Source organism: Microbacterium shaanxiense (assembly GCF_054779995.1).
Genome location: NZ_BAAGXE010000001.1, coordinates 287,007 through 343,940 on the forward strand (window position 1 = coordinate 287,007; position 56,934 = coordinate 343,940).

48 protein-coding genes and 1 riboswitch (2 of these 49 running past the window's edge) are annotated in these 56,934 nt (G+C 67.6%); of the genes, 24 read left to right on the forward strand and 24 right to left on the reverse strand.

The features are described from left to right. The 4 genes in view from ACYVG2_RS01265 to phnG are tightly spaced (each overlapping or abutting the next) and all read right to left on the reverse strand, a layout consistent with a single transcriptional unit that may run on beyond the window. Positions 1–363 carry the beginning of an alpha-D-ribose 1-methylphosphonate 5-phosphate C-P-lyase PhnJ gene (locus ACYVG2_RS01265; RefSeq protein WP_206476820.1) on the reverse strand. The gene continues 534 nt to the left of window position 1, outside the view, so 363 of the gene's 897 nt are visible here — the first part of the coding sequence; it begins with the start codon at positions 361–363; its stop codon lies beyond the left edge, outside the window. Next, positions 360–1,478, reverse strand: a complete 1,119-nt coding sequence (locus tag ACYVG2_RS01270) for a carbon-phosphorus lyase complex subunit (protein ID WP_460779324.1) — start codon at positions 1,476–1,478, stop codon at positions 360–362. Before ACYVG2_RS01270 ends, ACYVG2_RS01265 begins: the two co-directional genes overlap by 4 nt. Continuing rightward, positions 1,478–2,116 (reverse strand): phosphonate C-P lyase system protein PhnH, encoded by a 639-nt coding sequence (phnH, locus tag ACYVG2_RS01275; protein WP_460779325.1) that lies wholly within the window; start codon positions 2,114–2,116, stop codon positions 1,478–1,480. Before phnH ends, ACYVG2_RS01270 begins: the two co-directional genes overlap by 1 nt. Continuing rightward, complete coding sequence (gene phnG, locus ACYVG2_RS01280) at positions 2,113–2,598, reverse strand: phosphonate C-P lyase system protein PhnG (RefSeq protein WP_460779326.1); 486 nt, start codon at positions 2,596–2,598, stop codon at positions 2,113–2,115. The genes phnH and phnG overlap by 4 nt, the downstream gene beginning before the upstream one ends. Positions 2,599–2,778: 180 nt before the next feature. Here phnG and phnF point away from each other — a divergent pair, with 180 nt between their 5' ends. After that, positions 2,779–3,531: a phosphonate metabolism transcriptional regulator PhnF gene (gene phnF / locus ACYVG2_RS01285; protein ID WP_460779327.1), complete on the forward strand. Its 753-nt coding sequence runs from the start codon at positions 2,779–2,781 to the stop codon at positions 3,529–3,531. Between the two features lie 112 nt (positions 3,532–3,643). Next, positions 3,644–5,407, forward strand: coding sequence for a Na+/H+ antiporter (locus ACYVG2_RS01290; protein ID WP_460779328.1), 1,764 nt, complete (start codon positions 3,644–3,646; stop codon positions 5,405–5,407). Between the two features lie 18 nt (positions 5,408–5,425). Here ACYVG2_RS01290 and ACYVG2_RS01295 read toward each other — a convergent pair whose 3' ends face one another. Then, the gene (locus ACYVG2_RS01295; protein ID WP_460779329.1) at positions 5,426–7,162 is read right to left on the reverse strand and encodes a thiamine pyrophosphate-binding protein; all 1,737 of its coding nucleotides are present in this window, start codon (positions 7,160–7,162) and stop codon (positions 5,426–5,428) included. A gap of 148 nt (positions 7,163–7,310) precedes the next feature. Here ACYVG2_RS01295 and ACYVG2_RS01300 point away from each other — a divergent pair, with 148 nt between their 5' ends. Then, positions 7,311–7,820: a phosphoribosyltransferase gene (locus ACYVG2_RS01300; RefSeq protein WP_448965143.1), complete on the forward strand. Its 510-nt coding sequence runs from the start codon at positions 7,311–7,313 to the stop codon at positions 7,818–7,820. 23 nt (positions 7,821–7,843) lie between these two features. Beyond that, positions 7,844–8,932: a DUF998 domain-containing protein gene (locus tag ACYVG2_RS01305; protein ID WP_460779330.1), complete on the forward strand. Its 1,089-nt coding sequence runs from the start codon at positions 7,844–7,846 to the stop codon at positions 8,930–8,932. A gap of 8 nt (positions 8,933–8,940) precedes the next feature. Here ACYVG2_RS01305 and ACYVG2_RS01310 read toward each other — a convergent pair whose 3' ends face one another. After that, complete coding sequence (locus tag ACYVG2_RS01310; protein ID WP_460779331.1) at positions 8,941–9,798, reverse strand: MurR/RpiR family transcriptional regulator; 858 nt, start codon at positions 9,796–9,798, stop codon at positions 8,941–8,943. 95 nt (positions 9,799–9,893) lie between these two features. Between ACYVG2_RS01310 and ACYVG2_RS01315 the strand changes: the two genes are divergently transcribed. Both ACYVG2_RS01315 and murQ read left to right on the forward strand, forming a co-directional pair. Then, entirely contained in the window at positions 9,894–10,808 is a 915-nt protein-coding gene (locus ACYVG2_RS01315; protein ID WP_460779332.1) for an N-acetylglucosamine kinase, read from the forward strand. After that, positions 10,798–11,760, forward strand: a complete 963-nt coding sequence (gene murQ, locus ACYVG2_RS01320) for an N-acetylmuramic acid 6-phosphate etherase (protein WP_460779333.1) — start codon at positions 10,798–10,800, stop codon at positions 11,758–11,760. Before ACYVG2_RS01315 ends, murQ begins: the two co-directional genes overlap by 11 nt. Here the strand turns inward: murQ and ACYVG2_RS01325 are convergent. Then, complete coding sequence (locus ACYVG2_RS01325; protein ID WP_460779334.1) at positions 11,747–12,397, reverse strand: HAD-IA family hydrolase; 651 nt, start codon at positions 12,395–12,397, stop codon at positions 11,747–11,749. The genes murQ and ACYVG2_RS01325 overlap by 14 nt on opposite strands. 50 nt (positions 12,398–12,447) lie before the next feature. On the opposite strand from ACYVG2_RS01325, the gene ACYVG2_RS01330 reads away from it, so the two are divergent. From ACYVG2_RS01330 to ACYVG2_RS01365, 8 genes are all read left to right on the forward strand, one after another. Next, entirely contained in the window at positions 12,448–13,521 is a 1,074-nt protein-coding gene (locus ACYVG2_RS01330; protein WP_460779335.1) for a winged helix DNA-binding domain-containing protein, read from the forward strand. Positions 13,522–13,692: 171 nt separating this feature from the next. Next, a complete protein-coding gene (locus ACYVG2_RS01335) occupies positions 13,693–14,523 on the forward strand; it encodes an IclR family transcriptional regulator (protein ID WP_460779337.1) in 831 nt (276 codons plus the stop codon). After that, on the forward strand, positions 14,516–15,847 hold the full coding sequence (locus tag ACYVG2_RS01340) for an FAD-dependent oxidoreductase (protein WP_460779338.1): 1,332 nt from the start codon (positions 14,516–14,518) through the stop codon (positions 15,845–15,847). Before ACYVG2_RS01335 ends, ACYVG2_RS01340 begins: the two co-directional genes overlap by 8 nt. A gap of 37 nt (positions 15,848–15,884) precedes the next feature. Further along, the gene (locus tag ACYVG2_RS01345; RefSeq protein WP_460779339.1) at positions 15,885–17,192 is read left to right on the forward strand and encodes an ABC transporter substrate-binding protein; all 1,308 of its coding nucleotides are present in this window, start codon (positions 15,885–15,887) and stop codon (positions 17,190–17,192) included. Next, the gene (locus ACYVG2_RS01350) at positions 17,189–18,139 is read left to right on the forward strand and encodes a carbohydrate ABC transporter permease (RefSeq protein WP_460779340.1); all 951 of its coding nucleotides are present in this window, start codon (positions 17,189–17,191) and stop codon (positions 18,137–18,139) included. Before ACYVG2_RS01345 ends, ACYVG2_RS01350 begins: the two co-directional genes overlap by 4 nt. Beyond that, positions 18,136–19,014, forward strand: coding sequence for a carbohydrate ABC transporter permease (locus ACYVG2_RS01355; protein ID WP_460779341.1), 879 nt, complete (start codon positions 18,136–18,138; stop codon positions 19,012–19,014). Before ACYVG2_RS01350 ends, ACYVG2_RS01355 begins: the two co-directional genes overlap by 4 nt. Before the next feature lie 52 nt (positions 19,015–19,066). Further along, positions 19,067–21,043, forward strand: coding sequence for a hypothetical protein (locus tag ACYVG2_RS01360; protein WP_460779342.1), 1,977 nt, complete (start codon positions 19,067–19,069; stop codon positions 21,041–21,043). A gap of 2 nt (positions 21,044–21,045) precedes the next feature. Continuing rightward, complete coding sequence (locus ACYVG2_RS01365) at positions 21,046–23,508, forward strand: family 78 glycoside hydrolase catalytic domain (protein ID WP_460779343.1); 2,463 nt, start codon at positions 21,046–21,048, stop codon at positions 23,506–23,508. 4 nt (positions 23,509–23,512) lie between these two features. Here the strand turns inward: ACYVG2_RS01365 and ACYVG2_RS01370 are convergent, their stop codons facing one another. Further along, complete coding sequence (locus tag ACYVG2_RS01370) at positions 23,513–24,955, reverse strand: helix-turn-helix domain-containing protein (protein WP_206476807.1); 1,443 nt, start codon at positions 24,953–24,955, stop codon at positions 23,513–23,515. Between the two features lie 108 nt (positions 24,956–25,063). On the opposite strand from ACYVG2_RS01370, the gene ACYVG2_RS01375 reads away from it, so the two are divergent. After that, positions 25,064–26,929 carry a phosphoenolpyruvate carboxykinase (GTP) gene (locus ACYVG2_RS01375; protein WP_460779344.1) on the forward strand — a complete coding sequence of 622 codons (1,866 nt, stop codon included), beginning with the start codon at positions 25,064–25,066 and terminating at the stop codon, positions 26,927–26,929. Positions 26,930–27,020: 91 nt separating this feature from the next. On the opposite strand, the gene ACYVG2_RS01380 is transcribed toward ACYVG2_RS01375, so the two are convergent. Together ACYVG2_RS01380 and ACYVG2_RS01385 are read right to left on the reverse strand one after the other, a co-directional pair. Then, a complete protein-coding gene (locus tag ACYVG2_RS01380) occupies positions 27,021–28,913 on the reverse strand; it encodes an ABC transporter ATP-binding protein (RefSeq protein WP_460779345.1) in 1,893 nt (630 codons plus the stop codon). 27 nt (positions 28,914–28,940) lie between these two features. Beyond that, entirely contained in the window at positions 28,941–29,147 is a 207-nt protein-coding gene (locus tag ACYVG2_RS01385; protein ID WP_460779346.1) for an AsnC family protein, read from the reverse strand. Positions 29,148–29,233: 86 nt separating this feature from the next. Here ACYVG2_RS01385 and ACYVG2_RS01390 point away from each other — a divergent pair, with 86 nt between their 5' ends. Beyond that, positions 29,234–30,259 carry a S66 family peptidase gene (locus ACYVG2_RS01390; protein WP_460779347.1) on the forward strand — a complete coding sequence of 342 codons (1,026 nt, stop codon included), beginning with the start codon at positions 29,234–29,236 and terminating at the stop codon, positions 30,257–30,259. Positions 30,260–30,361: 102 nt separating this feature from the next. Here ACYVG2_RS01390 and ACYVG2_RS01395 read toward each other — a convergent pair whose 3' ends face one another. From ACYVG2_RS01395 to ACYVG2_RS01415, 5 genes are all read right to left on the reverse strand, one after another. Beyond that, positions 30,362–31,744, reverse strand: a complete 1,383-nt coding sequence (locus ACYVG2_RS01395) for an MFS transporter (RefSeq protein WP_460779348.1) — start codon at positions 31,742–31,744, stop codon at positions 30,362–30,364. 93 nt (positions 31,745–31,837) lie between these two features. Further along, positions 31,838–33,598 carry a glycoside hydrolase family 35 protein gene (locus ACYVG2_RS01400; RefSeq protein ID WP_460779349.1) on the reverse strand — a complete coding sequence of 587 codons (1,761 nt, stop codon included), beginning with the start codon at positions 33,596–33,598 and terminating at the stop codon, positions 31,838–31,840. Positions 33,599–33,660: 62 nt separating this feature from the next. Beyond that, the gene (locus tag ACYVG2_RS01405; RefSeq protein WP_460779350.1) at positions 33,661–35,019 is read right to left on the reverse strand and encodes an ABC transporter substrate-binding protein; all 1,359 of its coding nucleotides are present in this window, start codon (positions 35,017–35,019) and stop codon (positions 33,661–33,663) included. Between the two features lie 64 nt (positions 35,020–35,083). Continuing rightward, on the reverse strand, positions 35,084–35,929 hold the full coding sequence (locus tag ACYVG2_RS01410) for a carbohydrate ABC transporter permease (protein ID WP_460779916.1): 846 nt from the start codon (positions 35,927–35,929) through the stop codon (positions 35,084–35,086). 46 nt (positions 35,930–35,975) lie between these two features. Continuing rightward, entirely contained in the window at positions 35,976–36,893 is a 918-nt protein-coding gene (locus ACYVG2_RS01415) for a carbohydrate ABC transporter permease (RefSeq protein WP_448965129.1), read from the reverse strand. 155 nt (positions 36,894–37,048) lie between these two features. Between ACYVG2_RS01415 and ACYVG2_RS01420 the strand changes: the two genes are divergently transcribed. Beyond that, a complete protein-coding gene (locus tag ACYVG2_RS01420) occupies positions 37,049–38,038 on the forward strand; it encodes a LacI family DNA-binding transcriptional regulator (protein WP_460779351.1) in 990 nt (329 codons plus the stop codon). A gap of 6 nt (positions 38,039–38,044) precedes the next feature. On the opposite strand, the gene ACYVG2_RS01425 is transcribed toward ACYVG2_RS01420, so the two are convergent. The 7 genes from ACYVG2_RS01425 to ACYVG2_RS01455 all read right to left on the reverse strand — a co-directional run bounded on the left by ACYVG2_RS01425 (position 38,045) and on the right by ACYVG2_RS01455 (position 43,679). Beyond that, entirely contained in the window at positions 38,045–38,404 is a 360-nt protein-coding gene (locus ACYVG2_RS01425; protein ID WP_448965127.1) for a Fe-S protein, read from the reverse strand. 48 nt (positions 38,405–38,452) lie between these two features. Then, entirely contained in the window at positions 38,453–38,929 is a 477-nt protein-coding gene (gene ribH, locus ACYVG2_RS01430) for a 6,7-dimethyl-8-ribityllumazine synthase (protein WP_460779352.1), read from the reverse strand. Continuing rightward, the gene (gene ribA / locus ACYVG2_RS01435; protein ID WP_460779353.1) at positions 38,926–40,200 is read right to left on the reverse strand and encodes a GTP cyclohydrolase II; all 1,275 of its coding nucleotides are present in this window, start codon (positions 40,198–40,200) and stop codon (positions 38,926–38,928) included. Before ribA ends, ribH begins: the two co-directional genes overlap by 4 nt. Next, on the reverse strand, positions 40,197–40,826 hold the full coding sequence (locus ACYVG2_RS01440) for a riboflavin synthase (RefSeq protein ID WP_460779354.1): 630 nt from the start codon (positions 40,824–40,826) through the stop codon (positions 40,197–40,199). The genes ribA and ACYVG2_RS01440 overlap by 4 nt, the downstream gene beginning before the upstream one ends. Further along, a complete protein-coding gene (ribD, locus tag ACYVG2_RS01445; RefSeq protein ID WP_460779355.1) occupies positions 40,826–41,878 on the reverse strand; it encodes a bifunctional diaminohydroxyphosphoribosylaminopyrimidine deaminase/5-amino-6-(5-phosphoribosylamino)uracil reductase RibD in 1,053 nt (350 codons plus the stop codon). The genes ACYVG2_RS01440 and ribD overlap by 1 nt, the downstream gene beginning before the upstream one ends. Positions 41,879–41,930: 52 nt before the next feature. Continuing rightward, positions 41,931–42,077, reverse strand: a riboswitch (FMN riboswitch). 55 nt (positions 42,078–42,132) lie between these two features. Beyond that, positions 42,133–42,996: an Fpg/Nei family DNA glycosylase gene (locus ACYVG2_RS01450; protein WP_460779356.1), complete on the reverse strand. Its 864-nt coding sequence runs from the start codon at positions 42,994–42,996 to the stop codon at positions 42,133–42,135. 116 nt (positions 42,997–43,112) lie between these two features. Beyond that, positions 43,113–43,679 (reverse strand): GNAT family N-acetyltransferase, encoded by a 567-nt coding sequence (locus ACYVG2_RS01455; protein ID WP_460779357.1) that lies wholly within the window; start codon positions 43,677–43,679, stop codon positions 43,113–43,115. Between the two features lie 77 nt (positions 43,680–43,756). On the opposite strand from ACYVG2_RS01455, the gene mfd reads away from it, so the two are divergent. From mfd to ACYVG2_RS01470, 3 genes are read left to right on the forward strand one after another with little or no spacing between them, the layout of a single operon-like run. Continuing rightward, positions 43,757–47,326 (forward strand): transcription-repair coupling factor, encoded by a 3,570-nt coding sequence (mfd, locus tag ACYVG2_RS01460; protein WP_460779359.1) that lies wholly within the window; start codon positions 43,757–43,759, stop codon positions 47,324–47,326. A 39-nt stretch (positions 47,327–47,365) separates the two neighbouring features. Beyond that, positions 47,366–48,121, forward strand: coding sequence for a methyltransferase domain-containing protein (locus ACYVG2_RS01465; protein ID WP_460779360.1), 756 nt, complete (start codon positions 47,366–47,368; stop codon positions 48,119–48,121). Between the two features lie 44 nt (positions 48,122–48,165). Beyond that, entirely contained in the window at positions 48,166–48,762 is a 597-nt protein-coding gene (locus tag ACYVG2_RS01470) for a gamma carbonic anhydrase family protein (RefSeq protein ID WP_460779361.1), read from the forward strand. Between the two features lie 115 nt (positions 48,763–48,877). On the opposite strand, the gene gdhA is transcribed toward ACYVG2_RS01470, so the two are convergent. Then, on the reverse strand, positions 48,878–50,245 hold the full coding sequence (gene gdhA / locus ACYVG2_RS01475) for an NADP-specific glutamate dehydrogenase (protein ID WP_460779362.1): 1,368 nt from the start codon (positions 50,243–50,245) through the stop codon (positions 48,878–48,880). Between the two features lie 122 nt (positions 50,246–50,367). Continuing rightward, entirely contained in the window at positions 50,368–52,956 is a 2,589-nt protein-coding gene (locus tag ACYVG2_RS01480) for a phosphoenolpyruvate carboxylase (protein ID WP_460779917.1), read from the reverse strand. Positions 52,957–53,116: 160 nt separating this feature from the next. On the opposite strand from ACYVG2_RS01480, the gene nhaA reads away from it, so the two are divergent. From nhaA to ACYVG2_RS01500, 4 genes are all read left to right on the forward strand, one after another. Continuing rightward, entirely contained in the window at positions 53,117–54,283 is a 1,167-nt protein-coding gene (nhaA, locus tag ACYVG2_RS01485; protein ID WP_460779363.1) for a Na+/H+ antiporter NhaA, read from the forward strand. Positions 54,284–54,304: 21 nt separating this feature from the next. Next, entirely contained in the window at positions 54,305–54,970 is a 666-nt protein-coding gene (locus ACYVG2_RS01490; protein WP_460779364.1) for a MazG family protein, read from the forward strand. Between the two features lie 200 nt (positions 54,971–55,170). Further along, positions 55,171–56,430: a histidine--tRNA ligase gene (locus tag ACYVG2_RS01495; RefSeq protein WP_460779918.1), complete on the forward strand. Its 1,260-nt coding sequence runs from the start codon at positions 55,171–55,173 to the stop codon at positions 56,428–56,430. 217 nt (positions 56,431–56,647) lie between these two features. Then, a protein-coding gene (locus ACYVG2_RS01500) for an SGNH/GDSL hydrolase family protein (RefSeq protein WP_460779365.1) crosses the window boundary here: on the forward strand, positions 56,648–56,934 show its beginning. 523 nt of this gene lie beyond the right edge of the window; the window shows 287 of its 810 coding nt (coding positions 1–287); it begins with the start codon at positions 56,648–56,650; its stop codon lies beyond the right edge, outside the window.

Consider the following 56,934-nt stretch of genomic DNA (forward strand, 5'->3'; position numbering starts at 1 on the left):
CTCGGCCAGGGGCGTCTCCGGGATCCGGTGCCTGGTCTGGATGATGGTGGCCTCGTCCGTGCGGGTCGTGCTGGCCGTTCCCGCGACGCGTTCGAAGAACTGCCGGATCGACACGGCATTCGTGGTGTCGTCGGCGCCCTGGTCGATCACTTTCAGAGTGTCCTCGTCTCCGATGATCGACGCGGTCACCTGCACGCCGCCGGTGCCCCAGCCTCGGGGCATCGGCACTTCGCGCGATGCGAACGGCACTTGGAAGCCCGGGATCGCGATGCCCTTGAGCAGCGCTCTGCGCACGACGCGTTTGGTCTGCTCATCGAGGTAGCCCTCGTTGTAGACGATGCGCGGTGAGGTGGAGAGGCTCATGATCTGACTCCCTGCTCTGCAGCGTCATCAGGATGCGCGTCCTCAGCGTGGCGTGCGTCGAACTCGGCGCGGAGTCGGCGTATCAGCCCGAGTTCCGCCTGGAAGTCGACGTAGTGCGGCAGTTTGAGATGCTCGACGAACCCGGTGGCCTGCACGTTGTCGGCGTGCGAGATCACGAACTCCTCGTCCTGTGCCGGCGACACGACGCGTTCGTCGAATTCCTCGCGGCGCAATGCACGGTCCACGAGCGACATCGACATGGCCTTGCGCTCGGCGCGACCGAACGTGAGGCCGTACCCGCGGGTGAACTGCGGTGCCTGCTCGGCACTGCCCACGAACTGGTTCACCATCTGGCACTCGGTCACCTCGATCCGTCCGATCGGCACCGCATGACCGAGTTCAGGGATCTCGAGCTCGACCTCGACCTGTCCGACGCGCACCTCTCCGACGAAGGGATGGTTGTTGCCGAACCCGCGCTGCGTCGAGTATCCCAGCGACAGCAGGAACCCCTCGTCGCCACGGCTGAGCGCCTGCAGCCGCGCCGCCCTGGTCATGGGATACACGGTCGGCTGCCTCGTGAGATCCGCGGGGTCCGGGTCCGTCCATCCCTCGGCCGGACGATCCGGTTCGATCAGGGCGTCTATTCCGAGCAGGTCGGTGACTCTCGGCATGGACTGCTCCTCGACGGGATCCGAGGCGGGCAGGTCGGGCGTCTCCAGCTCGTCGACGAGCAGCCGGTGCGTGTAGTCGAACGTCGCGCCGAGCTGTTGACCGCCGGGCAGATCCTTGAAGGTGGCCGACACGCGCCGCTCCGACGGCAATCCGGCGGTGTCGATCGCGACCGTGTGGCCGAACCGGGGCAGTGTGGTGCGGTACGAGCGCAGCAGCGTGACGGCTTCGAGCACGTCGCCCTGGGCCTGCAGCAGTGCCTTCGACGCGAGGTCGGGGTCGTAGAGCGACCCCTCCGTCATCACGCGTGCGACGAGCACGCCCATCTGATCGCGCATCTGCGTGTGATCGATGCGGGCGGCATCCGTCTCGCCACGACCGCGTTTCGCGAGCAGCGCGTGCGCGTTGGCGATCGCCTTCTCGCCTCCCTTGACGGCGACGTACATCAGGCGCTCCTTCTTTCGAGATCGTGCGGCAGGGCGCCCGTGAGCGCCGTCGTTCTGGGCAGCCCGCACACCGTCTGCTCGTGGGCGAGGATGAGGTCGACGCCCCGCGGGTACAGCGCGCGATTCTCCTGCCACTGCGGAAGGAATCCGACGGGGAGTCCGGCGCCGTCCCATGTGCGGGCTTCGCGGATGCCGGGACCGCTGGCGGTAAGGCCGTCGGTGCCCGCGCACGCGCGCGCATCGATCAAGAGCGTCGCCGATTCATGCGGTTCTTCGTCGGTTCCGCGCGACAACGCCGACAGCGCGGGCGCGGTCTCCGGTGAGGAGGCGATCGCGAACGATGCGTCTGCCGGGGCGTCGACGATGCGTGCACCGGTGTGGAACACGATCCAGGCCTCGACCTCGGGTGCGCTGCGCAGTGCGGAGTCGAGCCACACGGGGGTCTGCTCGTCGCACAGAGTCAGGATCACCGCGCCGAGTGCAGCGCCCAGCGGCTCCGGCGGTGCGACCACGGGATCGATGCGCTGGGGCATGGTGGGCCGTGCGAGGGCTTCCATCACCGCACGGAACACGCGCTGCGCGTCTCGCACGGGATGGGCGAACCCGGGAGTGTGGTTCCGGGCGGTCAGCATGCTCATTCGTGCTCCCTTGCGACGGTGAAGAAGTCGACCACGGTGCTCCGCGCGTCCGCTCCGGCTTCGGCATCCCGCGTGCTCTGGGCGCGTTCGAGAGGTTCGATCACCTCGGCCAGGACGCGTTCGCGCTGCGCGGGAGCGCTCAGCAGGGCATCGAACACGGCGGCGAGTCCCGCGTGCTCGGGGTGGCTGCCGAGCACATACGACGTGCCGCTCACGCCGTCGACGCCCGGTCCATGAAGCATCACTGTCGCCCTGGCCACGGTAGCCTCGCCCAGATTGAACCGGTCGCCGGTACCGCCGATGCGCCCCTGCACCATGACGAGCCCGGCTTCCGGTCCTCGCAGGTAGGTGACGTCCGGCCGCTGCGACCACTGAGCCCACAGCGCGCTGAGTTCATCGAGTGACGCCTGTGACAGCGCGCGGGCGGCGCGTCGACGTTCGTCGACCGAGGTCTCGTGCGCCCCGTTCGTGTCCGCTGTCACGATGCGATGTCCTTCACGTCCGACTCCTTCTTGCTGCGTAAAGTTATCTACGTATCTATACAACTCGACAGTAGGCCGGTATGGTCGAGAAGGAAAGCGCACGGGGACAACTTCGGCGCACCAGACGATGAACAACAGGTGAATCGGTCACGGCCGCAGGGTCCGGAGGGCAGGAGTGCGATGACGAACCCCGACGCGGCCCCGCGCTCGAACAGCGGCTATTCCGCGTGGAGGCTCATCACCGAAGAACTGCGCGGCGAGATCTCCGAGCGGCGTCTGCGGCCGGGGGACCGGCTGCCGACCGAGAACGCGATCGCGGAGCGGTACGGCGTGAATCGTCACACGGCACGCCAGGCCATCGCCGCGCTCGCGCACGACGGGCTCATCGAATCGCGACGGGGGAGCGGCACGTTCGTCACGGGTGAGTCGGTGCTCGTGCACCGGATCGGCCTGCGCACCCGGATGATGCGCAGCCTCGGTGAGGAGGAGAGCACTCGGACGAAGAGCCGCGTGCTCGACAGCGCGACTGAACCCGCGCCGGCGGACATCGCGCTCCGGCTGGGCATACCCGGCGGGGAGGCGGTCAGGATCGAGAGCACGCGGTCGGTCGGCGGCCATCCGATCTCCATCGGCACGCACTGGTTCGCCGCCGAACGGTTGCCGGACATCGCAGGAGCATTCCGGCGCACCGGGTCGTTCACAGCGGCCCTCGCCGCGCAGGGCGTCGACGACTACGTACGCGCGTCCACCGTGGTCGGCGCGCGCCACGCGACAGCGCAGGAGACGGAGATGCTCGAGATCCGTCCAGGAGCGATCGTGCTCGTCGCCGAGGCGCTCGACACCCTTCCCGACGGCACCCCCCTGCAGCACCTGGTGACGCGCTTCGCCGCACAGCGCGTGCGCCTGGACATCGAGCCCCCGCATCCGGAGTGAGAGGCTGCACCCGCATCGGCCCGGCCTGTCGCGGAGGGAATAGCGAGAGCACAATGGATGCTGTGTCCTGAGCACGTTCGCGGATCAGCCCGCGATGCAGATGGGTGGTCGCATGGAAGGTCTCGAGATCACGGTCCTGCTCGGGCTCACGATCCTGATCGGGACGATGCTGGCGCCGCGGGTGCGTCTGGCGCTGCCGTTGGTGCTGGTCGTCTTCGGCCTGCTGCTCGGGTTCGTGCCCGCGCTGCGCGAGGTGCAGTTGCCGCCGGAGACGGTGCTGCTGCTCTTCCTGCCGGTGATGCTCTACTGGGAGAGCCTGACGACATCGCTGCGCTCGATCCGCCGTGACTTCCGCTACATCCTCCCGATGAGCACCCTGCTGGTCGTCGCCTCGGCCTTCGCTGTGGCCGGCGTGGCCGTGCTGTTCGGGATGCCGTGGGAGATCGCGCTCATCCTCGGCGCGGCTGTCGCTCCGCCCGATGCCACCGCGGTCGCCGCCCTCGGTCGACTGCTGCCGCAGCGGGCGTTCATGAAGCTGAAGGCCGAGAGCCTCACCAATGACGGCACGGCTCTCGTGCTCTATGCGATCGCCGTCTCACTCGCGGTGGGCGGCGACGTGACGCCCCTCTCCGTCACCTGGACGGTCGTCGTCTCGTATCTCGGAGGCATTGCCGTGGGCGCCCTCGTCGCCGCCGCGGGGTGGTTGGTGCTGCGACGGGTCAGGACGACGATCACGATCAACGTGACGCTGCTGCTCCTGCCCTTCGTCGCCTTCCTGCTCGCCGAGATGATCCACGCGTCCGGCGTGCTGGCAGTGGTCGTCGCAGGTCTCATCGCGGCATACCTCGGACCGCGGATCACGACGGCCGCGTCGCGCCGGCAGTCCGAGGCGGTATGGCCGTTCGGAGTCTTCCTGCTCAACGGCGCCCTCTTCGTGCTGATCGGACTCGAAGTGCAGTGGGTCGTGCATCAGACCTCCCTGCAGATGATCGGGTGGCTCGTGCTGACGACGATCGCCGTCTGGGTGACGCTGCTGCTGGTGCGCTTCGGCTTCCAATTGCTGTCAGTGCCCTTCCAGCGGCTCGGCGGAGCCCGGGTCGCCGTGCATCCGCGGGGATTGAGGACTCGGGCGCAGATCGTCAGCACTGTCGCGGGCATGCGAGGGGCCGTGTCGCTCGCGATCGCGCTGTCGGTGCCTCTGACCGCTCCGGACGGAACGGCGCTCGCCGGTCGGGACGACATCATCTTCGTGACGGCAGGGGTGATCCTGCTCAGCCTGCTCGTGCAGGGTCCGTTGTTGCCCGCTGTCGTGAGGTGGGCGGGGTTCCCTGATGACAACGCGGCCGATGAGGAGTTCGAACTCGCAGAGCGTGCGATCTCCGGGGCGGCGATGGCGGCGCTGGATGCGCTCGCCTCAGAGCACGGCATCAGCGACGAGGTGCGCGATCGGGTGCGCCGCGACGGCTACGAGATGCTCGAGCTCGCCAATGCTCGAGCGATGGCGAGGGAGCGCGCACTGATCGACGCCGAGGTCGGTGCGATGGAGGATCTGCTGGATGAGCCGGATCCGCTGGCGGGCGGCGCGATCGCGGACCTGGATCCCGACCCGGTCGGCGTCAGCGCGTCGGATGAGATCACGGACGGCACGACGCTGCAGATGGTGGCCACGTCGGCCGACGTCGACGTCCTGCAGCGCTCGCCGCTCATCCGGCACGAGGAGTACGCCCGGCTCAAGCTCGCGGTGCTCGAGCACAAGCGCGAGGTGCTGCACGGTCTGCGGCGCGCTGGCACCGTCGATGATCTCGTCGTGCGCAGCATCTCCGCGCGACTCGATCTCGAGCAGGTGCGGATGCAGGGGATCGAGCAGATCGACTGACAGCGCCCGCGCTGCCGATCAGGAGTTCACGCGGATGATCTCCTGCTGATACGGCGCGACCACATCGCCCGAGATGCGCAGATCGAGCAGCAGGAACCGGCGGGTCGACGGGTCTTCCGCGGTCCAGGTGCGGAGCCGATCGAGGTCTTCGAGCGTGCGCACCGCGACGCCTTCGGCGCCGACCGCCCCGGCGAAGGCCGCGAAGTCGACCTCGGGGATGCGCATGGGCTCCTCGGCGAGACCCTTCAGACCGTAGAGGTGGACCTCGGCACCGTAGGCGGCGTCATTCCAGATCACTGCGCAGCCGCGACCGCCGGCAGCGCGGACTGCCGATTCGAGATCGGCGATCGCCATGAGCCCCCCGCCGTCGCCCGAGGTGAGCACGATCGTCGAGTCCGGCCGTGCCCTGGCCGCGCCGACGACGCTCGGCCAGCCCTGGCCGATGGCTTGGAACGCCGTGCCGACCATCATCATCCGATCCGGCGCCGACACCGGCCAGTACATGTTCGCCCAGCCGATGAAGTGCCCGCCGTCGGAGACCACGATCCTGTCCTCCGGCAGGAGCTCTGCGATCCGCCGGGCCGCCGAGCGAGGGTCGAGCCTGCCGTCGGCGGCGAGATCATCACCGCGCTCGTATGCGCGGGCAGCGTCGATGTCGACGGATTCCCGCCACGATCCGGGCACTTCGTTCGGAGAAGTGCTCTTCGCTCGGACGTTTTCGTCGGATTCCTCCGAAGTACGTGCACTTCTCCGAAGAACGCGTGCACCGAGGTGCCCGTCCTGAAGCCGGGCCACGAGCTGCTCGGCGACGATCCGTGCATCGCCGCGCAGGAACCCGCCCACGTGCGGATGCGTCGCTGTCGGGGAGACATCGATCTGGAACACTCGCGTACCCGGCGCGAACAGTTCGCCGAAGCGCATCGTGAACTGATTCAGTGAGGCGCCGAAGACGACGGCGACATCGGCCTGGCGGACGAGCCGCATCGCGCCCTCGGCGCCGAACCCGCCCGTGACGCCGAGGTCGTACTCCGCTGCGGGGAAGACGCCGCGCCCGAGCGCGGTGGATGCCGTGAGCGCCCCGGTCGCATCGGCGAGATCTCCCAGCGCGGCAGAGGCGCCAGCCAGCCAGGCTCCTCGGCCGGCGAGCAGGAACGGCCTCTCGGCATCGCGCAGCGCGGCGGCGATGTCATCCAGCATCCCGTCGGCGAACTCTCCCTTGGGCGAGAGCGGTGTCGGGATGCGCGGCGCCGGTGCAGGAGGTACCGGTCCGGCTTCGAGCGCGGCGACGTCGTAGGGGATCGCGAGCACGACAGGCACGCGATAGGTCAGTGCGTGCTCGATCGCGATGATCGTCGTCGCCGCGGCATCCGCTCGTCCGACCGTGTACGTCCGTGCGCCCACTGCCGAAGCGAGCGCGATCTGGTCGACATCCCAGGGGCGTGGGCCGGAGGTGGGCTCGTCGCCCACCACGAGCACGAGCGGCACGTGCGCCTGCACCGCCTCCGCGAGCGCGGTCAGGGTGTTCGTGAACCCGGCGCCGTAGGTGGTGGTGGCGGCGGCGATCCTCCCGGACGCGCGGTGATGGGCATCGGCGGCGACGACCGCGCCCTGCTCGTGGCGCACGGCGGTGAACTTCACCGGCGTCTGGCGCTCGAGCGCGTCGAGGAAATGGGCGTTGCCGTTGCCCATCACACCGAAGACGGCGTCGATGTGCTGAGCGAGAGTGAGGGCGACGTGAGCGGAGACAGTGGGCATGGGGAATGCCTTTCGAGACGACGGATCGATTCCGTGTGTGTCTCGCTTCGCGCGACATCGCGGCGAATGCTTCGTGCCCCTTTTTCGGGCACCGGCGCCCCTTTCCAGGGAATCCGGACATCGACGATTCTAACGGCAGAATAGACGCATGACGGATGCTGCGATCGAACGCGAGACACTCACCTGGGACGGCTTCGGAGCAGCGACGCGAGACCTCGCGCGCAGCATCGTCGCCAGCGGATTCGAGCCGGAGGTCGTGGTCGCGATCGCCCGCGGTGGGCTACTGCCCGCAGGAGCGATCGCGTACGGGCTGGGCGCGAAGAACTGCGGAGCGATCAACGTGGAGTTCTACACCGGCATCGGCACGGTCCTGGATGCACCGGAGGTGCTGCCGCCCGAACTGGACATGGCGTATCTCGACGGGCGCCGTGTACTGCTGGTCGATGACGTGGCGGACTCAGGGCGCACGCTGGCACTGGCCGTGGAACTGCTGCAGGCGAAGGGCGCAGAGGTGCGATCCGTGACGATCTACACCAAGCCGTCGACGATCATCCAGCCCGACTACGCGTGGAAGGACACCGATCTGTGGATCAACTTCCCGTGGTCGTTCCAGGGCACGGTCCGCGAAGAAGACCTGGGTCTCGCGCCCACGGCGTGACCGATCGAGAGTCCGATCCTGCTGTGAACACGTCCGAACAGTTCTCCTGGCGGACGCTGTTGCGCCCGCCGCAGGGGGCGGTCTCGCTCGAGACGGCCGCTCTGCTCGTGGGAGCGGTGTTCTTCGCCATCGGGTTCGTCGTGTCCGTGTTCGTGTTCTGGGGGCATGAGCTGTCGATCGTCGGTGATCGTTCGATCGGCACGTACGCGTCGATCGGCGGCGCGGTCGTCGCGGTGCTGTCGGCGCTGCTGGGGCGGCTCGGTGTCCGCCCGGGACGCCGTGTCATCCACAGCGACGGGCTCGCGATGCGCGATGACCGACTGCGCTGGTACGACATCGCCGCCATCGCGCTCGCGTATGCCGTCACTGCGCTCCTCGGCTGGGCGGGGATCGCGCTGCTCCTGGCCCGCAGCTTCACCGACGCCCCTGTCTTCGCCTTCCCCGGCGCTGTGCTCGTTGCCGTCGCCTTCGCCCTGACGGCATACGTGTGCTTCCTCAGCGCTGTCTCGCTCACGCCGATGTCGCTGTCCCTCGTCCTCGCGGTCTTCCTCGTGGTCGGTGCATTCGCCAGCATGCTGACCGCGACCGATGCCCACTGGTGGCAGGACAATCTCTCCGCCCTCGGCATGGCGAGCAACGACTCGTCCTGGATCTTCAACGGCACGCTGATCGTCGCCGGCATCATCGTGACCACGATCGCGCGCTACTCGACGGCCGGACTCCCCGTCGACGCGCCGAGGGATGCCAGAGGCCGACGACTCGTGCGCATCGGGATGATCCTGATCGGCGTCTTCCTCACCTGCGTCGGCATCTTCCCCGTCGATGCGTTCTTCGTGGTGCACAACACCGTCGCGACAGGGATGGCCGTGGCCTTCGCCGTCGTCGTGATCGGTCTGCCCTGGATGCTGCCGAGGATCTCCAAGGTCTTCATCGCGCTCGGATACGCCTACGTCGCCGTGATCGTGCTGCTGGCCGTGTTCTTCGCGACGGGTTACTACAACCTGACCGCCGTCGAGCTGATCGCCGCCGTGCTGATCTTCAGCTGGATCATCGTCTTCCTCCGGGCTGCCGAGGAGGTGTCGACGGCGATCGCCGAGCCCGGTGATGCGTGAGCGAGGACTCAGTCCCGCAGGGCGCGGGTGGCGTCGCGGGTGCGCGTGAGAGCGTCCACCGTCTCGGCGAAGCGGCGCTTGGCGACGCCCATGAAGAGGCAGTCGACCAGCGCGAGCTGAGCGATGCGACTGACCATCGCGCCGGCGCGGAATGTCGACTCGCGCACCTCGGTGAAGAGCGCATGATCCGCCGCGTCGGCGAGAGGCGAGCCCTTCACCGAGGTCACCCCGATCGTCGCGGCGCCATTGCTGCCGGCGCTGCGGAGGAAACGCACGGTCTCGGGCGTGACGCCGGAGTGTGAGAACCCGACCGCGACGGTCGGACCCGCGTGCAGCACGGTCGCGGTGATCGCTTCGTGCGGGTCAGTGAGCAGGCGCGCGTTGCGGCCGACGCGCAGCAGTTTGTGCGCGAGGTCTTCGGCGACGATCCTGCTTGCGCCGATGCCGTAGAGAAGGATGCGCTCGGCGCGGTCGATTTCGGTGATCGCCGCTGCCAGCACCTCGAAGTCGAGTCGCGCCACGGTCTCCTCGATGGCGAGCATTTCCAGCGCCGCGAGCTTCGAGACGGCCTCACGGAGGGAGTCGTGGTCGGAGATCTCCGAACCGTAGGCTCCCTTCGCCGAGAACTGCGCCGCTTCCTTGCCGAGTTCGGTGGCGAGCGCCATGCGCAACGGGGCATAACCGCTGAAACCGATCGCGCGGCAGAAGCGCACCACGGAGGCGACGGAGGTGCTGCAGGCGGTCGCGAGCTCGTTGATCGTCATGTCGATCACGATCGACGGATTCTCCCTCACGGCTCCCGCGATGCGGGCCAGAGAGGGCGGAAGGGTCGAGGTGGATGCTTCGATCGTCGATTGGATGCTCATCCGCGCTCCTCGGGAGAGGTAAATAATTTTCAGTCCGTCGCATTCGACTGTAGACTGTTTTCGACAACCGCAGCCGACGACACGAGAGTCCAGAGATGCCGATCGAGCACATCACTGCCGCCGTCGATCTGGGCAAGTCGCGGTGCCGCGTCGCCGTGATCACGCCCGATGGTCGTGACACGCACACGGGCGATGGCACCCCCGGCCTCGCCGCGGTCGACGGCGTCGACCATGCCGCCGCAGCGATCCTGAAGCTGCTCGAGAAGGCCGGATTCGAAAAGGCTGGGCTCATGGACGGCCTCGGCGTGGGCGCGGCAGGAGCGTGGACGGCGCCGGATGCCGCAGCCGCTCTCGCACGTCTGCTCGCCGACGCGCTCGGTGCGCCCGTCGCCGTCGCCTCGGATGTCGTGACGGCGCACGTCGGGGCGCTGGGCGGTGCCCCCGGCACTCTGCTCATCGCCGGCACCGGTGCCGTCGCGCTCGGTGCGGATGCCGAAGGTCTGCGCCTGGTCGACGGCTGGGGCCCCGATCTCGGTGACTTCGGCAGCGGATCGTGGATCGGGCGGGAAGGCGCGCGTGCAGTGCTGCGCGCCAGAGACGGACTCGGCGCCGAGACGATGCTCACCGATGCCGTGCGCGCGCATGTGGCGCCGCATCCGGATCCCGTCACCTGGCTGGCCGCGGGCATCGCGACCGCCAGGCAGCTGGCGACGATCGCTCCGCTCGTGCTCGACGCAGCCGCGGCAGGCGACGTCGTCGCTTCGGGCATCGCCGCCGAAGCCGTGCGCCTGCTCACATCGACCGCGCTCGCCGCATCCGATCGCGCCGATGACGTCGCCATCCATGGCGGACTCACCGATCACTCCTGGTTCCGCGCCGAACTCGAGCGCTCCCTCACCGCAGCCGGCCGCACGATCGTGCACCCCGCCGGCGACGCCTTCGACGGCGCGGCGCACCTCGTGCACCGCACCGACATGCCCCACGAAAGGTTCGTGCATCGTGCCGAATGACACCTCTGCGAATGACTCCGACGCGACCCGACTCGCAGATCTGCTCGAGGAGCTGGCCGCCCTCGGCACCGAGGCGTCGACGACCGAGCGCGGCGACCTCGATCTGCTCGACACGGCAGAGCTCGTGCGTCGGATGAACGCCGAGGATCAGCGTGTGCCGGTTGCGGTGGCAGAGCGTGCGAACGAGATCGCGCGTGCGGTGGACGGCATCACGGAGCGGTTCCGTCGCGGCGGACGTCTCATCTACATCGGCGCAGGAACGGCAGGCCGAGTGGGAGTGCTCGACGCCAGCGAGTGCCCGCCGACATTCGGCACGGCCCCGTCGATGGTCGTCGGCCTCATCGCAGGTGGCGAGACCGCGATCCGCTCCGCGGTCGAGAACGCGGAGGACGATGCGGATGCTGCGGAGGCGTCGCTGCGCGCGCTCGAGCTGAGTGAACGAGACACGGTCGTCGGGATCTCTGCATCCGGTCGCACGCCGTACGTCATCGGTGGCCTCGACTACGCGCGCAGTGTCGGTGCGCTGACAGCGGCGATCGCATCCAACGCCGACTCCGCGATAGGTACCGCCGCTGAGATCGCGATCGAGGTCGTCACCGGTCCTGAATTCATCTCGGGTTCCACGCGGCTCAAGGCCGGAACTGCGCAGAAGCTCGTCGTGAACATGCTCACCACGCTGTCGATGATCAAGCTCGGCAAGACCTATCGTGGCGTCATGGTCGATCTGCTCGCCACCAACGAGAAGCTGCATGCGCGCTCGGTGCGTACCGTGACGCAGCTCGCCGGCGTCGGCGTCGACGAGGCCTCTGCGGCCCTGCGCGCAGCGGAAGGCTCGGTGAAGCTGGCCCTGCTGATCCTCGCGACAGGCGCGGATGCGCCGCGTGCGGCGCTCGCTCTGGCAGAGGCCGACGGCATCCTGCGTGAGGCGATCGCGGCGCTCAGCCGATCCTGATCTCGAATCCGTCCCGCGCGGGGTCGATCGCGACCTGAGTGAGGTCGTCGACGTGATGCGCAGGCGCGAATGATGGCGCATGCGGACCGACGCCGATCACGGTCATGCCGGCGTCGATTCCGGCCTGGATGCCCGCGCCGGAGTCCTCGAAGACCACGCAGTCGACGGGATCGACGCCCAGTGAGGATGCCGCGAGCAGGAACCCCTCCGGATCGGGCTTGCTCTGCGAGACGTGCTCGGCCGTGATCGCGAGTTCGGTGAGCGGAAGCCGAGCGGCGCCCATCCGTGCCGTCATGAGGGCGACGTCGGCCGAGGTGACGATCGCGTGCGGCATGTCCTGCAATGACCGGAGCAGTTCGGCGGCGCCGGGGATCGCGATGACGCCGTCGGTCTCGGCGCTCTCCCGCGCCAGCATCCGCTGGTTCTCCTCGCGGTTGATCGCGTGATCGCGCTCAGGGAGGAGGATCGCCATGCTCTGCCAGCCCTGACGCCCGTGCACCGTTTTCAGCACCGTGTCGCGGTCGAGCCCGTGCGGTTCTGCCCACTCAAGCCACAGGCGCTCGACGACGGCCGTGGAGTCGACGAGTGTGCCGTCCATGTCGAGCAGGACAGCGCGTGCGGTGATGGTCGTCGTCATGCATTCAGGCTATCCCGGCGGACGTCCGAGGCACGCGGCAGTATGGGGTCATGGATCCGCACCTGCTGCGCTCGCTCCGCATGCGCTCGCACCGGCTCACAGCTCCCGCCCGCTCCGTGACCGACGCCGCGCGTCACATGCTCGCGGTGCAGGCGCAGGATTTCTGGGCCGGGCGATGGGCGTTGGCTGCGCGGGCGTCAGGCGCCCCCACGCTGAGCGGTGTCGATCGGCTCTTCAATCGCGGCGCCCTCGTGCGCGCGTGGACGCAGCGCGGCACCCTGCACATCGTCGCGGCTGAGGATCTCGCCTGGATGCTGACGGTGACGGGGGAGCGGCAGTTGCAGAAGGCGGCGCCGCGCTACCGGGAACTCGGCCTGGGTGACGACGAACTCGCGACTGTCGAGCGGATCGTCCGCGGTGCGCTGGGCGGCGGCAACGGTCTCACCCGCGTCGAACTGTTCGAGGTGCTGCAGAAGGCCGGGATCGAGCCGGGCGGGCAGCGTGGTCTGTTCGCGGTGCAGAACCTCGCCCTGCGCGGCATCGTGTGCCAGGGGCCGATCGTCGCACGTGCAGGAGGTGTGTCGCGCGACCAGCAGTTCGTGCTCGCCGAGGAGCACATCCCCGAATCCGCAGTTCCGAGCGATCCCGCTGCGGAGATGTTCGTGCGATACATCCTCGGTCATGGCCCCGCCACCGCCGAGGACTTCGCGTGGTGGGCCGGTATCACGCTCGGCGCCGCACGCTCGGCGGCCGCCGCATCCGCCGATGACGAGCGCATCCGCCAGATCGACGACGGAATGTTCGCCGCGAGTTCGATGCCACGGCGAAACACGGCAGCCCCCACCGTGATCGCGCTCGGATCGTTCGAGGAATACTACATCTCGTACACCGATCGCACGGTCGCGTGCCCACCAGAGCTGCTGACGGCGATCGGACCGGGGAAGAACGGGATGGTGCGCCCGATCCTCGTCGCAGACGGCATCGTCGTCGGCACCTGGCGGCACTCCACCGCTGTCGGACGGCACACCGATGACCCCGTGCCCGAGCTGCTGGCAGTCGGTGCAGCCGGCGATGCCGGCGTCGCCGCTGCGCTCGACCGCTACGCGGCCTTCATCGCGGGCTGACCCCGCGCCCGGCGTCTTTCGCCTCGAGCTCGCCGTTCTGCGTCGTTCCTGCGCGCCGTGACGTCGTGGACATCTCCGCCCCGGGGGTTGCATCGTGCGGCGACTCTTGATAGCTTCGCACTACATTATGCAAGGCAGTTCTATATTCTCGAACAAAGGCGTGAGACACAGATGATGGATGCCATCCGCGACGAGTCCGCAGAAACGAACGTCGCGAAGAGCCCGATCCAGTCGATCGACCGGACCGTGGCGCTTCTCGAGGCGATCGCTGCGGCAGGACCTGCCGGAGCGCCGCTGTCCAGCGTCACCGCGACGGCAGGGGTGCATGCCTCGACCGGGCGCACCCTGCTGACTGCGCTCATGGTGCATGGTCTTGTGGCGCAGATCGACTCCACGAGGCGTTATGTCCTCGGGCCCCGCTTCTTCGAGCTGAACCGTACGTACACGCTGCAGCACGATCTCGGAGCCGTCGCGGCTCCGATTCTTCGAGGCCTTTGGGAGCACAGCAACGAGACGGTGCACCTGGCCACGCTCCAACACGGACGTCGAGTCGACATCGCAGTGCTGGTCAGCCCGCAACTGCTGAACATCAACCCGAGCGCCATGCGTGCATCCGCCTCTCCCATTCACCCGTTGCTGCACACCGCGGCAGGCAAGGTCCTTCTGGCCGGAATGCCGGGGGACGAGCGCGACCGCATCCTCGACAGCGCATCAGCAGAGGCCGACCGTGCGGAGATCGATCAGGAACTCGCGACCGTGCTCGGCGCCGGTTTCGCGACCAACCACGAGGAAGAGGTCGCCGGCGTATGCGGCATCGCGGCGCCTGTGCGCGATCACAACGGCCGGACGGTCGCGGCGATGTGCGTCGGCTATCCGACAGCGCGTCAGAGCGGTGAGTATGAAGCTCGTCTGCGCGAGTCCACCGTCGAAGCCGCAGCGGAGCTGTCGCGCATGCTCGGTGCCCCGCTCGAGGCGGAGACAGGCGAGAGCGCGGATGCGTGACACCCTCGACGTCCTCGTCGTCGGTGGAGGTCCGGCGGGAATCTCGGCGTCGATCCAATCCGCGCGTCTCGGTCTGCGTACTGGCCTCGTGGAGAAGAACGGCGCCCTCGGCGGGACGACGACGGTGGCCGGTGTCTCGCTACCAGGTCTGTTCCACGCATGGGGGCACCAGATCATCAGCGGTTTCGGTTGGGATCTCGTTCGGCAGGCCGTAGAGGTCGGTGGTGGAGAACTGCCCGATTTCACCAGATGGGATCTGCCGCACTTCCGACTCCAGGTTCGCGTGAATGCCGCGATCTACGCCGCACTTGCGGATCAGGCGGTCATCGACGCCGGTGTCGATCTGCTGCTGCACACGATGATCGCGGCCGTCGAGTGGACGGGGTCGGATTGGCGGGTCGTGCTGTGTAGCAAAGAGGGCCTGCATGAGGTGCGCGCGCTGCGTCTAGTGGACAGCACGGGCGATGCCGATGTCGTCGCGCATGCGGGCCTGAAGCGCCTCAGCACGGCGGAGAAACAGCCCGGAACCATCATGGTACGTCTCGGTGGCTACGACGCATCCTCTCTGGAGGGAATCGATCTCGATGCACTCGATGGCGCATACGAGCGCGGGATCGAGGAGGGCGAACTTCATGCGGCTGATTTCCAGTCCGCGGAGCGTCCGCTGCGCAAGTTCCTCGGCCATCGTGGCGAGAACGCGATCCATGTCACGGGAATCCACGGCGGAACGAGCGTCGACCGGACGGAGGCGGAGTTGGCGGGCCGCAAGGCGCTGCTGCGGATCTACCGCTTCCTGAAGCGTCAGCCGGGCCTCGAAGATCTCTTCGTGGAGTCCTGGGCGATAGAGACGGGCGTGCGGGAAACCTTCACGATCGAAGGCATCCAGACCATCACGGTGGACGACTACAGATCGGGCCGTGTATGGGCGGACGCGGTGTCCTACAGCTTCTACCCGATCGACGTCCATCGCTCCGACGGCGACGGGATCGACATCCGTCGGCTCGACTACGGCGTCATCCCGTCCATTCCGCGATCCGCGATGCTTCCCCAAGGCGCACCCGGCTCGCTCATCGTCGCCGGGCGGGCCGTCGCGGGAGACCAGGAAGCGAACTCCGCGTACCGGGTGCAGGCGTCCTGCATGGCTATGGGACAGGCTGCGGGCGCGCTCGCCGGGCTCTCCGTCCGTCACGACACGTCGATCGAAGACGTGCCGATCGCCCTGCTGCACACTCAGCTCCGGCGCTTCGGGGCGATCATCCCCGGAGACGTCGATGTCGAGCCGCTCACCGTCGTCGAGGCGAACGGCGCCTCCCAGCCCCGGTAACAACTACGCAGTGCGTGGACCCAATGAAGGAGACACCATGAACACAACGACCATCGGCCGACTGCGCGGCACTCGCCGAGCCCGCCCGCTCGCCGCCGGCGCCCTGGCGCTTGCGGCCGCGGTCGCCCTCAGCGGATGCGGATTCGTCAACACCGGCGAGAGCGACGGCGGCGATGGAGGCGCCATCACGACGTACACCAGTCCGGAGCAGAACACTGGGCTGGAGGCACTCTACGACGCGTTCGAAGAGGAGACCGGAACTGCCGTGGACCCGTCCTTCGCCGCGGCCGAAGAGCTCAATCAACAGCTTCGAGTGCAACTGACCTCGGGAACGGCAGCGGATCTGATCCGTGTCTCACCGGGGTTCTCGAGCCCGGTGTCGGCGGGTGTGCTCGGCACAGAGGGCGAGCTCGCCGATCTAGGTGACGCCGGGTGGGCCGAGCGCATCGATGACGGGACCCGAGTGCTCGCCGAGGCCGACGGAACCCTCGTCGCCTACCCCGTGGGTCGCAACTCGATCGTGATGGCGTACAACCTCGAGGTTTTCGACGAGCTCGGGCTCGAGCCTCCCACGACCTGGACAGAATTCATCGCCGTCTGCGACGCGCTGCAGGCGGCGGGGAAGACGCCGATCGCGGCCGGATTGACCGGAGGGATCTACCTCCAGTTCTTCGTGTACGCGCTCGCCGGGACGCTGGTCTACGGTTCGGATTCCGATATCGACGACCAGATGCGTGCGGGAGAGACCGGCTTCGCCGACGAGCCGGCGTGGCAGGAGGTGTTCGACAAACTGCTGCTGCTGTCTGAGTACTTCACGCCCGACGCTCTCGGAGTACCCGCCGATCAGGCTCAGCAGGCGCTCGCGCGAGGCGATGCGGGGATGACGATGCTGGTCTCCGCCGGACTGCCGCAGCTCTACGACTATTCCGATCAAGGACAGGATGCGTTCGGGGTCTTCGCGATGCCGGCAAGCGACGATGCATCCGCCACGCTGCTCCCGACCGCGCCCGACTTCGTGGCCGTGAACGCCTCCTCGCCACGGATCGACGAGGCGAAGGAACTGCTCGAGTTCCTCGCACAGCCGGAGAATGTCGAATCGTACGCGTCCGCCCTCGGCGTGCTGCCGGGGATCAGCGAAGGCGCCGAGGTCGAATCCTCGCCGCTCGACCCCGTGCTCCCTCTCGTGGACGAGGGGCGCACCGCTCCCTATGCGAACTATCTCTGGCCCAACGGTGACACGCAGCAGACGCTGCTCCAATCCGGACAGCAGCTTCTGGCGGGCGAGATCGACGTGGCCACATTGCTCGATCTGCTCGACGAGCAATACCAGAAGGGCGAGGGATGACCACCTCGCTCGTGCGGGAGGCGGGTGCAGGCGATATGGGGTCTCCGCCTGCACCCCGCATGTTCGTGCGGTCGCGTGGACGCCGAGGGAAGGTGCCGTATCTCTTCATCGTGCCGGCCGTCCTCGTCTACGGGCTGGTGGTGCTGTACCCCACTGTGACCGGAGGCATCTTCGCGTTCACGGACTGGAGCGGACAGCGGGCCGCGCCCGCCTTCGTCGGGCTCGACAACTTCGTCACGCTCTTCACGACCGCATCCTCTCGGGCAGCGTTGTTCAACACACTCGCGATCGCCGCCGCATGCACGGTCGTCCAGACCGTCGTCGGCCTCGCGCTCGCCGCGGCGTTGAACACTCGGCTGCGCAGCAGGAATGCCCTTCGCACCCTCTTCTTCGCGCCGGCTCTGTTGCCACCAGTGATCATCGGATTCCTCTGGCAGTACATCCTCACGCCCACCGGCCCGCTCAACTCGGCGCTGGAGTCCATCGGTCTCGGTTTCCTGACCCGGAACTGGCTCGGTGACTCCTCGATCGCGCTCGGATCCGTCATCGCCGTCATCATCTGGCAGAACGCCGGCCTCACGATGGTGATCTATCTCGCCGGCCTCCAGGGCATTCCGCCCGAACTGTACGAGGCAGCCTCGATCGATGGTGCCGGTGCATGGCAGCGGTTCCGCTCGGTGACCTTGCCTCTTCTCATGCCGGCCACGACCATCGCGCTCTCGCTCACGCTCATCGGCAGCCTCAAACTGTTCGACCAGGTGTTCGCGATGACGGGCGGCGGACCTGGATACGCCACGGAGACGCTCTCCGTGATCATGTACAAGGAAGCCTTCGTCTCGGGACGGTTCGGCTACAGTGCCGCGATCGCACTCGTGCTGACCATGATCGTGTTCGCCTTCGCGATGATCCAGTTGAAGGCCCTGCGTCGCTTCGAGGTGGACTCATGAGCTCGACGGTCACCCCATCGACCGTGACGGATCGCCGAGTCGCGCGTCGAGCCCGACCAGGTCGCTGGCGTCGCCTCCTCGGGGAGATCGGCATGATCCTGATCGGTCTCGTCTTCGCGTTCCCGTTCTACGTCTTCCTCAGCATCTCGTTGAAGCAGCCCTCCGAAGTGGCGGATGATCCACTGGGCCTTCCCCGCGAGGTGTACCTCGACAACTACGCCACCGCGTGGGAATCGGCGTCGCTGGATGAAGCGCTCGTGAACTCCACGGTCGTCGCCGTCATCAGCGTCGCCGCTCTCATCGTGTTCGGGTCATTCGCCGCATACACGATCGCACGACGCGCGACCCGATTGAGCTATGCCGCATACGTTCTGTTCCTGCTCGGTCTCATGATCCCCATGCAACTGGGCATGGTGCCGCTGTATCAGTTCATGCGCGATGCGAATCTGCTGCAGACGTACACCTCGGTGATCATCTTCAGCATCGGCAGCCAACTGCCGCTCACCGTGTTCCTCTACGCGGGGTTCCTGCGGGCGATGCCGAAGGAGTATGAGGAAGCCGCTTACGTGGACGGCGCCGGGGTGGTGCGAACATTCCTGGCCATCGTGTTCCCGATGCTCCGTCCGATCACGGGGACCGTGGTGATCCTCTCAGCGATCAACATCTGGAACGAGTTCCTCACGCCGCTGCTGTACGTGGGAGGCAGCTCGCAGCAGACGCTTCCCGTGGCGATCTTCGCCTTCCGAGGCGAGTTCGCCACGCAATGGGGTGTGATCTTCGCGGGCATGGCCATGGCGATCGTTCCGATCCTCATCGTGTACTTCCTGTTGCAGAAGTCGATCATCAAGGGATTCGCGAGCGGGCTGAAGGGCTGATCGAACTGGTGCGACCGGCGGTCGGTGCACCCATATGAAAGGGAGGTCAAAGATGACCGGGATTGTGACGCGCTGGCGGGATGCGCAGGCGTCGAGGCGAACACTTCTGGCGGGCGCCGGAGCGGGCGTGCTGCTCGCGACATTCGCGCCGGATTGGCGAAGCGGAGGTGCGTTCGCGGCGCAGGCGAGCGCCGGCCCCGACGCGTTGCCGCTGATCGCGGCGTTGCCGGCCGGCGCGCCCGATCGAGGAGCATTCACTCTTGAAGAGCAAAGACTCGCTCCGTATCTGGCGACGCTCGCCCCCATGGTGAATGAGATCGTCGACGATGACGAAGCGACTCTCGGATGGATGAGCGGCGGTTGGTGGCGCACGCCCGCCGAGCCCTTCAACGCGCGCATTCAAGAGCATGTGCGCACGATGGCGTGGTTCTACGCGCACGAGCGGCCGTGGAATCCTTACTCGGGCGACGCCGCGCTCCTTGCACGGCTGGATGCTGCGATCCATCACTATCTGCGGCTCCAGCACGATGACGGTTCCTGGCCCGAGTACGAACCGAATGAGCGTTCCCGCGCCGCCACGGCTTTTGCGCTCGGCTACCTGTCCAAGACGCTCGAGGATCTGCGTGACGTCGATGCACTGCCGCAGACCCGCACGGAGATCTCGGCGGCATTGCACCGTGCGATGACCTGGTTCCTCGATCCGGCCAACGCCGGCGTCTGGCAGGCCGAGCGCATCGAGTTCGTGAACCAGCCGATGGCGGGTCTTGCCGGTTCAGCGCTCGCTCTGCGATTGGACCCCGACCCGGCCCTGCAGCTTCTGCTGCTCGACCGTATCGACACGATCGTGGCGAAAGGGCAGAGCCCGGCGGGGTACTTCTACGAGCCTCTCGGAATGGACATCGCGTACAACCTGAACGTGACGCTGTCGGAGATGATCGAGATACTCGAGCAGATCGACGCCCCAGGACTCGTCGGAATGGTCGAGCGCCTGGCCGACTGGCTGGGCTACAACCTGATCTGGGAGCCGGACGGTGCCGGCTTCATCGCGAACACCGCTGGTTCCGCCCGCACACCGATGTGGTTCCTCGATGCGACCACGACCGAACCGCAGCAGCGTGATCTCGGCTCGCGGTTCTCTCCGGACGTAGCAGCGATGAGGCCGTTCTATTCGACCATCGAGGATCGGACAGCACAACGGGAGGAATGGGCGCAGTCCACGGAACCCGTCCTTCCGCAGGAGCGCGGTCAGACGAATCCTCGAATCGTGGTGAACATCCCCTTCGGCGAGGCCTATCCCCGCGGTGAGGATAAAGCCGCGGCGATCGCGGTCATGCCGGTGCTCGCGCAGGATCGGTTCACCGAACTCCGCCGCGACCCGCAAGGTCAGCACTTCCTCTTCGCACGCCGGCCCGGCTATTACACGATGGCGCACTTCGGACCACCCTCTACGAGCCTCGTGCGTTCGGGGCTGTCCTTGATCTGGCATCCGGAGGCGGGCACGTTCGTGCACGGCTCTCACAACAGCAACACCGAATGCTGGGCGACGGTGCTTCCGAACGGCGCGACAGACGCCGGAGCCAGCCTTGCGGTCGCGTACTTCGACGGCGACCCGGTCGACGGGCGCGCCCTCGATCCGGAACAGGTCTCGGACGTGCGGAACCTCGGGCTCACGTGGCGCACCACTCTTGGTAACGTGACGGGCGCGGCCGTGCTCGAGGATGATGCGATCACCAAGAGCCTGGTCGTCACCACCGACGCGCGCGAACAGATTCCGCTGCTGTTGCGCACGACCGACCGGCTCACCTGGATCGGCGGACGTTCGGAACGGGCGGAGGCGGGGGTGATGGCGCAGACGAAGGGGCTGAAGGTGCGCAGGGGGCGGATCACGCTCGAGATCAACTGGAGAGAAAGGCTCTCTGCGACGATCACACCAGTCGACCGTCACTACTTCGCGGATCGGAGCAGGCAGGTGAACATGCTGCGGATCGCCCACCCACCCCGCGCGACGTTCAGGTATTCCGTGTCGTGAACATGGACACTCGGCTCGATCGTCTCACTGTGGAGCACACGGACTCACCGGTCGGGGTGGACGTGATCCCACGATTCGGGTTCGTGGTCACGGACCCTTCCGATGCCCCTATCGCACCCGATGCCACTCGTATCGTCGTGATCGGCCCGAGCGGACCGGTGTGGGACACGGGCAAAGTGCCCGACGGTCGCACGGTGGACGTGCTGTACGAAGGCATCCCGCTGGCGAGCCTGAGTCGCTATCACTGGTCGGTGACCGTCTGGGTCGCAGGCCGGACGATCTCACGTTCCGCGATCTTCGTCACCGGCGTGCTGGCGGGAGATTGGCACGGAGCCGAGTGGATCGGCGGACCGGATCGCGGTTCCGCAGACGAACACGACATGCCGCCCGCCCCGCTCCTCAGGCGGGAGTTCGTCGTCTCGACACCCATCGCAGAGGCGTACCTGGTCGTCGCTTCCGGCGGGTTCGCCCGGGTGCATCTGGACGGCGACATCGTCGACCCATCGATCCTCAGCCCGGGGTTCACGGACTACGATGTCCGCGCCCAGTACACCGTCGCCGATGTGACCGACCGGATGCGGAAGGGGAGGCATGCGATCGCCGTAGAACTCGGACGCGGCTTCTACGGAATGCGCCGAAAGAACACGTGGGACTGGCACGTGGCGCCGTGGCACGATGAACCTTGCGTGCGCCTGCTCCTCGTCGCCAGGGATGCGGACGGTGCGGAGTTGATCGTAGGATCCGATGCGACGTGGCGGACGCACGACGGCCCCACTCGCAGTGACGACATGTACGCAGGCGAGGACTACGACGCCGGCCAGGAACAGCGCGGGCATACCCTGACAGGCTTCGACGACTCCCGGTGGGATCGAGCGTCGATCGCGCGAGGGCCGCGAGGACGACTCGAGCATCAACGCCAGCCGAATATCGGGATCGCCGAGAGCTTCGAGCCCACGTCGGTTCGCAGGCTCGAGGCGGGCCATTGGATCGTCGCATTCCCCCGCATGATCGCAGGTTGGGTACAGGTGCGCGTTCAGGCGGTGGCCGGCACGGCTGTGGAGATCCGGATGGGGGAGCGGCTCGACGGAGCGGGCCTCGTCGATGTCTCCGACCCGCATGGTTACTACGATGGTCGGTTCCAGACCCACCGTCTCATCACTTCCGATGAGCCGTTGGCCTGGCATCCGCGCTTCTCGTATCAGGGGTTCCAGTACGTCGAGATCCTCGCTCCTGCGCTCGATGTCATGCCAGAAGTCACAGCGCATCTCGTGCACACGGATGTCGCCCGAACGGGATGGTTCCGGTGCTCCGATCCGCTCGTGGAGCGGTTGCACGAGCTCGCCGTGCGCACTGTGCTGAACAATCTGCATGGCATCCCCACTGATACTCCGACATTCGAGAAGAACGGCTGGACGGGGGACGGGATGCTGGGGATCGAACTCATGATGCTCAATCTCGACGCGCACGAGTTGCTGGCGAAGTGGCTGCAGGACGTCGCTGATTCGCGGCATGGAGTCGGGGCGCCCGCCGTGATCGCCCCTTTCGGCGGGTGGCGGATGGACTGGTCGCCCGCGCCGACCTGGCACGCCGCGCTGATACTCGGGCCGTGGTGGCTGCATCGGTACACGGGCGACGAACGCGTCATCGAAGACCTCTGGGCCGACATGGAGGGCTACCTGTCGTTCGAACTCGCACGCTGCCCTGAGGGCATCGCCCGCACCACCCTCGGAGACTGGGTGAGCCCGGACACCGACGCGGGCGGCGGCAATCCCGACGAGGACGCACGTGTGCCTGCCACCGCATTCCTCCACGCGATGCTGCTTGCGATGGCCTCCATGGCGGAGACGACCGGACGCGCGCGGGACGCCGCTCGCTGGCATCGGGAAGCGGCACGTGTGCGGGTCGCATTCCGTGCCGAGTTCGTATCGGACGAGGCGAATGCAGAAGGCGACATCGCGGCACCCGTGGTCCGCGGGTATGGCGAGTCGGGGCTTCGGCAGTCGCACCACGTGCTCGCGGTCGCTCTACTGCTTCTTCCGCCGCGGCTTCGTCAGCGTGCGGTCGATGCGCTCGCGGCTGACATCGTGGCACGCGACGGTCATCTGGACACAGGTGCGCTGGGTACGAAATTCCTGTTGCCCGTGCTCGAGAACCACGGGTACCCGAATGTCGCCGTGGAAGTGCTCCGGCAGTCGACGTTCCCCAGCTGGGGATTCTGGGTGGCGCAGGGAGCGACGGCGCTGTGGGAGCACTGGAAGCCCGAGTCGCGTTCGCGTGGTCACTTCTTCCTCGGCACGTTCGACGATTGGCTGTTCCACGGGATCGCAGGCGTGAGCCCGCAGGAACCGGGCTGGGGCCGATCCGCACGTGCTGATCCCTCCCTGATCGCCCCCATGGTCTGGGTCGACGCGGGGATCAGGACTCCTTATGGGGTTGTACGGGCCCGGGCTGGTCGCGACCCGTGACGTGTCATTCCGCCGCGTGCCTGGCGAGGAACGTGTAGACCTCGTTCTCGTCGACTCCGGGGAACGCGCCACGGGGGAGCGGTGAGAACATATGCGTGTGCACGCGGGCGCTCGGCCATGCCTTGGCGCTCCATCGATCCGCGAGCTCGGGGGCGGGGCGGCGGCAGCACGCCTCATCGGGGCAGGTCGACACCGCGCGGTCTGTCGTCTCCCGACCTCGCCACCAGCGCGCGTCATCGAACGGGACTCCTACGGTGACCGAGAACTCGCCGTCGCTGGCGGCCCCGGTCTGCGTCGCGCACCAGAACGTGCCGGAGGGGGTGTCGGTGTACTGATGGTGCTCCGTCGTGCGGTTCTGCTGCGTGAACGCGGCGCGCGCCTGGAACTTCCGGCACACCGGCTGACCCTCGACCGCGCCGGTCACGTCCATCGGCAGCGGAAGGTCGTCGTTCTCGTACACCCGTGTGATCGCGCCGGTCTCGTCGACGCGGAGGAAGTGCAGTTTCATGCCGAGGTGCTCGGTCATGAGGTTCGTCATCCGCATTCCGGCCGCCTCGTGCGTGACTCCGAATGCGTCACGGAAATCCTCGACGGCGAGGTTGCGATCCTTCTTGGCCTGCTGCAGGAACGCGACGCCCGCCGTCTCTGGCACCAGGCAGCTCGCCGCGAAGTAGTTGATCTCCAGACGCTGCTGCAGGAAATCGGCGTAATCGGTCGGCGGCGTGTGCCCCAGCAGACGATGCGCCATCGCCTGAAGCGCCATCGAGCGCAACCCGTGACCGCCGGGGATCGAGGCCGGTGGCAGGTAGATGCGGCTGTTCTCCAGATCCGTCACCGAGCGTGTGGAGTGGGGCAGATCGTTGACGTAGAGGAGCTCGAAGCCGAGCTTCTGGGCCATGATGCTCACCGTGCGGTGGGTCAGGGCGCCGCTGACATGACCGGCGGCCTTCAGCTGCTTCTCTGCGAGCTTCTCGATGTCGCCGATGTAGTTGTTCTGCGCCCGCATGCGCAGTCTCAGCTCCGTGTTCGCGCGTCGCGCCTCTTCGGGCGTCGCGATGGCTTCGCGTTCGCGGCGCTGCAGTTCGCGATGAAGTCCGAGGATCGCCTCGATCGTCTCGTCGGGCATCCCCTTCGAGACGCGCACGGGTGCGACCCCCAGCTGGCGGAACACCGGACTGGCCTGCGCGTGCTCCAGCTCGATCTCCAGAGCCGCCCGACGGTTCGGAGGCTCGCCGGAGATGAGATCGGAGACGTCTGTCGCGGTGGCCTGGGCGATCGCCTGCAGGAGCGAGAGCTTGGGCTCGCGCTTGCCGTTCTCGATCAGGCTCAGCTGCGAACCGGCGACGCCGACCTGCGCGCCGAGCTCGTCGAGGGTGAAGCCCTTCGCCACGCGATGGTGTCGGATGCGATGGCCGAGAGTCGTGAGATGGATGCCGGAGCCGCTCATTCCTTGAGTATATCGAAAGAACAGTGATTCTTACGGCGCGAATCCGCGAAATCTGCGGGTGATGTTGCGCAGAATGGACATACACACCGACTCTTCGAGGGAGTAGACATGGTTATGGCCGAGACCTTCACACCCCGCGTTCCCGCCGTCTCCGCGGCGCGCGACCTTGGCGCTGTCCCCGCCTACGACACCCCCGCGATGGCTGAGGTCGTCGCCTGGGTGGAGGAGATCCGCGCCCTCACGAAGCCGGCATCGGTGCACTGGGTCGGCGGTTCGCAGGCCGAGAACGACGCGCTGCTGCGCGGACTCGTGTCGGAGGGCAAGCTCATCAAGCTCAACCCCGAGTGGCGTCCTGGGTCGTACCTGGCGCGCTCGCACCCCAGTGACGTCGCCCGCACAGAGGCGCGCACGTTCATCGCGTCGGAGCACGAGAAGGATGCCGGCCCCACGAACAACTGGGCCGATCCCGCCGAGATGCGGCAGACGATGAACGAGATCTTCGAGGGCTCGATGCGCGGGCGCACGATGTACGTCGTGCCGTTCTCGATGGGAGCCGTCGGGGGCCCTCTGTCGCACATCGGCGTGCAGATCACCGACAGTGCGTACGCCGTGGCGTCCATCGGCATCATGACGCGCGTGGGCGACGCCGTCACTCGGCAGATCGCCGAAGGTGCGCCGTGGGTCAAGACCGTCCACTCGGTCGGCGCTCCGCTGGCACCGGGCGCGCAGGACGTCGAGTGGCCGTGCAACGATGAGAAGTACATCGTGCACTTCCCCGACACCCTCGAGGTGTACTCCTACGGCTCGGGCTACGGCGGAAACGCCATCCTCGCCAAGAAGTGCTTCGCGCTGCGCATCGCGTCCGTCATCGCCCGCGACGAGGGCTGGCTCGCGGAGCACATGCTGCTGATCCGCGTGATCGACCCGAAAGGCAAGGCCTACCATGTCGCGGCGGCGTTCCCGTCAGCGTGCGGCAAGACCAACCTCGCCATGCTGCGCCCGACCATCCCCGGCTGGAAGGTCGAGACGCTCGGCGACGACATCGCGTGGATCCGTCCCGGTGAGGACGGCCGCATGTGGGCCATCAATCCCGAGGCGGGATTCTTCGGCGTCGCACCAGGCACGGGCGAATCGACCAACGTCACCGCGGTCGAGACGCTGTGGGGCAACACGATCTTCACCAATGTCGCGCTCCGACCGGACGGCGACGTGTGGTGGGAAGGCCTGACTGACACTCCTCCGTCGCACCTGACCGACTGGGAGGGCAACGATTGGACGCCTGACTCGGGTCGGCCCGCCGCCCACCCGAACTCGCGTTTCACTGTCGCCGCATCGCAGTGCCCGCAGATCTCGGACGACTGGGAAGAGGCGGTGCCTCTCGACATCATCCTGTTCGGCGGACGGCGTGCGACGAATGTCCCGCTGGTCGTCGAGGCGACCGATTGGACGCACGGCGTGTTCCTCGGCTCCACGATCTCCTCCGAGCGCACCGCGGCAGCGGAGGGCACCGTCGGCGAGCTGCGGCGCGACCCGTTCGCGATGCTCCCGTTCTGCGGCTACAACATGGGCGACTACTTCGCGCACTGGCTGAAGGTCGGCCGGCAGCTGCGCTTCGACCGTGCACCGCGCATCTTCCAGGTGAACTGGTTCCGCCGCGGAGAGGACGGCCGTTTCCTGTGGCCAGGATTCGGCGACAACTCGCGCGTCGTCGACTGGATCATCCGCCGCATCAGCGGCGAGGTGTCCGCGGTCGACAGCCCCATCGGCCGACTCCCGCTCACGTCGGATCTCAACCTCGACGGACTCGACATCCCGCAGCAGGACCTCGACGAGCTGTTCGCCGTGGATGCGGACGCGTGGACGAAGGAAGCCGACTCCACCGAGGAGTTCTTCGACACCTTCGGCGACACCTTGCCCGCAGCGCTCCGCACCGAGCTCGCCTCGCTGCGCTACCGGCTCGCGCAGGCGAGCTAGCGCCGAAACCAGACCCGCGATGGCGGGATGATCGGGACAGACCCGTGGCTGAGTGGTCCCGTCATCCTGCCATCGCGTTTTACCGTGCGCGCTAGACCAGCAGCTGGTGGCGGGCGAGATCCCGGTACAGCGGCACCTGCTCGATGAGTTCGGTGTGCGTGCCCTGCCCCACCACTTCGCCGTTCTCCAGTACGACGATCAGGTCGCTGTCCACGACGGTGGACAGGCGATGCGCGATGACGATGAGCGTGCGGTCTGCGGAGACGGCGTCGATGGCCTCGCGCATGCGCTGCTCGTTGACGCCGTCCAACGACGAGGTCGATTCGTCGAGCAGCAGGATCGGGGCCTCGGTGAGCAGAGCTCTCGCGATCGCGAGTCGCTGGCGCTCCCCGCCGGAGAGCATCACTCCGTCTTCGCCGACCGGGGTCTCGAGTCCGAGGGTGCCGCGCTCGAGCACATCGCCGAGGTTCACGGCGCGCAGCACGCGCTCGCAGTCGGCATCCGTCGCATCCGGCGAGGCGAGCCGAAGGTTGTCGGCGAGCGTGCCGGCCAGCGTCGGGGCGTCCTGCTCGACGTAACCGAACCGTGCGCGCAGCTCGGCCCGCGGGTAGGTGCGGATGTCGTGACCGTCGAGGCGGATCGAGCCACCCGTCGGGTCGTAGAACCGCTCGATCAACGACAGCACGGTGCTCTTGCCGGCGCCGCTCGGGCCCACGAGGGCGACGCGCGACCCCCGCGGAACCTCGAAGGTCACGCCGCGGAGAACTTCGCGATCGGATGATTGCTCGGCATCCGTCACCGGAGCTGTGCTCTCGAGATGCGCGTCGACCAGCACGGTGCGTGCTTCGGTCGCGGCCGCCTCGCGCGCCGCCACGACGGCGTCCGGATAGCGGAACCGGACGTCGTGGAACGCGAGGGCGGGTGCGTCGACCGTCTCAGTGCGCGACTCGACGGACGCAGCGATGGCGGCATCCTCCTGGTCCTCGGTGGGAAGATCCAGCACCTCCTGGATGCGTCCCAGCGCACCGAGCGCCTGGTTCACGGATGTGATTGCGCCGAACGTCGTGGCCAGCGGCATGATCAGCATGAACAGGAACATCACGAACGTGATGAGCGAGGCGATCGTGATCGCGCCGGCCGCGACGCGGAAGCCGCCGACGCCGAGTACGGCGAGCAGCGACAGCTGCATGGCGACGCCGGAGATCGGCACCACGAGGGCCGAGACCTTCGCGATGCGCACGCCGAGACCGTAGGCCTCGCCGGCCAGGGCTGAGACGGATGTCGTCTCGCGCTCCGTGGCACCGGATGCGCGCACGGTGCGGATGGAGCCGACGGCGCGCTCGACCGCGGAGGCGAGCTCTCCCACTTTGACCTGCTGCGCACTGGATGCCGTGCGGATGCGGCCGCTCAGCATCACGACGACGGCGAGGGAGATACCGACGACCACGACGATCAGCAGCAGAAGGATCGGGTCGATGAGCAGCATCGCGATCAGGGCGCCGATGAAGAGGATGGCGCTGCCGACGGCATCCGCCAGTCCCTGGGTGAGCACGGCATAGAGAAGGGTCGTGTCGGTGCCGACGCGCGACACCAGGTCGCCGGTGCGGCGGGCGTCGAACTCGCGGATGGGCAGGTGCAGGATGCGTGCGATGAGCTGCCGACGACTGGAGTGCACGACCGCGGTACCGGTGCGCTGCAGCAGGTAATGCTGATATCCGGAGATCACCGACGAGACGAGCACGAAGCCGACCAGCAGCCACACGAGGATTCCCAGCGTCTCGTTCGCCTGCACCGCTGCGATCACCTGCCCGACCAGCAGCGGCTGCACGAGCGAGGTCGCGGCACCGAACACACTGAGGATCGCGACGACGATCAGCGTCTTCTTGTGCTCGAAGAGGAAGGGGAGGAGCTGGCGGAACGTGGCGCGCGGGCCGTCCTGCGGCGCGTTGCGTCCGCGTCGGCGTTCAGTCGCCGTACGAGACATGTGTGACCTCGATCTGAAGAAAAGGGGTTACCTACGACCGTACTTCCTGTGGGCGGCCTGCTTCGTCACGCCCAGGGCGCTCGCGATCGCCTGCCACGAGTATCCGGCGTTGCGTGCGCGTCGTACCTGCGACTCCTCGAAGCGCGACAACTCGCGTCGGACCTCGGTGAGCCGGTGCAGTTCGGCGATCGGTTCGCCCTGCGGGTCGAGTGCCTGTGCGGTCGGGATGCTCATACATGTCAACATATATTGACGAATGGGAAGCGTCAACCCAGATTGACACACGTGGTCGCGTCCTCGCGGTCCGACACAATGGAGCGATGACCTCGAAGCTCGTCCCCGGTGATCGCGTCGCCGTCCTGTCTCCGTCGTTCGCCGCCCCGGCCGTCGCGCCCGCACTGCACGAGCAGGCACTGCGCAGGCTCACGGAGCTGACGGGACTCATCCCCGTCGAGTACCCGACCACCCGCGAGGTCGGTGCCAGCCCGGAGGCGCGCGCGGCCGATGTGAACGCGGCGTTCGCGGATCCTGGCATCTGCGCGATCCTGGCGACGATCGGCGGTGACGATCAGATATTCGTCGTCCCGCACCTGGATGCTGCACTCGCGCAGGCCGACCCCAAGCCCTTCCTGGGATACAGCGACAACACGAACATCCACAACTGGCTTTGGCGGCACGGCGTGCCGAGCTTCTACGGCGGCTCGACCGCGGTGCATCTCGGCCCTGGCCCGGCCGTCGACGATGTCCATCTGCTGTCCCTGCGGGCGGCGCTGCTCGACGGCGGAGAACTCGAGCTCAGCGAGCCGGGGGAGTCGGAGGACGTCGGCCGCCGCTGGGAGGACCCCCGTGCGCTCGTCGAGTACGGCGATCGTCGGCCGACTGAGCCGTGGACATGGTCGGGACCGGCGAAGCGCGTGGAAGGGCGCACCTGGGGTGGATGCCTCGAGGTGCTCGACGGCCTGGCATTCGCGGATCGTCTGCCCGCGGCATCCGATCTCGAGGGCGCGATCCTGATCCTGGAGACGAGCGAAGAGCGTCCGCCGGCAGGCTGGGTCGGGCGCTGGCTGCGGGGGATGGGCGAGCGCGGCATCCTCGCGGCTGCTGCCGGAGTGATCGTCGCACGACCGCCGGTGAGCGACTTCGAGTTCCACCCGTCCGAGAGCGAGGCGCAGGTGCTCCGCGACGCGCAGCGCGACGTCGTGTTCGAGACCGTCGGGCGGTACAACCCGGATGCCGTGGTCTGCGTCGGTGTGCCCTTCGGGCACACCCGGCCGCAGTGGATCGTGCCCTATGGCGGCTCGATGGTGCTCGACGGCGCGCAGCAGAGGCTGTTCGCCCGCTACTGAGGCCGAGGCCCCCTCAGCGCGCCGACGCCCCCTCGCAGACACGTCTGCACGAGGGGGCGTCGGCGGCTGGAGGGGGCCTCGGTGGTGCGGCTCAGGCGGCGACTACAGTTCGACGGCGGCAGCGAGTCCGAGGTCGTCTTCGTAGTCGTTGTCCTTCGTCTCCTTCGTGAGGATCAGAGCGATGAAGGTGAGCACACCCATCGCCGACAGGTACAGTCCGACGAGCCAGGGCTCGCCGCCCGCGAACTCCCACAGCTTCAGGGCGATGAGAGGTGCGATCGCGGCACCGAGGATCGAGGAGACGTTGTACGCGATGGCGGAACCGGAATAGCGCACATTCGTCGGGAACAGCTCGGGCAGCATCGCACCCATCGGCCCGAATGTGATTCCCATCAGCATGAAGCCGAACACGAGGAACGCCTGTGTGAGCGCACCGGTGAACTGCGGGTCGATCTGCGGCATCAGGAACACGTTGAAGGTGAGACCGAAGACGATGATCGCTCCGGTGACCCACAGCAGGAGCTTGCGACGCCCGATCGCGTCGGCGACGGGGCCGGAGAGCAGTGTGAAGATACCGAAGAACACCACGCCGACGATCTGCATGAGCACGAAGTCGGTGTAACCGAAGCCCCCTCCCGGTACAGCGGCGTCGGTCGCGGCCGTGCCGTAGGCGAGCGTGAAGTTCGTCATCAGATAGAACAGCACGTAGGTGGCCAGCATGATGAACGTGCCGAGGATGAGGTGCTTCCAGTGGTGGCGGAAGACGGTGGCAAGCGGCATCTTGCGGATGATGCCCTTCTGCTCCGCCTTCTTGAAGGTGTCGGACTCGACCAGCTTGAGACGGACCCAGAGGCCGATGATGACCATCACGGCAGAGAACAGGAACGGGATGCGCCAGCCCCAGGCCAGGAAGGCCTCCGACTGCAGTGAAGGGTTCTCGCCGTGCGGGAGCGCCCAGTTGATGCCGAGGAAGATGAAGTTCGCGATGATGAAGCCGAGGGGAGCGCCCAGCTGTGGGAACGATCCGTACCAGGCGCGCTTGCCCTTGGGTGCGTTCTCGGTCGCGACGAGCGCGGCGCCTGACCATTCGCCACCGAGGGCGAATCCCTGAGCCAGACGCAGGATGAGCAGCAGCAGAGGCGCCACCCATCCGATCTGCTGGAACGTCGGGAGCAGACCGATGATGAATGTCGCGATGCCCATCGTGAGCAACGATGCGACCAGCGTCGCCTTGCGCCCGTACCTGTCGCCGAAGTGGCCGAACACCATCGCGCCGATCGGACGTGCGACCATCGCCGCGCCGAAGACGGCGAACGATGCCAGCAGCGACGCGGTGGCGTTGTCGCTGGGGAAGAAGAGGATCGGGAAGACGAGGACCGCAGCTGTCGCGTACGCGTAGAAGTCGTAGAACTCGATGGTCGTGCCGACGAGGCTCGCGAGGATGACCCGCGAGCGGGGGTTGGCGGGTTTCACTGCGGTGCTCATGATCTCCTAGCGTTCGTCGTGCTCATGAGAAAGCGAGCACCCGGGGAGTTTACGCCTCCCTGAACGTCTGCTGTGCGATCTCGAGGCAGCGCGTCATTCTTCGCGGTCGCCGAGTGCGAGGCCGGGAACGAACCGCGCGTGGGAGTCTCGCAGATGCTCGAGTTCGAGCACGACGACCCGATTCGCTCCCTTGCGCGTGGTCGGCGAAGGCACGTACATCGTGCGCTGAGGTCCGTTGCGCCAGTAGCGGCCGAGGAAGAAACCGTTCACGAACGCGTAGCCCTTGCCCCAGCTCGCCGTGTCGAGGAACAGATCGGTCTCCGACGGCAGATCGAACTCACCGATCCAGGCCGATCCTGTGGCACGGGCATCCTGCTCTGCGGACATCTCGAAGTCGCCCGCGGCGATGGCGGCGGCGATCGCGGCGACATCGAGCGGCGTCGAGCGCCAGCCGTGCAATGGTTCGCCGTCGAGAAGCGGTACGCCGATGAGGCCCTTCTCCTCCCCGAGACGGTTGCCGTAGTTCACGCGTCCCTGGTCTTCGACGAGGATGCTGAGGGTCCGACCCGGTGGGATCGAGACGGTGTGATCGTGGCGGGTGCGCGCGAGAGTGCCGACATTCCGGCCGTCCACGCTCACCCAGGCGAGATCGCGCACATCATCGACGGTCAGCGTCGCAGATGCGGAGAGCTCGGGCAGTTCGACGTCGTAGCGCACGAGCGCGCTCAGATGCCCGAGCTCGTCGAAGGTCGCCGGGCGCTCCGCCGTTGAGGAAGGGGCGACGGAGGTGCGGCCATCCGTCCACGCGCCAGCGTGCAGCAGTGGCACGGTGAACGATGGCGCGGGGACGCCCGGCTCCGGCAGCTCGTCCGGCACCGGTGCATGCTTCGCGATCACGTCACGCAACGCGTAGTACTTCTCGGTCGGATCGCCGGCCTCGTCCAGCGGGGCGTCGTAGTCGTACGACGTCACGAGGGGCAGGTAGCGCCCCTTGTGGTTCGCGCCGTTGGTGAGGCCGAAGTTCGTGCCGCCATGGAACATGTAGATGTTCACGGACGCGCCGGCGCTCAGCAGCGCATCGAGGTCGTCGGCGGTGGCGGCGACCCCGGTGGTGTGATGGATGCCGCCCCACCAGTCGAACCAGCCGTCCCAGAACTCCGAGCACATGAGCGGCCCGGTCGCCTGATGCCGGCGGAGGGTGGCGAGGCGCTCGGGAACGCGCGAGCCGAAGGATCCGGTGCGGTGGAGGCCCGCGAGGCTGCCGTCGGTGAGCATGCGGTCAACGGGCTGATCGACGGTGGTCAGCGGCACGGTGATGCCGGAATCCTTCGTGACGCGCACGAGCTCCTCGAGGTAGACCGCATCGGAGCCGTATGCGCCGTACTCGTTCTCGATCTGGACGAGGACGACAGGGCCGCCGTGCTGGATCTGCCGCGGGACGACGATGTCGTACACCCGTCGGAGATAGCCGGTGACGTCGGCGAGGTAGTCGGGGTCGGAGGTGCGGAGCGTGTCCTCATCGGCAGCCAGCCACGTCGGAAGACCTCCGTTATGCCATTCCGCGCATATGTACGGCCCAGGACGCACGATCGCGTCCATGCCCTCTGCACTGACCAGGTCGAGGAAGAGCCCGAGATCGTTCCAGCCGGTGGCATCCCACTCGCCGCGTCGTGGTTCGTGCGCGTTCCAGGCGACGTAGGTCTCGATCGTGTTCAAGCCCATCAGCCGGGCCTTGCGGATGCGGTCGCGCCACTGATCCGGGTGCACGCGGAAGTAGTGGATCGCTCCCGAGATGATCTGATGGGGCCGCCCGTCACGGAGGAAGTCGGTGTCGCCGATGGAGAAGGTGCTCACGTACTGCGCTTTCGATGAAAGGGGCCGGGCGGGAATGTAGAGCCCGCCCGGCCCGACTGCGGTCACTTGTTGACGCTGAAGCCCTGGCTGTCGCCGTACTCGACCAGCGCGTCCTGCCAGGCGGTGAGACCTTCATTGAGGTCGGTGCCGTTCTGGTACGACTGACCGACGGTGTCGCCGAAGATGCTGTTCGCGTACACCTGGTAGGGCAGGTAGTTCCAGCCTTCGACTACGTCGTCCGCGGCGGCGGCGAGCACTTCGTTGATCTTCTGCCCGCCGAAGTACTCGGGGGCGTCGCTGAGGAACTCCTCGCTCGACAGCTCGGCGGTCGTCGACGGGAAGCCACCCGATTCGAGGAACGTCGAGATGCTCTCCTCGCTGTTGTTCAGCCACCACAGGAATCCGGCCGCGAGCTCGGGGTTCTCGCTCTGCTTCGTGACGGCCTGGCCGCCTCCGCCGTTCTCGGCGGTGGCGGCGGTCCCGTCGTACGTGGGCATGGGGGCGACACGCCAGTCGCCCGAACCGTCCGGTGCGCCGGAGATCAGATTGCCCGGCATCCAGGCGCCGATCACGAGCGTGGCGAGGCTGCCGTCGCCGAGTCCGCGGAACCATTCGTCGCTCCAGCTCCCGTACGGGGCCAGCAGGTCCTCCTCGACGAGGCGGTTCCAGTTGTCGGCCCACTTCTTCGAGCCGTCGTCCTGAAGGTCGAGCGTGACGTCCGTTCCTGAGGTGGTGAACGGCTGCCCGCCGGCCTGCCAGATCATGCTCGTGGCGAAGCCTGCGTCACCGATGTCGTTGGTGATGTAGGCGTTCGGGTCTGCGGCGTGGATCGCCTTGGCCGCCTCGTAGTACTCGTCCCACGTGGTCGGCACCGCGACGCCTGCGGCGTCGAAGACGGTCTTGTTGTAGAAGAGCGCCATGGGGCCGGAGTCCTGCGGGAGTCCGTAGATGGCGTCGCCGTCGGTGACGGAGTTCCAGGTGGAAGCCGTGTAGTCGTCTTCGAAGTCGCCGAAGCCGTACTGGGAGAGGTCGACGAACGCATCGGTGAGGGCGAACTGCGGGAAGGCGTAGTACTCCACCTGCACGACGTCCGGCGCGCCGGAGCCTGCTTTGATGGCGTTCTGCAGCTTGGTGTACTCCTCGTTGTTCGTGCCCGCGTTGACGAGGTTGACCTTCACGTTCGGATAGGCCTTCTCGAATGCGGCGACCTGCGCCTCGGCAGACGGGGTCCACGACCAATAGGTGATCTCGCCGCCGGTCTCGAGTGCCGCCTCGATCGAATCGAACGATCCGTCGCCTGCGCTGTCCGAGCCGCCGGCGTCGGCGCCGGCGCTGCAGCCGGCCAGCGCGATGGCGGCCACGGTTCCTGCGGCGAGTGCCGTGAGTGCGCGACGAGTCGCGGTTGAGGGAATGTGCTTCATTGCTGTGTTCCTTTCGGGGTGGTGCTCGAGGTGTTCGGGAAGGTGCGGATGCGGGGGAGCGACGTCACTGCTTGACGCTTCCGGCGGTGAGACCGGACTGCCAGAAGCGCTGCAGGAGAAGGAAGGCGATGACGATCGGGATGATCGTGAGCAGCGAGCCCATGATCACGAGGTTGTAGATCGGCTGAGAGCCCGCTCCGATGGCCTGGTTGCTCCACTGGTTGAGTCCGACGGTCAGCGGGTACCAGTCCGGGTCGGAGAGCATGATCAGCGGCAGGAAGTAGTTGTTCCACGTCGCGACCACCGTGAACAGGGCGACCGTGACGATGCCGGGCGCGAGCAGGCGCATCGAGATGGTGAAGAAGGTGCGGAACTCACCTGCGCCGTCGATACGGGCGGCTTCGAGCAACTCGGTGGGCACCGATTCCGTGGCGAACACCCAGATGAGATACAGACCGAAGGGGCTGATGAGCGAGGGGATGATCACCGCCCACGGTGTGTTCGTCAGGCCGAGCTCGCTGAACAGCAGGAAGGTGGGCACCGCGAGTGCAGTGCCGGGCACGGCCACGGCTCCGAGGACGACGGCGAACACCGCGCGACGGCCGGGGAAACGGTACTTCGCGAGACCGTATCCGGCCATCGTCGCGAGCAGCGTCGCGCCGCCCGCACCGACCACGACGTAGAGCAGCGTGTTGCCGAGCCAGCGCAGGAAGATCCCGTCGCGGTACGAGAACGTGGCCACGAGGTTGTCGAAGAAGGCGAAGTCGTCGGAGAACCACAGGCCGAAAGAGGAGAACAGTCCGGCCTGGGTCTTGGTCGAGCTGAACAATAGCCACACCAGCGGAACCAGTGTGTACAGCGCATAGACGATCATCACGATCAGGAGCGTGTTCGACTTGCGCGGGTTCATCGGGTCGTGGCGCGTGGTCGCCTGGCGGTGGAATGCGAGCGCCATCTCAGCGCACCTCCGTCTTCGAGCCGCGCAGCTGCACGACGTAGGCGATCACGGCGGTGATGATGCCCATGATGATCGCGATCGTTGCGGCGTAGTTGAACTGCTGGCCCGCGAACGACAGGTTGTACGCGTACATGTTGGGCGTGAAGTAAGTGGTGATCACATTCGGCGCGAGAGGGCGCAGGATGTTGGGCTCGTTGAAGAGCTGGAAGCTGCCGATGATCGAGAAGATGCTGGCGATCACGAGAGCGCCGCGCACCGACGGGATCTTGATCGAGAAGATCGTGCGCCACGCGCCTGCGCCGTCGAGGGAGGCGGCCTCGTACATGTCGGTGGGGATGGTCTTGAGCGAGGAGTAGAAGATCAGCATGTTGTAGCCGACGAACTCCCACGTGACGATGTTGCCGATGGAGACCAGCATCCATTCCTTCGCGAACGGCGTCAGCGCCTGGAAGCCGAGGAAGTCGTTGAAATTCGCAGTGAGTCCGAACTGGTCGCCGTAGATGTAGCCCCACATCAGTACGGCGACGACGGCCGGAACCGCGTACGGCAGGAAGATCAGGATGCGGAAGAACGACGCGCCGCGCAGGCGTGCGCTGTCGAGGGCGAGCGCTGCTCCGAGAGCGAGCACGAGCATGATCGGCACCTGGATGACGAGGAAGATCAGGACCCGGCCGAACGCCTCCCAGAACTGCGGGTCGGTGAGTGCGCGCACGTAGTTGTCGAGCCCGACGAACGCCGTGCCGCCGATGAGCTTCTCCTGAAAGAAGCTCAAGTACATCGCGTAGGCGAGCGGCGTGAGGAAAACGAGGGCGAACACGACCATGAACGGGCCGACGAAGGCCCATCCTCTCCAATCGCGCTTCTCACGACGCCGGATGCCGGAGCGTCCGAGCGTCGCAGTGAAATCAGTCGTCATCGACGAGACCTTCTCTTGGTAGTGCGCATGCAGCGCGATGTGTCAACGTCAACATATGCGATCGACTGCTAGTGTGTCAACGTCAACACATGAATGGATTGGTCATCGTGTCCTCTGAGTCATCGGCAGTACCGCAACGGCGGAGAGACCCGTCCATGGAGGATGTCGCGCGCGAGGCCGGCGTCTCCGGCCAGACCGTCTCACGCGTCGTCAACGCCCGCGGTTATGTCGGCGCCGAGACGAGGACGCGTGTCGAGAAGGCCATGCAGAGCCTCGGATATCGTCCGAACAGTGCCGCCAGGGCGCTGCGGTCAGGGCGATTCCGCGCCATCGGCGTCATCATGTTCTCGTTCAGCTCCTACGGCAACCAGCGCACACTCGATGCGATCGCCGTCAGAGCCGCCGAGATGGGGTACGCCTTGACCTTGATCCCGGTGGAATCGAGCGCACGGGAGACCGTGGCCGGCGCCTTCCGCAGGATCGAGGAGCACGCGGTGGACGGCATCATCATCGTGATCGAGGCCCACCAGCTCGATGAGGCCGAGGTCGAGATGCCCCAGGGGCTGCCCGTGGTGTTCGTCGACTCGAATCGTGGCACGAGCCATCCGTTCGTCGACACGGACCAGGCGCAGGGCGCGAGGCTGGCGACCGAGCACCTGCTCGATCTCGGCCACGAGACGGTGTGGCACGTCACAGGCCCTGCCAAGTCGTACTCCGCCGAAAGGCGCCGCGAATCATGGCGGACGACGCTGGAGTCGCGCGGCAGGGAGATTCCGGAGGTGCTGTCGGGAGACTGGTCAGCGGCATCCGGATATCAGGCGGGCGTGCGCCTGCGCGCGATCGGATCGGTCACGGCAGTGTTCGCCGCGAACGACCAGATGGCGATCGGGGTCGTCCGCGCGTTCCGCGAAAGCGGACGGGACATCCCCGGAGACGTCAGCGTCGTCGGCTTCGACGGATTGCCTGATGCCGCGCAGCTGTGGCCGCCGTTGACGACCGTGCAGCAGCATCCCGAGAAGGTCGGTGCACTCGCGGTCGATGCGCTGCTCGCTGAACTCGACAGCGGAGAGCACGTGCAGACGCCGCTGGTCAGCACCGAACTCGTGGTGCGCGGGAGCACCGCACCCCCGCGCGCGTCGCACTAGCGCGACTCAGCGCCAGAGCAGAGCGATTGCGGCGTTCGTCACCGTCAGAATGCCGACGAGCCAGAACACCGCCGGCGCGACCGACGCTCCGCGCTTCTGCCGGCTCAGCCCGGACCCGACCAGGGCGCCGATCGCCACGAGGATGACCAGCTTGGTGCCGATCTTGATGTAGTTCGGCTCGGCGCCTTCCGGCAGACCCCATGGCGCAGCGAGTGCGAGTCCGGCGACTCCGGCGATGAGCAGTCCGTACTCCATGATCTTGCCGAACTGCTTCTGGCCGCCGAAGGCCTGGACGGCCCAGGACCCGAACAGCACGGCGAAGCCGATGAGGTGGATGAGAACGACGACCAGACGCAGAGTCTCCATGCCCGACACGCTAGCCCCGTCCGTGCGGGGCCGCCAGGAAGGCGAACCTCAGCCGCGCAGCTCGCGAATCACCAGAGCAGTGCGCAGTGCGGCATCCGCCGCCTCGGCGCCCTTGTCCTCCTTGGACCCCTCGATGCCGGCGCGATCGAGTCCCTGCTGCTCGTCGTCCACGGTCAGTACCCCGAAGCCGACCGGCTTGCCCGCGTCCAGCGCCACTCGGGTGAGGCCGTCGGTGGTCGCCGACGAGACGTACTCGAAGTGCGGGGTGCCGCCCCTGACGATGACACCGAGGGCGACCACGGCATCCGCCCCGCCTGCGAAGGCGGCCTGTGCGGCGACGGCGAGCTCGAACGAGCCGGGCACCCGCACGAGCCGATGAGTCGCGTGGGCGGCGTTGAGTACGCGCTCCGCGCCCGCGATCATCCCGTTCGTTATGGCCTCGTGCCAGGTGCCGGCGATGATGACGACGTTCAGTCCGGTCGCGTCGATCTGCTCGCCGGGTGCGGGGGCTCCTGCGCCGCTCATGCCTTGTCCTTTCCGTGGGCGAGGGCCTCGGCCAGCTCGGCCTCGCCGATGATGTGGCCCATGCGATCGCGCTTGGTCTCGAGGTACTGGTGGTTGTTCGGCCCTACGCCGACGATCAGCGGCACCTGCTCGGCGACGTCGAGTCCGAGCTCGCGCAGCTGCTTCACCTTGTCGGTGTTGTTGGTCAGCAGGCGCACCTTCGAGATGCCGAGGTCGCTGAGGATGCCGGCGGCCGCGGCGTACTCGCGGGCATCCGCCGGCAGCCCGAGGGCGAGGTTCGCGTCGACCGTGTCGAGCCCTTCCTCCTGCAGGCTGTATGCCCGCAGCTTGTTGATCAGGCCGATGCCTCGGCCCTCGTGCCCGCGCATGTAGATGACGACGCCGCCGTCCTGCTCGATCGCGTCGAGCGCTGCATCGAGCTGAGGCCCGCATTCGCACTTGAGCGACCCGAACGCCTCGCCGGTCAGGCATTCCGAATGCACACGGACCAGTGCGGTCTCGCCGAGCTCGCCGGAGACGACGGCGATGTGATCGGTGCCGGTGACACGATCCTTGTAGGCGAGGAAGCGGAAGGTGCCGTGATCGGTGGGAACCGTCGCGTCGGCCCGCAGGCTCACCCGCCGCTTGCCGGCGCGGGAGGATACGACCGGACCGTCTTGCGGGTCGATCTCGTTCAGGTGCGCGATGAGCTGCTCGATCGTGATCACGGGCACGCCGTCGCGTGCGCCGAGCTCCTTCAGACCGGGCAGACGCATCATGCTGCCGTCCTCCGCGACGACCTCCGCGATCGCGCCGACCGGCTGCAGACCCGCCAGCTTCATCAGGTCGACAGCCGCCTCGGTGTGCCCGCTGCGCTCGCGTACGCCGCCGTCGACGGCCCGCAGCGGCAGAACATGCCCGGGGCGGATCACACTCGTCGCGGTCGATGCCGGGTTGGCCAGCACGTTCAGCGTGTGCGCGCGGTCGGATGCGCTGATGCCGGTGGTGACGCCCTCCGCAGCATCCACGCTCACCGTGTAGGCGGTCGAGCGGGCGTCCTCATTGGCCTCCACCATGGGCGGCAGGTTGAGGCTGTCGGCCAGGTCGGCGGGCATGGGTGCGCAGATGAATCCGGACGACCAGCGCACCGTCCACGCGACCCATTCGGGCGTGGCGAGTTCGGCCGAGAGGATCACGTCGCCCTCGTTCTCGCGGTTCTCGTCGTCGGCGACGATGACCGGACGACCGGCGCGCAGCGACTCGAGGGCTTCTTCGATGGTGGCAAGGCTCATCGCGAGCCTCCTTCCGAGACAGCCCGGAAGGCGAGCAGGCGCTCGACATGACGGGCGAGGATGTCGGTTTCAAGATTGACGCGATCGCCGACTGCACGGGATCCGAGAGTGGTGGCGACGAGGGTCTCGGGGATCAGGGAGATCTCGAACCATGCCTGTGCGGCGGACGGTTCGCTCACGGCGCTGACGGTCAGGGAGGTGCCGTCGACGGAGATGGAGCCCTTGTCGACGATGAGCGGCGCGAGATCTGCCGGCAGGGTGATGCGCAGCACGCTCCACGCGTCGCCGGGGCGCACGTCGACGACCTCGCCGACCCCGTCGACGTGGCCCTGCACGATGTGACCCCCGAGACGCGCTCCGACGGGCATGGCCTTCTCGATGTTGACGCGGGTGCCGACGGATGCCGTCGCCAGAGCCGACACGTCGAGCGTCTGCTTCATGACGTCCGCGTCGAAGGTGTCGGGCGTGGAGGCCACCACGGTCAGGCACACGCCGGAGACGGCGATCGACTCGCCGTGCACGGCGTCGTGCGCAGCCTTCGGCGCACGCACCGTCAGCCGCCATCCGTCGCCGGCCGGCGCGATCGCGGTGATCTCGCCGATCTCCTCGATGATTCCGGTGAACATCAGCGGACCCCCTCTTTGTCTTCTTCGAATCCGGCTTTGTCTTCTTCGAATCCGGCGACCGCCAGCAGGTCCGCGCCGAGCGGCACCCACTCCTCGACGTGCAGACGTCGTGCGGCGTCGATCGTCGGCACGCCGATCTCGGTGAGCGCGAGACGGCCGCCGCCCAGCAGCACCGGGGCGATGTAGGCGAGCACGCGGTCTGCCAGTCCTGCCGCGATGAACGCGCTGGCCAGAGTCGGACCGCCCTCGACGAATGCGCGCTGGATGCCGCGCTCATGCAGATCGGCGACGACGGAGTGCAGGTCATGGGTCGCGTAGAATACCGACTCTTTCGGGTGGCGCCGCAGCGCGGCATCCGCCGGCGTCTCGCGCGAGCCGACCACCACGGGGATCGGCTGGTGCTCGTACAGCGCGTCTCCGTCTCGGGCGGTGAGAGCGGGATCATCTGCGAGTACGGTGCCGGTGCCGACGATGATCGCGTCGGCCGCAGCCCGACGACGGTGCACGTCGGCGCGGGCGGCGGGTCCGGTGATCCACTGGCTCGATCCGTCGGACGCCGCGGCGCGGCCGTCGAGGCTCTGCGCCCACTTCACGATGATCTGCGGGCGTCCGAGGCGCTGCGCGGTCAGCCAGTCCGAGATGAGTGCTCGGGCGCCGTCGGCCTGCTCGCCGGCCTCGACCTCGACGCCGGCGCTGCGAAGACGCTCGGAACCACCGCCGGAGAGCGCACCGGGATCGTCGAGCGCGTAGACCACCCGTGAGATGCCGGCCTCGATGAGCGCGACGGCGCACGGTCCGGTGCGGCCGGTGTGATTGCACGGTTCAAGAGTGACGACGGCCGTCGCGCCGCGTGCGGCGTCTCCGTCGAGCTTCGACAGTGCATCGACTTCGGCGTGCGGCGTGCCGGCTCCGTGATGCCAGCCCTCGGCGATGATCTCGCCGGAGGAGGAGAGGATGACGGCGCCCACCTGAGGGTTGGCCCCGCGGGGTCCGCGTGCGGCGAGCTCGAGCGCACGCGTCATCGCGCGGCGTTCCGCCTCGTGCACTGCCATCCGTCGTCCTTCTGCTCTCGCTCCGGGGATGACAGACGGCGCGCTCTCGCGCATCGTGCTGCCTCCCTTCCGGACTAGTGAGAACTCGTTCTCACATCACCGTCGGTACCGGAATTCCACCGGATCGGCATCTCGGTTTCCCTCGACGCTCGCGGACTGTCACCGCCGGTTCGGATTCACACCGACCCCGGAGCACGTTGATGCTCAGTGTAGTCAACGTATGCACGCGCATTTCATTCCGTGACCGTGCGCGTCTACTTCAGCAGCCGGGACAGCCGACGGTCGGCGAGCGGCTTGCCGCCGGTCTGGCAGGTGGGGCAGTATTCCAGCGACCTGTCGGCGAAGAACACGCTGCGCACGGTGTCGCCGCACACGGGGCACGGCTCGCCTCGACGCGCGTGCACCTGCATGCCGCGGCGTTTGGCATCCTTGAGGTCGGCAGGTGGTTTGCCCGCGGCCTCGGCCACGGCATCCGTCAGCGTCGTGCGCATCGCCGAATAAAGGCGGTCGACCTCTTGCTCGTCGAGGGTGCCGGCGATCGCATACGGCGACATGCGCGCGGCGTGCAGGATCTCGTCGGAGTAGGCGTTGCCGATGCCGGCGATGACGGATTGATCGCGCAGCAGGCCCTTGATCTGCATCCGCCGGCCTTCCAGCAGAGCGGCGAACGCATCGCGATCGAAAGCGTGCTCCAGGGGATCGGGCCCGAGCCGCGCGATGCCCGGCACCTCTTCAGGATCGCGCACGACGTAGACCGCGAGGGACTTCTTCGTCCCTGCTTCCGTGAGATCGAAACCGCTGTCGTCATTCAGCGCGACGCGCAGGGCGATCGGCGACTTTCCGGGTTTGATCAGCGTCGTCGGGAGCATCTCGTACCAGCGCAGCCAGCCGGCCTTCGCGAGATGGAACACGAGATGGAGGTCGTCTCCGCACGACAGCACGATGAATTTGCCACGGCGAGCGGATGCCGTGATCTCTGCGCCGTGCAACGCGGTGTTCGGCGGATCGAAGGTCTTCAGCGCCGCGATGGCGCCCACGCTCGTGCGCGTGATGGTCCGGCCGACCGCGCGCTCGCCGAGGAACGCGACCAGCCCCTGCACCTCAGGCATCTCCGGCATGTCCTCATCCTGCCACCCGCGTCCGACACGCGCAGGAGTCGACGAGAATCGATCTGCAGCACGAGACCGGACTCAGCAACGGCCTTCTCATGCTGCAGACGCCTTCTCGGTCGACGTCACTCCAGCACGGGCCACGAGACAGGGGTGCGATCGTCGGTGGGCAGCAGGCCGGCGACCCAGCCGTCGTCGCGGCCGCGCGGGCTCGTGAGCGCCTGGCGCTGGAGTCCCTCGTAGCGGAACCCCAGCGCACGCGCAGTGCGGGCCGAAGGCACGTTGCCCGCGACGGCCTGCCAATGGATGCGCGCGAGATCCGACTCGGCGAACCCCCAGTCGATCACCGCGCGAGCCGCCTCGACCATGAAGCCCTGCCCGCGCGCATGCGCCGTGGCCCAGTAGCCGAGCTCGGCCGAGCCGCCGCCCGCGTGCGGTGCGATGTGATGCAGACCGATCATGCCGATGAGCACGTCGTCCTGGAAGACGGCCCAGACGGTCTCCTCACCCGATGCCCACCACTCGGCCACCAGCGTCACAAAGCCCTCGCCGTTCTCACGCGTGTACGGGCTCGGAACCGTCGTCCATCGGGGGATCTCGGGGTCCTGGCACGCGGCCGTGATCGCGTCGACGTCATCCGTCGTCGGCGGGCGGAGGACAAGGCGGTCGGTGCGGAGGGTGACGGGTTCCATCACGGAATCCTACGGCGTGCGGCCCGTCGGCGAACGCACCCCGGCCGGATGTCAGAGGCGCGCATTACACTCATCAGGTGACTGTTCCCGGGATTCTGCGCGCCTTGGAAGAGGCGTCTCTGTACCACGACGCCCTCACCTGGGCGCAGACCGATGCCGATCTCGGACTCGTCGACGGGCTCGACGCTCCGACGATCGCGGGACTGCTCGACAAACGCGCCGGCTCGGGGCGTCCGGCATCCCTGCTCGTGGTCGCGCCGACCGGTCGTCGCGCGGAATCGCTCGCGGCGGCTCTCGACTCCTATGTGCCGGATGCCGAGATCCTCAGCTTCCCCGCATGGGAGACGCTGCCGCATGAGCGGCTCAGCCCGAGTCCCGACACGGTCGGCCGGCGCCTCGACACGCTTCGCCGCATCACCACGTGGTCCGGCGAGCGTCCCCTCATCGTTGTCGCCTCGGTGCGCGCTGCGCTGCAGCCGATCGCCGCCAATCTGGGGGACACCGCGCCGCTCTCCCTCGTGCTGGGCGGGAGAGACCTCGAGCTCGACGACGCCGTCGAGCAGCTCGTCGAGCGCGCCTATTCCCGCGTCGACATGGTCTCGCGCCGCGGCGAGTTCGCCGTGCGCGGGGGCATCCTCGACGTCTTCCCACCGACGTCCGAGCATCCGTACCGCGTCGAGTTCTTCGGCGACGAGATCGACCAGATCCGCGCCTTCTCCGTGGCGGATCAGCGCTCGCTCCCTGGCGATGTCGACCGCGTCGAGCTGCCGGCGACCAGGGAACTGCTGCTCACCGCCGACGTGCGCGAGCGTGCGCGCTCGCTGATCTCCGGATTCCCCGCGATCGCCGGGATGCTGGAGAAGATGGCGGAGGGCATCCCTGTCGAGGGGATGGAGTCGCTGCTGCCCGCGGTGTCCGGTCCGCTCAAGGCGCTCGCCGAGTACTTCCCCGAGGGCACCGCCGTCGCGCTCGTCGACCCCGAGCGATCGAGCGCCAGGGCGCAGAGCCTCGGCGAGACGAACCGCGAGTTCCTCGATGCCGCCTGGAGCGCCGCGACCTCGGGCGCCTCCGCGCCCATCGACCTCGGCGCCGGAGACTTCGTCAGCGTCGCGCGGCTGCGTGAGATCGTGCGCGAACGCGACGGCGTCTGGTGGCGATTCAGCCCGTTCGCGACCGATGACGACGATGCGGCGAACATCGACGCCTCGATCATCCCCTCGTTCCACGGGAACGTCGACGGCGCGATCGACTTCGTCGACGGCAGACTCGCCGACGGATGGCGGGTCGTGGTCGTGGCATCCGGGACCGGCCTGGTGGACCGCGCAAGAGACGTTCTCTCCGACCGCGGCCTCGCGGCACGCGTCGTGGATTCCCTCCCTGACGCGCCGGAACCCGGAGTCGCGACGCTCGTGCTCGGCGCCCTCGAGTCGGGCTTCCAGGTGCCGGAGGCGAAGCTCGCCGTCCTCACCGACAACGAGTTCTACGGCCGCACGATCGGCGGCGATCAGCGCATCGTGAAGAAGCTCGCGTCGCGCCGCAAGAACGTCGTCGATCCGCTGCAGCTCAAGAACGGCGACTACGTCGTGCACTCGACGCACGGCATCGCGAAGTTCGTCGAGATGACGCAGCGCGAGGTGTCCACCGGCGGGCGCAACGCCACGAAGACCACGCGCGACTACCTGGTGCTGGAGTACGCGCCGTCCAAGCGCGGATACCCCGGCGACAAGCTGTACGTGCCCACAGACCAGCTCGATCTGCTCTCGAAGTACGTCGGAGGAGAGGCACCGACCCTCTCGAAGATGGGCGGCAGCGACTGGTCGGCTGCCAAGGGCAAGGCGCGTCGCGCCGTGCGCGACATCGCCGTCGAACTCGTGAAGCTGTACTCGGCGCGCATGTCGGCGAAGGGCCACGCGTTCGGGCCGGACACCCCGTGGCAGCGAGAGCTGGAAGAGGCGTTCCCGTTCGCCGAGACCCCCGACCAGCTGCAGACCATCGACGAGATCAAGGCCGACATGGAACGGCCGATCCCCATGGACCGGCTGCTGTCGGGCGATGTCGGCTTCGGCAAGACCGAGGTCGCAGTGCGCGCGGCGTTCAAGGCGATCCAGGACGGCAAGCAGGTCGCGATGCTCGTCCCGACGACGCTGCTGGTCAAGCAGCACTTCGAGACCTTCTCCGAACGCTTCGCCGGGTTCCCGGTGAAGGTCAGGTCGCTGTCGCGGTTCCAGACCGACAAGGACGCGCGACTCACGCTCGAGGGGCTGCTCGACGGATCGGTCGACATGGTCATCGGCACGCATCGCATCCTCACGGATCAGGTCATGTTCAAGGACCTCGGGCTGCTCATCATCGATGAGGAGCAGCGCTTCGGCGTCGAGCACAAGGACAAGTTGAAGAAGCTGAAGACGAACGTCGACATCCTCGCGATGAGCGCGACGCCCATCCCGCGTACGCTCGAGATGGCGGTCACCGGCATCCGTGAGATGTCGACTCTCGCGACGCCGCCGGAGGACCGGCATCCGATCCTCTCGTTCGTCGGCCCGCGCAGCGACAAGCAGATGGCCGCGGCGATCCGGCGCGAGATCCTGCGCGAGGGCCAGGTGTTCTTCGTGCACAACCGCGTGCAGTCGATCCAGCGCGTGGCCTCGGAGCTGGCGGAGCTGGTGCCGGAGGCGCGGATCGCCGTGGCTCACGGTCAGATGGGCGAGCACCAGCTCGAGCAGGTCGTCGACGACTTCTGGGAGCGCAAGTTCGACGTGCTCGTGTCGACGACGATCGTCGAGACCGGGCTGGACATCTCGAACGCGAACACGATCATCATCGACAAGGCCGACAAGTACGGCCTCAGCCAGCTGCATCAGTTGCGTGGACGCGTGGGCCGAGGACGCGAGCGGGCGTACGCGTACTTCCTGTACGACGACTCGAAGCCGCTCTCCGAGACGGCGGCCGACCGCCTGCAGACGATCGCGGTCAACAATGATCTCGGCAGCGGTATGCAGGTGGCGCTGAAGGACCTCGAACTGCGCGGCGCGGGCAACATGCTCGGCGGCGAGCAGGCGGGGCACATCGCCGGGGTCGGGTTCGATCTGTATCTGCGCATGGTCGGTGAGGCGGTCGCGACGTTCCGCGGCGAGGACGTCGAGACCGGCAACGAGCTGCGGATGGAGCTGCCGGTGGATGCCCGCATCCCCGAGACTTACATCGACAGCGAGCGCCTGCGTCTCGAGGCGTACCAGAAGCTGTCCGCTGCCGCGGCCGCGACCGCGAAGGACGATGCGATCGATTTCGTGATCGAAGAGCTCACCGATCGTTACGGCACCCCGCCCGAAGAAGTGGAGGGGCTGGTCGCCATCGCACGCCTGCGTCGGCGTGCGGCTCGTGCCGGTCTCGCGGACGTCGTGGCGATGGGTTCGAACCTCCGCGTGGCGCCCGCACGTCTCGAGGATTCGATGAAGGTGCGGCTGCAGCGGCTGTACCCCGCGGCGAAGCTCGTCGGCGGGGGAGAGGCACTGGTCGTGCCGCTGCCGCGCCCGGGTGGCGAGCCGCCGACGGACGCTGGCCTGCTGGAGTGGGTCGACCAGCTGTTCACGGCGCTGTTCCCCGAGCCCGCGAAGGCCGCCGCGCCCGCCGCGCCCGCCGCTTCGTGACGGCTGCGTCGAGGATGCCGTACGGGGAGACTGGTTCGTATGGCTGATTTCGATGAACTGATCGCCCTGGGCTCCGACGCCGACGTCACGGGGTGGGATTTCGACTGGCTCCAGGGGCGCGCGAGCGAGGAGCGCCCGCCGTGGGGCTACGCAGGGCTCCTGGCCGAGCGACTGACCACGGCATCCGCATCGCTCGACCTCGACACCGGTGGTGGCGAAGTGCTGGCCGAAGCGCAGACCTTCCCGCCGATCGCGGTCGCGACGGAGTCCTGGCACCCGAACGCCGCGAAGGCCACGTCGCTGCTGCACCCGCGCGGAGTCGTCGTGGTGCGCACAGGACAGGACGACCCGTTGCCGTTCGCCGACGGCGCGTTCGACCTCGTCACCAGTCGGCATCCTGTCGCCCCGCGGTGGACCGAGATCGCACGGGTGCTGCGCATCGGCGGCACCTATCTCGCCCAGCATGTGGGACCGGCGAGCGGGTTCGAGCTGATCGAGTTCTTCCTCGGCCCCTTGCCGGAGCAACGACGAGGACGTCACCCCGACGACGAGATCGACGCCGCCGAGGCAGCGGGACTCGAGATCGTCGATGTGCGCCGAGCGACTCTGCGCATCGAGATCCGTGACGTCGCGGCCGTGGTCTACCTGCTGCGCAAGCTCGTCTGGTGGGTGCCCGACTTCACCGTGGAGCGCTATCGCGATCGGCTCCGCGACCTGCACGAGCTGATCGTGCGCGACGGTCCATTCGTCGCGCACTCCTCTAGGCACCTCCTCGAGGCGCGACGATCCGCCTGAGCGGTGCGGGTGCGCCGGCTCGTCGGCAGCGCTAGCATGACCGCATGCTGTACGAGCACCTCGGGGCTCGGCCCCGGATCCACGAGACCGCCGTCATCGCGCCCACCGCCGTCATCTCCGGTGATGTGGAGATCGGAGCGGACTGCCAGGTGCTGCACGGCGCCGTCATCACGGCGGAGGGCGGGCCGATCACCCTCGGCGAGAACGTCATCGTGATGGAGAACGCGATCGTGCGCGCCAGCTCGGCGAACCCCGTGCACATCGGCGATCACGTGCTGATCGGCCCGGGGGCATCCGTGTCCGGTGCGGTGATCGGCGACGAGGTGTTCCTCGCGACCGGAACGCGGGTGTTCAACGGTGCCAAGATCGGCGCCCGCGCCGAGGTGCGCATCAACGCGGTCGTGCACCTGCGCACGACGCTCCCGGAGGACACGGTCGTCCCGATCGGCTGGGTGGCGGTCGGCGATCCGCTGCTCGTGCTGTCTCCGGACAAGCACGAGGAGATCTGGGCGGCGCAGCGCGAACTGGACTTCCCCGGCTACGTGTTCGGCGTGGACCGCGACACCCCGGATGTCATGGTGCAGCTCACCGAGCGCTATGGGCGTTCGCTGGCGCGGCACGCGGATGACCATCCGGCGTGAGCCCGTCCACCTGCGCCGGGGCCCCTCCTGAGCGCCGAGGCCCCCTTTGGATGACGCGCCTCAGAGGGGGCGCGGATAACCAGAGGGGGCCTCGGCGAGCAGGCAGAGGAGAGACTCAGATGACGCCCTGAGCCAGCATCGCCGTCGCGACCCGCTGGAAGCCGGCGATGTTCGCGCCGGTGACGTAGTCCCCGGGAACGTCGTACTTCTCGGCGGCCCGGAAAGCGGCGTCGTGGATGTCGGCCATGATCTCGCGCAGCTTGTTCTCGCTGTCGCCGAAGGTCCAGCGCTGCCGCGATGCGTTCTGGCTCATCTCGAGCGCAGAAGTGGCGACACCACCCGCGTTCGCGGCCTTGCCAGGCGCGAACAGCACGCCCGCCTTCTGGAATGCGGCGACGGCATCCGGAACGCAGGGCATGTTGGCGCCCTCGGAGACGGCGCGCACGCCGTTCGCGATGAGGGCCTCGGCGTCGGCCAGACTGACCTCGTTCTGCGTGGCGGAGGGCACCGCGATGTCGACCGGAACCTCCCACACACTGCCGCGCTCGACGAAGCGCGCGCTCGCGCGCCGGTTCGCGTACTCCACGATGCGGCCGCGCTCGACCTCTTTGATCTGGCGCAGCAGATCCAGGTCGATACCGGCGTCATCGACGATGTACCCCGAGGAATCGGATGCCGTGACCGCCGTCGCGCCGAGCTGAGTGGCCTTCTGGATGGCGTAGATCGCGACGTTTCCGGAACCGGAGATGCCGACGCGCTTGCCCTCGAGCGACTCGTTGTGAACGGCGAGCATCTCCTGAGCGAAGAACACCGCGCCGTAGCCGGTGGCCTCGGTGCGCACCTCGGCGCCACCCCAGCCGGTGCCCTTGCCGGTGAACATGCCCGACTCGTGACGGTTCGTGATCTTGCGGTACGAGCCGAACAGGTAGCCGATCTCGCGGCCGCCGACACCGATGTCGCCCGCGGGGACGTCGGTGTGCTCGCCGAGGTGACGGTACAGCTCGCTCATGAACGACTGGCAGAAGCGCATGACCTCGGCGTCGGAACGACCGTGCGGATCGAAGTCCGACCCGCCCTTCGCGCCACCGATGCCCTGACCGGTGAGCGCGTTCTTGAAGATCTGCTCGAAACCGAGGAACTTGATGATCGACAGGTTCACCGAAGGGTGGAAACGCAGTCCGCCCTTGTACGGGCCGAGCACCGACGAGAACTGGATGCGGTAGCCGCGGTTGACCTGCATCTTCCCTGCGTCGTCCACCCACGGCACGCGGAACATGATCTGGCGCTCGGGCTCCACGATCCGGTCCAGAATGCCGGCCTCGACGTACTCCGGGTGCTGCTCGAGCACGGGGGAGATCGTTCCGAGCACCTCGTGCACGGCCTGCTGGAACTCGGGTTCGTGCGGGCTGCGGGCGAGCACCGTGTCGAACACGGGCTGGACGGACGCGGTGAGCGGGTGGAATTCGGTGTGGGTTGCGGTCACGCGGGACGGCTTTCTGAAGAGTGTGGCTGAGGGGGCGATCGTGTCGCGCGAGAAGGCGTGCCGGGTCGGGCACGAGATTTCACCTTACCGCGCGTGTTTCCGTGATGCGCACGAGGCGGTGATCATCCGGTGTTCTGCAGGCCGGCGGCGACGCCGCTGACCGACAGCAGCAGCAGACGGCGCTGTTCGTCGTCGGCGCCCGACCCGGATGCTGCGGAGCGCAGCTCCCTCAGCGCACGCAGCTGCAGCAGCGACAGTGCGTCCACGTACGGGCTGCGCAGCGTCACCGCCCGCTGCAGGATCGGCTTGTTCTCGAGCAGCGCGTCGCCGCCGGTGAGGCGGATGACCCACTCCTTCGTCAGCGTGAGCTCGTCGAGCACCAGCTGTGCGAGATCATCGCGGTCGCCGAGCGCGAGATAGCGACGGGCGATGCGCTCGTCGGTCTTCGCGAGGCTCATCGCGACGTTGTCGATCATGGTGCGAAGCAGCGGCCAGTCGCGGTAGGCGTCCTTGAGCAGCGCCTCGTCGCCGACGCTCTCGAGCGCGGTTCCCAGACCGAACCAGCCGGCGAGGTTGATGCGCGCCTGCGTCCACGCGAACACCCATGGGATGGCGCGGAGGTCTTCGAGCGATTCCACCGAGAGGCCGCGGCGCGCTGGACGCGAACCGAGGGCGAGCAGCCCGATCTCCTCGAGAGGTGTCACGGTGGCGAACCAGGGCGCGAAGCCGTCGGCCTTCACCAGAGCGAAGAACTTCTCCCGGGAGGCCTCGTCCATCACCCGCGCGACGTCGGCGAAGCGTGCGGCTGCGCCGCTCGTGCGCTCCTCGACGCCAGGAGACGAGGCGAGCAGCGTCGCCGCGGCGACCTGATCGATGTGGCGCATCGCGATCGCCGGTTCGCCGTAGCGGGCGAAGATGGTCTCGCCCTGCTCGGTGAGCTTGAACCGACCGTCGACGGAGTGCGGCGGCTGCGCGAGGATCGCGGAGTTCGCGGGCCCGCCGCCTCGACCCAGCGCGCCGCCGCGCCCGTGGAAGAGTGTCAGAGCGATACCGGCGTCCTTCGCCCAGAGGGCGATCTTCTCCTGCGCCTCGTACAGCGCGAGGTTCGCGGCCACAGGGCCGACGTCCTTCGAGGAATCGGAGTAGCCGAGCATGACCTCGAGGCGATTGCCGGTGGCTGCCATGCGAGAGCGGAACTCGGGGAAGCTGACGACCTCAGCGAGGATGCCGGGAGCGGCCTGCAGGTCGGCGAACGTCTCGAACAGCGGCACGACGTCCAGTACCGGCACATCGTCACCGAGCGCATGCCGCGCGAGGCGGTGCACGTTGGCGAGGTCCTCGGCGGACTGCGTGAACGAGACGACGTAGCGTCCTGCCGCGCGCGGCCCGTAGGTGCGCTGGATGTCGGCGACCGCACGGAAGACGTCGAGGACCTCGAGCGTCTTCTCGCTGGGCTCCGCCCCGGCATCGAGCTCGGCGAGCGCCTCGCGGTGCACCTGCGAGTGCTGGCGCACTTCGAGCTCGGTGAGGTGGAACCCGTAGGTCTCGACCTGCCAGATCAGGTGCTGGACACCGCCGAATGCATGGCGGTTCGCCCCGGATGCCGCGAGCGAGGCCTGCACGGTGCGCAGGTCGGCGAGCAGCTGCTCGGGGTCCGTGTATGCGCCGTCCGCTCCCGAACGGGTGCGTGCGACCCGGTTCGCGAGTGCGAGCAGAACGCGGCGGTGCGGCTCTTCCGGAGAACGCGCGGCGATCTCGGCCCCGGCGTTCTCGTCGGTCTCGACGAAGGACTCCCACAGTGCGACCACTGCGGCGGAGGGCGGCGTGCCCTCGGCATCGAGAGTGAGGCCGCGGCCGATGCGCTCGACGGCCCGTTCGAGACCGCGCAGCACATGATCGGAGGCGATCTGCGCTGCTTCGCGCGTGACGGACGCCGTGACGAAGGGGTTGCCGTCGCGGTCGCCGCCGACCCACGAGCCGACCCGCACGAACGCGGGGACCACCGGAGCGCTCGCGCCGGAGTCGTCGCCGCGCAGAGCGTCGTCGATACGGCGATAGACGTGGGGGACGGTGGTGAACAGGGTCTCGTCGAACACAGACATGACCGTGCGCACCTCATCGGTGGGCGACGGCTTCTGAGCGCGCAGCGGCGCCGTGCGCCAGAGCGTGTCGACCTCCTCGAGCATGCGGCGGCGGGCCCTGTGCTGCTCCGCGCCGCCGTCGCTCGCGCTGTCGTGCTGCGTGAGCAGTTCGGAGAGACGGCGGATGCTGGCGGACACGGCGCGACGACGAGCCTCCGTCGGGTGCGCGGTGAACACCGGGTGGAACCGCAGGTCCTGCAGGCGACGAGTGGCCTCCTCGTCGCCGATCTCGCGTCGCAGTTGCGCGTACGCGGTCGCGACGGTGTCCGTGGCATCCTCCCGACCAGGCTGTCCTGCACGCTCGCGAAGGATGCGCACGCGCTGGTGCTCTTCGGCGAGGTTGACGAGATGGAAGTAGCACGTGAAGGCGCGGGCCACTTCGTCGGCTCGCTGGACGGTGAACGAATCCGCGATCGCCGATGCGCGTTCGAAGGCCTCGGCGCTCTCCTCGTCGTACGCCTGGATGGTCGCCAACCGCAGCCGCTCGACATCGTCGAACAGACCGGCGCTGCCGCACTCGCGCAGCACCTGTCCGAGCAGTGCGCCGAGCATGCGGACATCTGCGCGCATCTCGTCTGGGATCCCGCGTCCGGCTTCGAATCGACCGATGACGCGGATGGCCTCTGTGTTGGTGGGCTCAGGAGTCACCATTCGAGGTTATAGCCGTGCAGGAGGCGGTCATGACCACGTGACATCCGGTGGACCCGAGGCGGCGGATAGCATTGCTCCGATGGCCGACTCCCGAAATCTTCTTCGCACGCAGCAGTTCCCCGCAGTGCTCCTTCTTCTCGCGGCGGCGCTCGGACTCGTGCTCGCGAACACGCCGGCGTTCGGTCCGATCGACGCGGTGCTGGGGTTCCACATCGCGGTGCCCGGCACGTCGATCGACCTCTCGGTCGCGCACTGGATCTCGGACGGCCTGCTCGCGATCTTCTTCTTCGTGGTCGCGATGGAGCTGCAGTACGAACTCACCCGCGGCGAGTTGAACTCATTCCGAAAGGCTCTGCAGCCCTCGATCGCCGCTGCCGGCGGCGTGCTCGTGCCGATCATCATCTATCTGATCGTCGCCGGTGGCGAGCAGACCTCCTCGGGCTGGCCGATCCCGACGGCGACGGACATCGCCTTCGCGCTCGGTGTGCTCGCTGTTTTCGGCAAGGGGCTGCCCTCTGCGGTGCGGGTCTTCCTGCTCGCCCTGGCGATACTCGACGACATCATCGGCATCATCTTCATCGCGGTGCTCTTCGCCCACGACCTGAACTGGCTGTACCTCCTGCTGGCCATCGTCGGTGTCGTCGTGTTCGGCGCACTGTCACGGATCCTGCCCACCACGCACTCATGGCTGGTCGTCGTCGCGATGGTGATCGTGGGCGTCCTCGTCTGGGGCCTCATGATCTCGTCCGGCATCCACGCCACGATCGCGGGCGTGCTGCTGGGGCTGGCCATCGCGCAGTCCCCGGCGATGCCGACGCGACACGCGCTCGAGCCGTGGGTCAACGGCGCGATCCTGCCGATCTTCGCGTTCGCCGCCGCCTTCGTCGTGATCCCCGCGGTGTCGCCGTCCGAGCTCTCGCCGGCGTTCTTCGGCATCGCGATCGCCCTGCCGGTGGGCAAGATCATCGGCATCACGGTCTTCGGATGGCTCGCCATGAGGATCGGATCGAAGGACAAGGCTCCTGCCCTGACGATCACCGATCTGCTCGCCGCCGGCGCGCTCGGCGGCATCGGCTTCACGGTGTCGCTGCTGCTGGCGAACCTCGCCTTCGCGGATGATCCTGCCGTGCGCGACCAGGCGATCCTCGGCGTGCTGGTGGGCTCGCTGATCGCCCTGGTGCTGTCGGGCGTCGTCGTCTCATGGCGTGCCGCGTGGTACCGCCGCTCCACGACGACCGTCTCGTGACCATTTCGACGAGGAAGCACCATGACCGAGAATCCTGATCCGCTGCGCACCGCCGCCGAGACCATGCGCGCCGTACGCGAGAAGTGCCCGTGGTCGCAGCAGATCACGCATCGCGACCTCGTGCCGTACCTGATCGAGGAGTCGCACGAGCTCATCGACGCCGTCGAGGACGGCACGCGCGCCGACCTCCGTGAAGAACTGGGCGACCTGCTCTGGCAGGTGCTGTTCCATGCGGCGATCGCCGCACAGGATCCGGACGACCCGTTCGACATCGACGATGTGGCGCAGACGCTGACGGAGAAGATGGTGAGGCGGCATCCGCATGTCTTCGCCGAGGCGGTCGCGAACACGCCCGAAGAGGTGCTGGTGCACTGGAACGCCGCGAAGGCCGCCGAGAAGCGCTCGCGCACCAGCGTTCTCGACGGCGTACCGCACGGGATGCCGGCGCTCGCGCTCGCGCAGAAAGTGCTCGGCCGCGCCGCGCGGGTCGGAGCCGGCGACGATGTCGCGCTCGCCGCTCACGACGCCGCCGAGGTCGGGGCTGCGCCGGAATCCGAGGAGGAGCTCGGCGACCTGCTGCTGACGCTCGCGGCCACGGCCCGGGAGAACGGCTGGGATGCCGAGCGTGCGCTGCGCGAGCGCCTGCGCCTGCTCGAAGACGACGTGCGTGAGGCCGAAGCCGGCTGACGCGTCGCCGACTCGTCGGGAAAACCTGGACGATCCGGCGTGTCGACGGCGAGTCGAGCGCTGACACGCCGTCGACACGCCAGTCGGTCTGGGTTTTCCCAAACACGCCCCGTGGAGCGGCGATGGATGAGCATGCCGATCTGGAAACCTGCAAGACCTGGAAAGATGTACTCGTGGCTACTGTGAACGCGCCGCGCGGCATGCGCGACATCCTCCCCGCCGACAAGGCCCGCCGTGAGCGCGTGCTCTCCGTGATCCGCGAGCGCTACCTGGCGCACGGGTTCGACGAGATCGAGACGCCGGCGCTCGAGGAGTACTCGCGTCTGCATTCCGGCATGGGCGGCGACAACGAGAAGCTGGCCTACAACGTGCTGCGCCGCGGGATGGACGCCGACGCTGTCCGTGAAGGTGCCGACGACCCCGCCGCGCTGAGCGACCTCGGACTCCGCTACGACCTCACTGTGCCGCTCGCACGTTTCTTCGCGAGCAACCGCGGGCAGCTGCCGGGGGTCTTCCGTGCGATCCAGATCGGTCCCGTGTGGCGTGCCGAGCGGCCGCAGAAGGGTCGCTACCGGCAGTTCGTGCAGTGCGACATCGACATCATGGGCGACGACTCCTCGCGCGCCGAAGCCGAGCTGATGGTCGCTTCCCTGGATGCCGTGGACGCACTCGGCCTCGACGGCGCGAGCGTGCGCATCAACGACAGGCGAGTGCTCGAATGGATGCTGGATGCCTTCGGCTTCACAGCCGACGAGCGTCCTGGCGTGCTCATCACGATCGACAAGCTCGACAAGATCGGTCCCGACGGGATCGTCAAGGAACTCCGGGATCGGGATGCCACGGCATCCGCCGTCGACGCGTTCGAGACGTTCCTGCGTCGCCCGCAGACCATGGAGTTGCACCCGTTCGGCGAACGCCAGATCCGCAAGGCCCTCCCGGAGAACGCCCCGGACGAGATCGTCGACCACCTCGTCGGGATCGGCGAGGCCGTCGCGGCAGGACGGGGGATCGAGGGCGACATCCCGCTCGTCTTCGATCCGTTCCTGGTGCGCGGCATGGGCTACTACACCGGCACGATCTTCGAACTGGCGCACCCCTCAGTGCCGTACTCGCTGGGCGGTGGCGGCCGTTACGACGGCATGATCGGACGCTTCCTCGGCCAGCAGGTGCCTGCGGTCGGGTTCTCGCTGGGCTTCGAGCGCCTGGTCGACCTGGTCGAGCTCGGAGCGGATGCCGATGCGCAGGCCGTCGTGCTCGTGCATGACGCCGACGTGCCGGTGGCCGAGCTCGTCGCGCACAAGGCCGCGCTGGTCCGTTCGGGCTCGCGCGTGCGCCTGGAGCGCAGGGTCAAGAACTTCAAGGCACTGCTCGAGCGGTCAGCCGCCGATGGCTACACGGCCTTCGCGACGGTCTCCGCCGGCGCCGAGGTCGGATCGCTGGAGCTCAAGCCGCTGTCCTGAGCGCATCGGACGAGCCGCCGCTGCACAGTGCCGCCCGCTGCACACTGCCGCCCGCTGCACAGTGCCGCCCGCTGCACAGTGCCGCCCTCTGCACACCTGTCAGTCCGGATCACGGATGTCAGCCGAAACCGGGCGTTTTCCACTGACATCCGTGATTTCACCTGACAGGTGTGCGTACGTTCACACCGCGTTCATTCCCGCGCGGTGTGATGGTGACATGGCAGGGGTGCGCACCGCGATCGCCGTGGCGACGGCGGTGGCATCCGCGATCGTGCTGGGCGGACGGTCGTTGCTCGTCCACCAGGCCGCCGTCGCGCGGCGGCGCATAGGAAAGCCGCTCGGCGAGCAGTCCCTGGTCGCCGATCGGGTGTGGAAACGCGCACTCGACGGTCGACCGATCGAATTCCTGCTGCTGGGTGATTCGCTGGCGGCGGGCCTCGGCGCGGAGCATCGCAAGCAGACACTGGGCGGGCGCATCGCGAAAGGGCTGGCGAAGCGGATGCA

What these genes read in the sequence shown, in the direction of transcription:
- ribH (WP_460779352.1), bottom strand. Translation starts at nt 38,929, where the DNA reads ATGAGCGGCGCAGGAGCCCCCGCACCCGGCGAGCAGATCGACGCGACC.
- ACYVG2_RS01415 (WP_448965129.1), bottom strand. Translation starts at nt 36,893, where the DNA reads ATGACGACTGATTTCACTGCGACGCTCGGACGCTCCGGCATCCGGCGT.
- ACYVG2_RS01495 (WP_460779918.1), top strand. Translation starts at nt 55,171, where the DNA reads ATGCGCGACATCCTCCCCGCCGACAAGGCCCGCCGTGAGCGCGTGCTC.
- ACYVG2_RS01480 (WP_460779917.1), bottom strand. Translation starts at nt 52,956, where the DNA reads ATGCGCGCAGATGTCCGCATGCTCGGCGCACTGCTCGGACAGGTGCTG.
- ACYVG2_RS01295 (WP_460779329.1), bottom strand. Translation starts at nt 7,162, where the DNA reads ATGCCCACTGTCTCCGCTCACGTCGCCCTCACTCTCGCTCAGCACATC.
- ACYVG2_RS01350 (WP_460779340.1), top strand. Translation starts at nt 17,189, where the DNA reads ATGACCACCTCGCTCGTGCGGGAGGCGGGTGCAGGCGATATGGGGTCT.
- ACYVG2_RS01315 (WP_460779332.1), top strand. Translation starts at nt 9,894, where the DNA reads ATGCCGATCGAGCACATCACTGCCGCCGTCGATCTGGGCAAGTCGCGG.
- ACYVG2_RS01420 (WP_460779351.1), top strand. Translation starts at nt 37,049, where the DNA reads ATGGAGGATGTCGCGCGCGAGGCCGGCGTCTCCGGCCAGACCGTCTCA.
- ACYVG2_RS01440 (WP_460779354.1), bottom strand. Translation starts at nt 40,826, where the DNA reads ATGTTCACCGGAATCATCGAGGAGATCGGCGAGATCACCGCGATCGCG.
- ACYVG2_RS01425 (WP_448965127.1), bottom strand. Translation starts at nt 38,404, where the DNA reads ATGGAGACTCTGCGTCTGGTCGTCGTTCTCATCCACCTCATCGGCTTC.
- ACYVG2_RS01370 (WP_206476807.1), bottom strand. Translation starts at nt 24,955, where the DNA reads ATGAGCGGCTCCGGCATCCATCTCACGACTCTCGGCCATCGCATCCGA.
- ACYVG2_RS01395 (WP_460779348.1), bottom strand. Translation starts at nt 31,744, where the DNA reads ATGAGCACCGCAGTGAAACCCGCCAACCCCCGCTCGCGGGTCATCCTC.
- ACYVG2_RS01390 (WP_460779347.1), top strand. Translation starts at nt 29,234, where the DNA reads ATGACCTCGAAGCTCGTCCCCGGTGATCGCGTCGCCGTCCTGTCTCCG.
- ACYVG2_RS01325 (WP_460779334.1), bottom strand. Translation starts at nt 12,397, where the DNA reads ATGACGACGACCATCACCGCACGCGCTGTCCTGCTCGACATGGACGGC.
- ACYVG2_RS01355 (WP_460779341.1), top strand. Translation starts at nt 18,136, where the DNA reads ATGAGCTCGACGGTCACCCCATCGACCGTGACGGATCGCCGAGTCGCG.
- ACYVG2_RS01450 (WP_460779356.1), bottom strand. Translation starts at nt 42,996, where the DNA reads ATGCCGGAGATGCCTGAGGTGCAGGGGCTGGTCGCGTTCCTCGGCGAG.
- ACYVG2_RS01335 (WP_460779337.1), top strand. Translation starts at nt 13,693, where the DNA reads ATGATGGATGCCATCCGCGACGAGTCCGCAGAAACGAACGTCGCGAAG.
- ACYVG2_RS01490 (WP_460779364.1), top strand. Translation starts at nt 54,305, where the DNA reads ATGACCGAGAATCCTGATCCGCTGCGCACCGCCGCCGAGACCATGCGC.
- ACYVG2_RS01330 (WP_460779335.1), top strand. Translation starts at nt 12,448, where the DNA reads ATGGATCCGCACCTGCTGCGCTCGCTCCGCATGCGCTCGCACCGGCTC.
- ribD (WP_460779355.1), bottom strand. Translation starts at nt 41,878, where the DNA reads ATGGCAGTGCACGAGGCGGAACGCCGCGCGATGACGCGTGCGCTCGAG.
- ACYVG2_RS01340 (WP_460779338.1), top strand. Translation starts at nt 14,516, where the DNA reads ATGCGTGACACCCTCGACGTCCTCGTCGTCGGTGGAGGTCCGGCGGGA.
- ACYVG2_RS01375 (WP_460779344.1), top strand. Translation starts at nt 25,064, where the DNA reads ATGGTTATGGCCGAGACCTTCACACCCCGCGTTCCCGCCGTCTCCGCG.
- ACYVG2_RS01410 (WP_460779916.1), bottom strand. Translation starts at nt 35,929, where the DNA reads ATGAACCCGCGCAAGTCGAACACGCTCCTGATCGTGATGATCGTCTAT.
- ACYVG2_RS01365 (WP_460779343.1), top strand. Translation starts at nt 21,046, where the DNA reads ATGGACACTCGGCTCGATCGTCTCACTGTGGAGCACACGGACTCACCG.
- ACYVG2_RS01405 (WP_460779350.1), bottom strand. Translation starts at nt 35,019, where the DNA reads ATGAAGCACATTCCCTCAACCGCGACTCGTCGCGCACTCACGGCACTC.
- ACYVG2_RS01385 (WP_460779346.1), bottom strand. Translation starts at nt 29,147, where the DNA reads ATGAGCATCCCGACCGCACAGGCACTCGACCCGCAGGGCGAACCGATC.
- ACYVG2_RS01300 (WP_448965143.1), top strand. Translation starts at nt 7,311, where the DNA reads ATGACGGATGCTGCGATCGAACGCGAGACACTCACCTGGGACGGCTTC.
- ACYVG2_RS01455 (WP_460779357.1), bottom strand. Translation starts at nt 43,679, where the DNA reads ATGGAACCCGTCACCCTCCGCACCGACCGCCTTGTCCTCCGCCCGCCG.
- ACYVG2_RS01345 (WP_460779339.1), top strand. Translation starts at nt 15,885, where the DNA reads ATGAACACAACGACCATCGGCCGACTGCGCGGCACTCGCCGAGCCCGC.
- ribA (WP_460779353.1), bottom strand. Translation starts at nt 40,200, where the DNA reads ATGAGCCTTGCCACCATCGAAGAAGCCCTCGAGTCGCTGCGCGCCGGT.
- ACYVG2_RS01470 (WP_460779361.1), top strand. Translation starts at nt 48,166, where the DNA reads ATGCTGTACGAGCACCTCGGGGCTCGGCCCCGGATCCACGAGACCGCC.
- ACYVG2_RS01380 (WP_460779345.1), bottom strand. Translation starts at nt 28,913, where the DNA reads ATGTCTCGTACGGCGACTGAACGCCGACGCGGACGCAACGCGCCGCAG.
- ACYVG2_RS01360 (WP_460779342.1), top strand. Translation starts at nt 19,067, where the DNA reads ATGACCGGGATTGTGACGCGCTGGCGGGATGCGCAGGCGTCGAGGCGA.
- ACYVG2_RS01465 (WP_460779360.1), top strand. Translation starts at nt 47,366, where the DNA reads ATGGCTGATTTCGATGAACTGATCGCCCTGGGCTCCGACGCCGACGTC.
- nhaA (WP_460779363.1), top strand. Translation starts at nt 53,117, where the DNA reads ATGGCCGACTCCCGAAATCTTCTTCGCACGCAGCAGTTCCCCGCAGTG.
- ACYVG2_RS01290 (WP_460779328.1), top strand. Translation starts at nt 3,644, where the DNA reads ATGGAAGGTCTCGAGATCACGGTCCTGCTCGGGCTCACGATCCTGATC.
- phnF (WP_460779327.1), top strand. Translation starts at nt 2,779, where the DNA reads ATGACGAACCCCGACGCGGCCCCGCGCTCGAACAGCGGCTATTCCGCG.
- ACYVG2_RS01270 (WP_460779324.1), bottom strand. Translation starts at nt 1,478, where the DNA reads ATGTACGTCGCCGTCAAGGGAGGCGAGAAGGCGATCGCCAACGCGCAC.
- ACYVG2_RS01310 (WP_460779331.1), bottom strand. Translation starts at nt 9,798, where the DNA reads ATGAGCATCCAATCGACGATCGAAGCATCCACCTCGACCCTTCCGCCC.
- phnH (WP_460779325.1), bottom strand. Translation starts at nt 2,116, where the DNA reads ATGAGCATGCTGACCGCCCGGAACCACACTCCCGGGTTCGCCCATCCC.